This is a genomic window from Mesorhizobium ventifaucium, assembly GCF_935822925.1.
GTDB lineage: Bacteria > Pseudomonadota > Alphaproteobacteria > Rhizobiales > Rhizobiaceae > Mesorhizobium > Mesorhizobium ventifaucium.
The window spans coordinates 1-44,569 of sequence record NZ_CAKXZS010000051.1 but is presented as its reverse complement, the minus strand read 5'-3'; the positions used below and the strand labels follow the sequence as shown (position 1 = coordinate 44,569).

The following is a 44,569-nucleotide window of genomic DNA, read 5'->3' as shown; positions in this document are numbered from 1 at the left end:
GTCCAGACCTGCATCGTGCACCTGATCCGTCATTCCTTGGAGTTCGTGTCCTGGAAGGACCGCAAGTCCGTGGTGCCGGCGCTGCGCGCGATCTACCGAGCCAAGGACGCCGAAGCCGGCATGAAGGCCCTTGAGGACTTCGAAACCAGCTACTGGGGGCAGCGATATCCGGCGATCACGCAAAGCTGGCGGCGCAACTGGCAGCACGTCGTCCCATTCTTCGCCTTCCCCGAAAGCGTGCGCCGGATCATCTACACCACGAACGCGATCGAGGCGCTGAACTCGAAACTGCGCCGCGCCGTCCGCACCCGGGGACACTTCCCGAGTGACGATGCGGCCATGAAGCTGCTATATCTGGCGCTGAACCATGCAGCCGAGGAATGGAAACGACCGCCGCGCGAATGGTTCGAGGCCAAGACCCAGTTCGCCGTCGTCTTCGGCGAGAGGTTCGTCAGCCAATGACGAAAGCGGGCCTCGCGCACAGAATTCCTGACAGTCCCGCGCGTCCATCTGATCGAGCCAAATGGCCGCCCGATCTGAGTCGGCTTTCATGTCCGCAAAGGCCAAGCCATCAAGAGCCTTAATACGCTGGTTCGTAGGGACGGTTTCGTCCTGTGCGCATTGCTCGAGATAGGCTTCAACCTCGGGCCAGACGCCCATCTCATGAAACAGTTCTTCCGTCGCCATCTCGACAAGCATATCAAGCCGACCAACCTCACCCGTGAGCCGCAAGAACCAGGAGAGCTTCGCCGGGCTCCAGTTCGCCGGAAGGCTTTCCTGGATCACTTGTCTCAATGCCTCCTGACGCGCCCTCATCGCCTACGAACCATTAGAGTGAGCCGCCCCTTGCCGACAACTCGGGCCGCATCATGCAGCTTGATCTTGTCGCCGGCGAAGGCCTGCAACAGACCTTGGCTCAGGAGATGGCGAAGGGATTGCAAAAAGATCGGACGTTCTGGCCCTCCCGCGGCGCCGACATATGAGCCAGCTTCCTCACGCGCACCATGTCTCTGGTGTGGGCCGAGCGCGCCAAGTTTGCACACAGGCGCTTCACCGAACCCGCGTAGTCGGATCCTGCCATAGAGAGCGCGTTCATGACGAAAAGCGGGAGGCCGCCCGTTATGTCGATCAAGCGCTGACAATCCGCAGCATCGGCCTGACACCCGGTATCATGCGCGCCAGCAGCAACCGTATCAGGTGCCCACCCCGAGAGGTTTTCGCACGCAACGCCGAGATTGGCTTCAATCGCAGCGACTTCACCCTCCGGCCGGCCGAGAAGCACGAAACGGATATCCTTGGCCACCTGAATCACACCGATCAGGTCTTCAGCGGCCAGTTTGTGGACATTGTCCAGGGCGACCGTCACGACCTCTCCGCGTTCATTCATGCGGCGAGAGAGGAGCTGCAGGATTTTGCGGCCAGAAGCCCCAGGAAGAAAGATCTTCCCAAGGTCCTGCCCGCCTCCGAGCACTCGACCAGCGAGCTCTCTCGCGACGGCATTGGCAAGAGCCGTACCTGGCATGTCGGCGACGTCGAGGTAGACCAGAGGATTCGGAGCATCCTGAGCGGATTGCGCCAGCCATGACGTTTTGCCTGCTCCCGAATAGTCAACGATCAGACGGACGCGCTCGCCCGTCGAAAGAACCGGCTCATCCTGCTGTATCCGATAGGGGACCGGAGGCACCGGCAGATCCTGCAATTGCAGCACTGCTCAAAAAGGGCCGGAAGGTCCTTTGCAGCAAAGACATGGTCGAGCGTCGGATTTTCGCCCGTCGCCGCCATCGTGACGACGCCTGCCAGCTTCCAGACAAGTGTGTCAGGCGCCAGGGTTGCAAACGGCAAGGTCTCTGCCACGCCACAAGTTGCCTGGACTGCTTCCATCAGGGGTGATATTGCGGGCGCCATGACGCGATTTGCAGGATTGCGTGCCTCTCATGCCGCAGCAGCGCGGGACGGTGCTGCGCGATTCGTCATCGTCAGCAATGCGGAGCCGAACGGGCTTTTGTTGGAAAGAATTGCTGCAAGGGATTGGCCCGCGGACGTAACCATCGACTGGCCGGCGGCCGAACCGGCCAGCCGGATCCTGCCCGTTCGCAAGCCTCTTTGGACAGGGCGTCTTTGCGATGCTTCACCTAGACATAAATGCGGGTGCCGTCGAGCTGAATTTCGACATCTTCGTCGCTCTCGACCGAAACTGCCTGCGCTCTCAAAGTTGCGGCCGAAAAGAAGCATTGAACTGCGTACAGGTGCTGGAAAAGGTAGCCACGATGCACGGCTTCGATTCGAACCAATTGTGCGGGGTCCAGAACGCTGACGCATGATCGTAGGTTCCATTTAGTCCGGGCAAAGACGGTGCTAGCACATTGCCTCGTCGGTTTTCGATGCAGTCCCCGCAGATGCGCAAGGATGGCACATCTGGGGTGGTCTCGGCGTCCTGGCCACCGGAACACCATCCGCCGTAGAGCCGATGAAGACCCTAACGTGAGACACTACGCGATGTCTCGTGAGGCGGACCAACTTGCTGACCTTCCCGGGCGAGCCGTGAATAGAACGTCTCCCGGCTTGAAACTAGTTCTCTTGATGCGCTCCTTAATACAAAAAGCTAATTTCTTAACCTTCTCAGCGATCAAGACGAACACGAAGCCTCCGTGCGCGCTCGCGGAAGGCGGCCTCGCCACCCTCGAGGATGTCACACACGGCTTTGCGGATTGGGGCGTTTTCGAGCCCACCGGCCACATAGCTGATCGGCGGTAAACCGCCTGACGGATGCGGGCCCGCTTCGGCTACGATGATCTGATCGGCGTCGGTGTTGATGACGAGATTGGCGTTGTGCGTAACAATAATGACCTGACGTTTGGACTTGGCCGTGATAAACAGCGCGACCAGCTCATCGAACACCGACTTCGGGTCAAGATTTTCCTCCGGCTGGTCGATGATCAACGGACGATCGTCCGAATCGTCGAGAGCGAGGTAGAGCAGCAAGAGGACGATGCCCCGCGTACCGGGCGAGAGCTTCCGGATGTCGACGCCGTCATAGGAGATCTCGTACCGAACGATGATGTGGTCGGTCCCGAAAAGCCAATGCGCGAATTGCTTCGACCAGGCGCGGAACTCGGCTTGTTGCGTGGGCGCATAAGGCGCGTGGGACAGAAGGTCATTGGTGTATTTTCCAATGAAGGCTGTCATCGCAGCCTGAACCTCCGCCGCCGAGCCAGTCTCCCACGCGGGCTTGAGCGCCTCCGTTGCAGCAGTGATCAATGAGCGACGGCCGTAGAAGGGGCCGGCCTTGCGTCTGTCGAGGAGCTCTTCCTCCGCAACCGAGCCCCATGCTTCTACATCAGCGATCCTGCGGACCGAGAAGCTAAGCTTTTTGAGCGTGCCTGATGACGCTGCAAGCCGCGCCATTAGCGGCGCGTAGAGGCCGGCCAGCGCGTTCTGTTCGCTGATGATCGCCTCGAAGACTCGCCCATATGTGTCATCGCGCTCAGTTTGAAGCTCCTTCCGGCGCCCTGCCGCCCCTTGCGCATCGGTAAGCCGGGTTTCGAGGGTCTGAAGCGCAGAATTCTCTTGCGCGATACGGCCGGTCAGCGCCGTGTATTGGTCCCGCACCAGCTTGTCAGCGCTGAAAAGAGTCCCTAGGCGCGTCATCTCAGCGACGATCGGGGCGAGCGGAAGTGCCGATAGATCAGCATTGTCCGCAACCAGCGCGACGTTTGGATCGCCAAGCGGCGGCGGAACGCCGTTGAGCTTCCGAACCTCGCCATCCGCCCACGCGATGTAAGCCGTCAAGCTTTTGTCGACGTCGCCTTTGTAGATCAGCAGGAAGTCGTCCCACTGCTTGGCGTCCAGGCCGCTATTGGCGTGCCGCGCCTGGGCTTGACGGAGCATTTCCGGCGCGCCAGTGGCACGCATGCTCCGAGCCTCGTCCTGCAGGGCGACGAAGGTGCGGCGCTGATTTCCAAAAGCTTGGATCTTGTTTCGAAGATTCTGAGCCACGCCGCTGAGCTGGGTGTGGCGTGCCACCTGCGCTTCAGTTCCTTTAACAACGAGTTTGGCGCGGTCGGTTGTGTAGTCCGCGATCATTTTCCTCTTCTGCGCGGCCTGCGTGGTCAGCGTGGCAACGAGGCTTTCCTTCTCGAACTCGCTGGCGATGCGGTCGGAGACGTCCGAGATCGCGCCGGCTTCGCGCTCGCGTGCTTGCTGGAACCGTGCAGTCTGCTGGTCGCGCAGCTCGGCGAAGTCGGTTGCCCAATCACGATCTTCTTGCGAATGCGACTCGAAAATCACGCGCTCGATCTCGTCCACGAGACCATCGGAAACACCCTTAGCCGAGCAGAGCTCTTCGACGAACTGCTGGGAGAGATAGCGGGCGCGAGGAAAGGACATGTGGCCGTTGGCGTCGCTGCCGTCGAGGGAGCGCGTGACTGTCGAGCCGCCGCCCCAGGTGAGCGTCGTCGTCGCGTTGCCGATCAGCCTGCGGGCCCGCGCCAGGAAGGAAGGGCTGATATTCTCGTCTGCATCCCAACCGGAGGAAGAGATTGCATCGCAACCTGCCGCAATGACGTCTGCCAAGGCCGTCTTGCCCGAACCCCGCGCCCCGATGATGGCTACAAGGCCGGGGTTGAGCGGGATCGAAGGCGTGGTTGCCCAGTCCGCGTCATCGATTATTACGTCCGAGATGACCTGCGACGGCATTGCCGACCGAGGCGGTTGCTCGCCGACGTAGGCGCGACCTTCCGGGTCGATGCAGGCTTGGCGGAGAGCATCGAACTCTAGGCCGCCCTTGATCCATGAGAAGCGATTATCGACGGGCTGCCCCACAGATATCTGGTCGTGGGAGTCGCTCCCGTGGAGACAGGGCTTGCAGCCGTCGTATCGCTCACGCAATTGTTCAACGGGCACGCCCCGCTGGCCGAGCCAGAACTCCCGCTGCGCCGGGCTGCTCGAGAAGATAATATGGGCGAACTTCTCGATTTCCTGCCGCACGGTGGCGTCGGCAGCCTGCCGAAGACCCGACGTGCCGTCGCCGGCGGCGCCGGCGACGGCGATCAGAATGTTCTTCTTCGCCCATTCGCTTTCGTGGATGACGTTGCGCAGCTGGCCGAAATTGACCTTGACCTGCGTCGCCCCGTGCCGAAGCGCCGCGCCGTCATCAATGATCGTTGGGTCGGCGCGCTTTCCGAGCTTGATCAGCTCTTCGCGTGTGCAGTCGTAGCGGTCGTTATGAGCGCCGAATTGCAGGCGCTTGAGGATGCGCTTGACCTCATCGACGTGGTGAGGATCTTCTGGGCTGACCAAGAGATGGATGTTCACGAAGCCGGACTTTGCCGCGGCGTCCAGGCGCAACTCGATGTTCGGGAAGATCAGCTTCACACCGGGAAATCGGCCAGCAGCTTTGTGTTTGAGGAATTCCTCGTAGGTATCGGTGCCGTAGTACTCGGTGACAGCGATAGCTTCGATCTTGGGGGTCAGGGCTTCGAGGGCCGTGATGTAGGTTCCCCAAGCGTCAGAGGCACCGAACTGATTGTTGAGGATAGTGCCAGGTGCATGAATATGCGGCTCCCATCGGTGCCATTCCGAACCGCGATTGGTCAAGGCGCACCCTTTCATGCCCTGCTTACCTTTGCTACAAACACGTCGTCACGATCCCCTAGAGCGTTTCCAGATTTGAAAACGTGAAACGCTCTAGACCGGTCACCAAGAGTCCTCTCGCAAGGCGCTCAAATTCATCATCTATTTCACCGCTTCGAAACACGACTAACTCGGCCATCGACGCTCTTTTGCAGTCGATGACCAAACGCAGCCAACCGTAGATCGTAGTCTCAAAAGATCGTGAGGCGACGAACTTCGTAGCCTAAAGATCTAACCCCTCGGCCCCCGCGATTCCTCAACGGCGCAGAGTTGGCGTCACTCATCGCGCATCCGACCGCATTCCGCCAGGGGAGATGGCGACTTTCCCTCTTTTCACTGGGTCACCGTTCGTTTCGTAATAGTTGATCGCAAGCGTCGTTCGGACCCATGGACCTTGTCTCTGCCGCCGAAGCGGCGAAGACGAGCCATACGTTTCGCCGCACTATGGGTGTAATCACTTCCTTTGCCCGACCGACCGTCCCACCGCGTCGGGTGCTGGGAGAACCGCATGAGCCTCGATGAGGGGCTTAAGCTTCATCATGACTGCTGGCAGTGGGGGGACGGAGCGACTCTCCTTCGACGAAACGTGGAGCATTAGATGCTCGCAGGTTGACAACAGGGTGTCGTCGGAAGCTCGATACAATCCCATGAAGGAATGGATCTTTTTCCCGTCTGAGGGCAGGAGTTGTGCCTTGACATAAAGTGCGTCCCCAAGCTTTGCCTCAGCAAGGAGCCGAACATGGCTCTCCACAGTGTAGTAGCTGTGGCCGGCCTTCACATAGTCGGCGTCGACGCCAACCATTTGAAGGAGCGCGTCGGAAGCATCGGCGAAGCACTGGGTGTATCGGTATTCGGTCATATGGCCATTATAGTCGATCCAAGCAGAAGGAACTCTCAGTTCGAGAAGCTTCAGTGGCTCCTTAGCTGGATTGGCCTGAGGTTTTGGCGCGGTCTTCCAGAGATGGGCCTCGTAGTCAGACAGCAGCCTGCCAGCCCCCCAGCCCCGCCCCTCATCACCAGCCTTTAGCGCCTGCATGATTCCGACGAGGTTCTGGTCGCGGATGCGCTCGAGCTCTCGAATGCCACGCTGCCCCGACTGGGCGTCAGACTGGACGGCGATCTTTTCAACAAGGGCATCGTCAAAGTCGACCACATCGGTCAACTTAGTCCATGGCCAAGAAAGGCTGGGTCCATACTTGGAAAGAAAATCACGCATGCCGGCTTCGCCACCAGCGATGCGATACGTCTCGAAGAGGCCCATCTGTGCCCAGCGAAGACCGAACGAGTAACGGATCACATTATCAAGAGTTTCGGTATCGCAGATGTCGTCTTTGATCAGCCAGAGCGCTTCACGCCAGAAGGCTTCCAGAAGGCGGTCGCCTACGAAGGCATCAATCTCCTTGTTTATGATCAACCCCGTCATGCCGACCGTCGCGAGCTTGGCCTTGGCGTCTTCGAGCACTGCTCTGGCTGTTTTCTCGCCACCAACGAGTTCGACCAGCGGGAGTAAATACACAGGGTTGTAGGGATGAGCGACGAACATGCGCTCTGGATGCTTCATGTCGCGCTGGAGGTCAGTCGGAATTAAGCCCGAAGTCGAAGACCCAATTAGTGCCTTAGGATCGGCCGCAATGTCGATCTGGGCGAGCACGCTGCGCTTGAGATCAAGCCTCTCAGGCACACTCTCCTGAATCCACTCTGCGCCTCGCACGGCCTCCTCGAGCGACTCGCTGAAGTTTAAAGTGCCTTTGACGGGAAGGGGCGCGCGCGTGAGCATCTTATACGCGCGCTCGGCATTCGCCATGACTTCGGAAATGAGCCGCTGAGCTTCAGGATGGGGATCGAAAATTTTCGTATCGATGCCGGCAAGTACGAATCGAGCGGCCCAAGCTCCGCCTATAACGCCACCCCCGATACAAGCCGCCTTACTGATTCTAGCCATTTATGATTTACCTTCCGAATTGCCTCTTCATTGCATCAGGGCGAGTAGTCCGAGGAAGCTGGGCGCGATCACCTGCTGTCCTGCAGGAAGCATGCCACTTTATCGCTTGGTCAGTTTAAGTTTCCGACGAACTTCCTCAGGACCGATGACCCTGCCGCCCATGCTTTCGACGAGATTGACGGCCTTCTCGACTAACCGGCCGTTCGTTGCAAACTGACCCTTGGCAACGTACAGATTGTCTTCAAGGCCAACGCGCACGTTGCCACCTGCGAGCACGGCCGCCGCCGGATATGCCATCGCGTCGCGCCCAATAGCAAAGGCGGAAAACGTCCAATCCGGAGGGATGCTGTTCACCATCGCCATAAAAGTGTTGAGGTCATTAGGGGCACCCCACGGGATTCCCATGCAGAGCTGAACCAGGACAGGGTCCTCGATAAGCCCCTCCTTAACGAGCTGCTTAGCGAACCAGAGATGCCCGGTGTCGAAGACCTCGATCTCTGGACGAACGCCAAAATCGGTCATCATTTTGGACAGCGCGCGAAGTGTCGCAGGCGTGTTGGTCATTATATAATCGCCGAGATTGAAATTCATTGTGCCGCAATCAAGCGTGCAAATCTCGGGCCTGCACTCGACAATAGGGCTGAACCTTTCAGAGGCACCGACAAGGTCAGTGGTGGGAGCAAGTGGAAATGGCTGTTCGACACTGCCAAATACGAGATCCCCTCCCATCCCTGCGGTGATATTCAGTACGACGTCCGTATCCGATTGTCGTATCCGGTCCGTCACTTCTTTGTATAATTCATTTCTGCGAGAAGGCGCCCCGGTCTCCGGATCGCGAACATGGATGTGAGCGACTGCAGCTCCCGCCTTTGCAGCTTCAACGGCAGCTGCTGCGATTTCTTTTGGTGAACGGGGTACGTGGGGAGATGTCGATGCAGTATCCCCCACGCCGGTTACGGCACAAGTGATGAACACTTCGCGATTCATAGAAAGGCCCATGACGCTTCCTTTGCTTTGATCATGACATCGACGATGGTCAGCATGCGGTCGTAACGCCCAAGCTGCTGCGCTGTGCTTCTAGTATTCAGTTGATATTGTCTGGCCGTCGATCGCGATAGACTGTCCGGAAATAATTCGGCCATGAGGGCTGCAGAGGTAAAGAATCATACTGGCGATTTCTTGGACACTCACCAGCCTTCTCATCGAGTACATTTTGAGCTCTGCCTGCCTGATTTGCTCAATTGGCACACCACGTGATCGCGAGGCCATTTGCTGCACCCGCTCCAATCTGGGCGTATCAACGGCACCAGGGCAAATCGCATTCACGTTGATGTTGTGCTGGCCCAACTCCATTGCCATGACATCTGTAAGGCCGATGACGCCATATTTAGCGGTACAGTAAGGAGACCGAAGTGAAAAAGGCAGGAACCCGGCCGTTGAAGACATGTTGACGACGGATCCGCCTCCCGCCGCCTTAATGAGCGGCACCGCAGATCGCGCACAATAAAAGGCGCCGTCCAGATTTACAGCGAGCGTGGCTCTCCATTCGTCGTCACTCACAGCTTCCACCGGCTTTGATGGACCTGAGGTGCCGGCGTTGTTGACGAGGATATCCAAACCGCCCAGGCGGCTACCAACCTCCTCAAAAAGCTTAGCCACAGCTTCGGACTTCGAAACGTCAGCGGCGACCGCAAACATGCCTGTGCTTGGCTGAACACTCTGAATCGCCTCGGGGTCGACATCGCAGACGAGCACTTTTGCTCCCTCAGCAGCAAAGCGTTCTGCTACCGCCCTTCCAATACCGGCAGCACCCGCTGTAATCAGAACACGCTTATTCTCTAATCGAAGATCCATGTAGCCCTATCCCTTCATATTCGCGAACCTACTCTTTAGTGAGCAATCGTTGCGAAAATAACGACTTATCTCGCCAAGCCTCCCTAGCGACGGTTGATCCACCGCAGGCAGTCACCCCTGACATAAAATGAACTTTATATATTGCGGCAATCGCTAAGCCTCCCCCAGGTGGGGCCGCAATGGATGCTTCGATAGCACAATCAATTGCGGCGGGAGTTCGCAAAAATGTAAACTGCCAAATGACTTTATTCCGGAATCAATTGGACGAATGTCCAATCAACGACTAGAGGATGGAATCACAACTGACTTCATCGAGTGCGCAGAGCGCTGCCCGGAATCCGGCCGGCTCGGATTCGGCTGAAACGCCGGCCGCGTTGGCGATATCAATCATCGTAACTGCGGAAATGCTCTTCCCCGCGATCGCCTTGCCCGCTGCTTTAACGATACGAAGGCGGGCCAGTTCAACGTCAATAATTTTTGGCATAGCCTCCAGACGCTTTCCTATCTGAGACGCAAAATTCAATGTCCCAGCCATCTCCACTTTCAAGCAGGCCACGTGGAGGCCACTTCGGCGAATCTCCTCAGTTTTCCCAGCTACGGCGAATTAGGAGCCAGCAACCTGAAAGTGGTATTCCCGGCTATCTGGTGGGAACATGTAGCTTTTCCGTCTTGCAGTACAGGATTAGCTAGGTTGACGGCACCCTATTCTTGGCCAGCCCCTAATATATAGGCTAGGCCAATTACGCTTTTAGACTTGTAGAGCTCAATGGAAAAAGCGCATTTTGCCTTTGGCACGTATGCTATGTTAGATCTGAGGTCAATTTCAACGTCCTGAAAATCAATGGTTTGGTTACATAGGGGGAAACACGCCTTATAGACGGCCTCCTTAAGGACGAACAGGTCTCGCCGCTGGAGCAGAGGTAAGTCGTACACGGTTTGCTCTCTAGAAGTTGCAACCAAGTCAATTAGGTCGTTGGGAAGCGGTTCGTCAGGTTCGATGTCGACACCCAGCGCTGCGATGAGTTTCTTCTCTGCAATAGCGGCGGCTGCTACTGTATTGTGGTGTGCCAAAGAGCCAACAATGCCGACTGGCCAAGTCGGAGCACCAGATTGCGTCTTTAAGATGGGCATCGGTGGAAATCCTAGTTTAGCGAGGAGTGTCCGGGCGACAATTCTTGCCGCGCCGCTTTGGCGACGATTTTTGGCAACAGCGCGTCCCAGCGCAGCAATTTCGGAAGCGAACAAGGCGGCCTCGTCGACGCGTTCTATCGAACGAATTCCGACGAGGATGTTCTGTTGATCAAACCTTATAATGTCCATTTATTTGTCTCCTTGAGGTCTCGCGCAATGTAGCTAGTGGCTGAGCTCGACAACAAGGTCCATAGAACGGAGGATGCTTCTTGGACACTCGATACCAAACGCGAGTTGGCCGGCCGTGGACTAAGCGCGTGCTTTTGCTTTGACGAGGCGAAGGCTGGCGCGGCTCGCAGACAGCAGAAAACTTGCCGAACAAGCCCTCTGCTAGAGACCGTTCTAACGCCGGCTCCGGTGGTCCGCAGGCACTGCAGCGCACGGCTGCCGATTTCCGCTGCGGCGCACACTGCGTCGGCTTCCCGTCAAATGGTTGCTGCAGCTTAGCGTACTTAGAATCACAAGGGTACGGACTGAGCTTTGCCCCCTTTGCGCACGGCAGCAGCGCGGCAGCGTTCCGTCTGGCAGGCGACCTCGCCGCGCAGAATACAGAGATTTGTCCAATCGGTGACTGTGCCGCCCTGCGCTAGCGCCGTACGCGATCCATGGTCGAAAGGTGGCCCTGGGCCCATTGGGAATATGGCGCAGATGACGAGCGAAGATGCGGCTCAGGGCTCGTCCGGGGGCCTGACCAGTCAGAGACGGCAAACTCGCCGGCAACCGCAGCGCGCGGCAGCAGTTCGGCCGCGAATAGCGTCCTCGATCTTGTGGAATTCGGCCATTCTCGAGGGCTTCGCTGGCAAATCGGTGCGGCACGGGCTGCCGCCAACTCGTAAAAGCAAGCTGCTCTTGGGCGTGCGGCCACTCCAAAGAGAAATTAAATCATTCGCTGGATTACATTTTTTCACAATTCCGAGCCTGTTGCCTGTGGTATCCAAAGCTCAGGTAGCAGCGTCCAGAGTGCGATTTGCTAAGTTCAGAGTGCGAAGTTGCTGTGCCAGTCGCTACGGGTCGCCTGCAGATCGCAACAAGGCATTTGGCTGCTCGATTAGTACAAACTTGCCGCCCCCGTACCACGTCTTGCCGTGCTTTCAGCCAACGAGGTCATAACCTAGGCCAAGAGAGGAGAACTGCAATGAGCAAATGGGGTGAACATTCGAAACCAGCTTTGACCGTAAGCCGAAGGAGCGTCCTCAAATCCGCGGCCGCGGTTGGGGCGCTGGCGATCACTTCATCAGGCGCGACACTTTCCGTCGTCGCTCAAGAATCCGCTCCCAAGAGGGGAGGGCATTTCAAGCTCGGGGTCGCGGCCGGCGCCACGTCCGACTCCCTTGATCCAGGAACTTACACTAACTCATTCACAGAACTATTTGGCAAAACCCTGCACGGTTATCTCACAGGAATAGACGCCGACGGGAAGGTTAACGGCGAAATCGCAGAATCTTGGGACGTATCGAAAGACGCCAAGACGTGGATCTTCAAGCTGCGGAAAGGCGTCGAGTTCCACAATGGCAAAAGCTTAGATGCCAAGGATGTCCTCGCCTCGATTAACCACCATCGCGAGGAGCAATCCAAATCAGGCGCGAAGCCCATCGTGGATCCGGTCGACGAAGTCCGTGCGGACGGTCCTGGGACAGTGGTCTTTGTCTTGAAAGACGGCAACGCAGATTTTCCGTACCTTCTTGAAGATTTCCACTTGGCAATCGTACCATCGAAGGACGGAAAGGCAGACGTCTCCGGAGTTGGAGCTGGAGGTTATGTGCTAGACAACATTGACTACGGCGTCAAAGGCACCGGCAAACGTTTCGCTAATTATTGGAAATCCGATGCGGCCTGGTTTGATTCGTTCGAGGCTCTTGCCATACATGATGTCACAGCGCGCACAAATGCGCTGGCAACAGGCCAGATCCACGCGATGGAACGATGCGACCTGAAGACGATCCATCTACTGGAGAGGAACAAAGATCTGGAGATTGTATCGATCGCCGGAACTCAATTCTACTGCACGGCCATGGATTGTAAGGCCGCCCCGTTCGACAACGCCGATGTTCGACTGGCGGTCAAACATGCGATCAACCGGCAGCAGTTGCTAGATACCTTGCTGCACGGACACGGGAAACTTGGCAACGATCACCCAATCGGGTCCACAAATCGCTTTTTCGCCAAGAATCTGCCACAACGCGAATTCGATCCGGAGAAGGCTCGATTCCACCTCAAGAAGGCTGGCCTTTCGGATCTGAAGATCAGCTTATCTACTGCAGATGCAGCTTTTCCAGGGGCAGTCGACGCCGCCGCGATTTACCAGCAAGATGCAGCCAAAGCCGGCGTTAGCATTGATGTAGTCCGCGAGCCGAATGATGGCTATTGGGACACTGTTTGGTTGAAGAAACCTTTTTATATGAGCTACTGGCTCGGCCGGCCCACCGCGGACTGGATGTTCTCCCAGGGTTATGCCGCTGATGCCGCATGGAACCAAGGGCATTGGAAGAACGCTCGTTTCAACGAACTTTTGGTGGCTGCCCGGTCTGAACTTGATGACGCGAAGCGTTCGGAGATGTATGCAGAAATGCAGAGTATATGCAGAGACGACGGCGGCGAAGTTATACCGGTTTTTGCGAACAACGTCAGTGCTCTATCGAGGAAAATCGCTCACACAAAGCTCGCCTCGAACTGGGATCTGGACGGTTTCCGTTGCGCAGAGCGCTGGTGGTTCGCCGATGCATGATGTGACGCAGCATTGAAATGGCTCCAATAGCGAAGATCATCGGTCAGCGCGTCGCCTTGGGCATGCTGACCTTATGGATTGTTTCCGTAATCATATTCGCCGGAGTGCAGTTTCTACCAGGTGACATTGCTACCGAAATGCTTGGGCAGTCGGCAACTGCAGAGACAATCGCCGCCTTCCGGAAAAGCCTCGGCCTTGATCTGCCCGTGCATCTTCGGTACGCCTATTGGCTCGCTGACGTGCTCCGAGGAGATTTGGGAACAGCGCTATCCAACGGCCGAGATATCGGCGAACTCATTCGACCAAGGTTGTTCAATACACTGTTCCTGGCGTTGACGGCCGCGATAATGGCCGTCCCCTCAGCGTTGCTGGGTGGATTACTTAGTGCGCTCTATCGCAACACATTCTTCGATCGTCTGATCAATGTTTTTACACTCAGCTCAATTTCACTTCCGGAATTTTTCATCGCTTACATCCTCATCATGGTCCTATCAGCGAAAGCTGGTATTTTCCCGAGCCTCGCTGACGTCGATTCAACAGCCGGTCTTGCCGGCCGTCTGAATGCAGTCGCCCTTCCCGCACTTACGCTTACGCTAGCGGTCTTGGCCCATATGACGAGGATGACCAGGACATCGATCATCAACCTTCTTGCAAATCAATACATTGAGACAGCGCGGCTTAAGGGCTTGCCAGAATGGCGCGTGCTTGTTCGGCATGCGTTGCCGAACGCTTGGGCGCCGATCGTCACCGTTGTTGTATTGAACTTGGCATATCTGATCACGGGGGTAGTAATCGTGGAGGTCGTCTTCGTCTACCCAGGCCTCGGGCAACTCATCGTGGATTCGGTACAGAAAAGAGACATTCCTGTCGTGCAGGCCTGCAGTCTGATCTTCGCGGCGACTTACGTCCTGCTCAATCTCACGGCCGACGTCTTGTCTATCGTAACCAACCCGCGCCTTATGCATCCAAAATGATGTGCGATAGCCGTGAATAACCGATGAGCGAAACAAATGACGGTCATTGACGTGCGATCAATTCTCGTTGTGGGAGGCAGGAGGTTTGTCTCGGCGCCGGTAAGCGCAAAATTCGGGATGGTGGTCATCGCGGCGTACGTGCTGGCTGCCCTGTTGGCCCCGCATCTGACTCCTTACGGTGAAGCCGAAATTGTCGGTACGCAATTCGAACCATGGAGTTCCAAATTTTGGCTCGGCACCGACAATCTTGGGCGTGACATGTTAACACGACTTGCGTTCGGAGCTCGAAACACAATCGGCATCGCGTTGCTGACGACCTGTCTCGCCTTTTCCATTGGCGCCTTCGCCGGCTTGGCTGCTGCCACCTTTGCCGGATGGCTCGACCAAATACTGGCACGCCTCGTGGATGTTCTGATGTCCATACCGCAGCTTATCTTTGCGCTGCTGCTGCTCTCAATCTTCGGCACTTCGGTCTCCGCATTGGTGGTCGTCATTGCTCTCCTGGACTCTACGCGTGTGTTTCGGCTGAGCCGGGCCGTCGCAATCAACGTCGCGGTTTTGGACTATGTCGAGGCAGCAAGGCTCCGCGGCGAAGGAGCCACGTGGATCATGACACGCGAGATATTGCCCAACATAGCCCCTACGTTGGTAGCTGAGTTCGGCCTTCGGTTTTGCTTCGTGTTCCTGCTGATCAGCGCTTTGTCGTTTCTTGGTCTGGGGATCCAGCCGCCTACAGCCGATTGGGGTTCGATGGTCCGTGATTCCGCGACATTGATTTCCTATGGTGACATCACCCCTCTTCTGCCAGCCGGAGCGATTGCTCTATTGGCGGTGGCAGTGAATTTGGTTGTGGACTGGTTACTCCACTCAGCAAGCGGCCTTCACGACGCTTGAGGTCGCCTCGCGTTCTTGAGACGGAAAAAGCTCGAAGGAAGAGTTGCTGATGTTGACCCAACTGTTTGGTGACTTCCGCAAAACACAAAGTGCGTAGCTCTCTCGAATCTCGAATCCAAGAGATGTTTGTTATTCCGCCGACGCTACGGCCCGTATCTATGTGGTTAGGACTTTGTAAGCGCGCCTTGTGCGTGCCGCAGCAGCCGGCTTCTAAATGGTACACTGCAGTGGCTGCATACCTATTCTATTTGGATGGACGGGTTCTTCGACGGCGCCCAAATCGAAAAAGACCGGCGACGGGCAATCAACCGAGCGGAAACTGCAAATGTCGAAAGAACTCGCATTGTTGGACGGGCGAGATGACCCGAAGCCCTCCGAGCGTGCGCCTGGCAACTGGCCGGAAAAGCCCGACATGCTGCTCAATATACGCAACCTTCGGATTGAGGCTACCGTCTACCCACCGCGCGAGAGCCCAAGGAATATGATCCTCGTTCATGACGTTTCACTAACTCTGGAACGCGGCAAGGTTTTGGGATTGATTGGTGAATCGGGCGCCGGCAAGTCGACCATAGGTCTGGCCAGCATGGGCTATGGTCGAGGTGGCGTTAGAATCACTGGCGGTGAGGTCGTTCTCAACGACCGTGACATACTGACGGGCGGAGCAAGTGGCATGCGCAGGCTCCGGGGCCGCGAAGTATGCTATGTTGCCCAATCGGCCGCAGCCGCATTCAATCCCGCGTACCGGCTGATGGACCAAGTGATAGAGGCGGCACTTCTGCACGGCACGGGAACTCGGGCTGAAGCCAAGATACGAGCCGTTGAATTGTTCAAAAAGCTTAACCTTCCTGACCCGGAGAACATCGGCAGACGTTTTCCTCACCAGGTTTCGGGGGGTCAGTTGCAGCGCGTTATGACCGCAATGGCACTCTGCTCGAGCCCTGACCTCATTGTCTTTGACGAGCCTACCACCGCGCTCGATGTCACCACGCAAATCGATGTATTGGCTGCGATACGGGACGCCATCCGCGATACGGGCGTCGCCGCCCTTTATATCACTCACGACTTGGCGGTGGTCGCGCAGGTCGCGAACGAAATAGCGGTGCTACGGCATGGCAAGCTCATAGAGCGAGGCGTGACGCAGCAAATCATTAACAATCCCGGCGAGCAATACACGCGAGCCCTCGTTTCAGTGCGTCGTATTGCTCACGAGCAGAGGGATTGTGACTCTCCACCAGTGGGCTATCAGTATTAGGCGTGACAGCAGCTTACGGCAACGGAGCAGTCAAGGTATTGCACGACGTTTGCCTGGAGCTTCAGCCTGGACAAACGCTCGCATTTGTCGGCGAATCGGGCTCTGGCAAATCAACGCTTGCACGCGTGATTACTGGATTGCTGCCGCCTCTAGCAGGTAGCATCCAGTTCGACGGGAGCGGTCTTCCACGCCGGCTGGCTGAGCGATCGAAGAAGGATCTTCGCCGATTGCAGATGATCAATCAGATGGCGGATGTCGCGATGAATCCGCGCCAGACTGTCGCCACGATCGTCGGGCGACCGATCGAATTCTATTTCGGGATCGGCGGCGCCGAGCGTGATCAACGTGTGGTCGAACTGCTTGATAAAATCGAGATGGGGAAGAGCTTTGCGGACCGATATCCGGCAGAACTGTCGGGCGGTCAAAAGCAGCGTGTTTGCATCGCTCGGGCGCTTGCGGCAAAGCCGAAGCTGATGATTTGCGATGAGGTGACTTCGGCCCTTGATCCCTTGGTCGCCAACGGAATCTTGAAGCTGTTGCTGCAGCTGCAAAAAGACGAGGAGGTGGCCTATCTCTTCATTACCCACGACCTTGCGACGGTGAAGTCGATTGCCGATTCTATCGCGGTGATGCATCGCGGGCGAGTGGTACGCTACGGGACAAAGGGTCAAGTTCTTGCCCCACCGTTCGATCCCTATACCGATCTTCTCCTGTCTTCGGTTCCGGAAATGGAGGTCGGCTGGCTAGATGGAGCAATCAGTTCCCGACGGATGGAGAGCGTCGGGAACTAGCCAGGATTAAGTCTGCTCAACCTTTTCGGGACTGTGATCCCTAACGTTCCAGATGTCCAGAATGGTTCCTGTGAAGACTTGATCAGCGCGACCGTTCTGCGCATATCCGCTTATAGAGAGCGCCGAATGTCGCCGCGTTGATTATCTCATCCAATTTCGGCGCCCCCCAAAGGTCGCTCTTCTTCAAGTGGGCTTGAAGTTCTGCGGCGAGAAGGCTGTCCCCCCCCACATCAAAGAAGTTGTCCTCCAATCCTATTTCTTTGGCGCCGAAAAGAGATCTGACTTCTTCGAGGAAAAGGCTCCTCGGATCGGCGTGCCTCAACGTACCGTCCTCGCTTGTTCTGACTTCTCCGGGCGGAGATTTTCTACCTTGGTCCGGCTGCTGTTCCGGCGTGATTGTCCGGACCTGGTCGACCCATTGACTCACGCGAGGAGGCAATGGCCGGGTCGCTACAATAACCGGGCCGTTGTCGACGGTCGCCAGTATGCGCTTGATGACATCGATGCCCTCCTCGGAACTGAGTGGCAAATTTTTCGCCTGACATGTCTGGTACGCGGCAGTCACCCGCTCGTCGAGGGAGTAATCCCAATCATCCCACTTGGAATTGATCCACCGGACACCGAGTTTGCCCTGTACCTGGCGTGCAAATGCGTCCATGAAGCTGTCGGCCGCTGCGTGCGCAGCCATCGCCGGTCCGCCGAGGATGGACGCAAGGGACGAGAAGAGGAACACGAACGCCGGTGATTGCCTGTGGGTGGACTGTACCCGCTGGATCGCACCATAAAGGTTGCGTGTCGCCACAGTTTTGGCGGCGAACTCACTGGCAGAGATCGTGTCCTTCATCTCTGAAAGGAACTCCACATCGGCGGGTCCGGCGGCGTGAAAGATCCCGTCGATCCGCCCGAATTCGCGAACCGTTGTGTCGAGCGCGTCCGACAGGCTGTCGAAATCGGATAGGACGGCCTGATGAAGAATCACCTGACGCTTTGCATCGTGAAGCGCGGTCAGTCGGCGTGTCCAGCCATCCTCATCGACATCCACGTGCCCTGAACTCAAATCATCGGGCGCGCGAGGGCGGGTTATCGCCACGACTGTCGCCCCGAGGCTTACGAGATGCTCTGTCAAGGACAGGCCGATCCGCCCGAGAGCTCCTGTGATCAGATAGACGCCACTAGGCCGCAGGATCTCCCGTCCGGAAACCTGCGACGCGAGACTCACCTGGGAAAAATGTGGCACCCACCGTCGGTTTCCGCGGAGCGCGACGATGGCATCTGGACCGGGCACGTCACGTCCGATTTCAGCCTCTAGCTGTTCGCCTATATTCGGGTCATCGATATTCAGATCAACAACCCGACAATCGACCATGGGGTTTTCCTGCGGCAGCACTCGGGTGGGACCCAAGACGCACGCCTTTTCGGAATCTACAGGTTCCTCGTCGACCTGAACGCTCCGGTCCCCAACGATCCAGAGGTCGAGCGGAGTCTGGAGCGCCAGTGTGGAAAGGGCTCGAGCCAATTCAAGTATAGCATCATAGCTCTGAAAAAGGTGAGTCTGGGGCGTACCTGGATCTGTGCATGCGTCCGTGGTGCGGCTCAGGTGCCAGAGACAGAGAATGCGGTCAACGGGACGCTCCGACACCATCTCGGCGTCGAAGAGGGCCTTCAGCCCCTCTCGGGTGGGATCGATAAAAATTGTAGACCCCTCGATTTCCAGGGGCGAATTTGAAGACTTGGCTTGTCGGCAGACACGGACAACTTCATGACCCGCATCCTCCAACTGCCGTGTTATGCTATTTGCCAGCGCGCCTCCCGCGTGCTCCGCCTCACCAAACGGCCTATCGGCGAGCAGCAACCAACGTAGCTCCTTTTTACTTGCGCCACCGGAAGCCGTGAGGGGAAGCATTTTCTCTATCCAACTTTGCGCATAGGTGAACACTGTCCGCCCGTGCCGTTCTCGCTCCCCGAGCTGCCTCGGAGACGGCGCACTCACAGGCTGATCCTCCGGCCAGCAACGATGACCGTCAAACGAGTACGTTGGGAGGGAAAGTCGCTTGCGAGTCCCGAACGGTTCCAATTGATCACTGGCCCGCTTCCAATCCACAGCAACACCCGCGTTCCAGAGCGCTCCGAGGCACTCAAGAAGGACATGGCGGCCTGTGAACTCTCCGTCGTTCTCGCCGCACGCGGCTGGCACAATCGCGGGAATTCCAACCTTACGATCTCCTGGATCGATCGCTCCGAGTGCGAAACGCGCCAGACTGCGCGAGGGGCCAAGCTCAACAAGTGCAGTCACGCCGGCCGCTAACACGGCATCGAGAGCGAGATCGAAACGGATAATCTCAGTTGCTTGCCTACTCCAGTGGCTCTCCGGTAATGGCACATTCGCACCATGCAGAGATCCTGAATTCAGAGCAATCGCGACATTTGGCAATCGCTTGTCGAGGATGCGGACCTGTGCGTCGACGATATCAGCCGCTGGTTTCATCAGGGGAGAATGACTTGGGACGCCAGCTGTATCAATGACGTGGTTTGGAATCCTTTCTTGTTCCAGCCTCCCGTGAAGCCCTTCGAGAAGTTCTCGCTTCCCAGTGAACACAACGCTTGTATTTGAGTTCACGATCCCAACGCTTATCTCGCCAGCTTCAGCTCGATCACGCCAAGCGTCTTCAGTGAGGATACGCTCAGCCTCATCGAGGCCGCATCCGGCCGCAAGCATCGCACCGTCGACACCAAGCTTCGCCATTGCGCGGTTACGAGCGACTGTGAGCCCAACGGCATCTTCCACTTTCAGAATGCCCGCCAGGGTGGCCACGACGTATTCGCTCATGCTGTGTCCCAAGAGATAATTGGGACGCACCCCGAACGTTTCTAGCAAATGCGCCATGGCGTATTGTACGGAGAAGGTCATTACACTGGTTTCTTCGAAGGAAGCGGTCGCGTATACGTCGTCGTCCCCAAACATGACCGTCTCCAGGTCACGATCCAGAACCTTGCGACTAGTTTCCGCACAAACCAGAAAAGCATCGCGAAAGGTCGGTACGTGATCAAACAGATCCTTGAACATTCGTGGATGCTGCACTCCGCAACCGGGCAGCAAGAATCCAATCGACGGCCTCGAATGGGTTCTGTCAGCCGCACGATCCACCTCTTCTTCTAACTTCGCGATGGCTATGTCCAAGTTGCGCGCCACAACGACGGCTCGATGATCGAATTGGCATCTTGCCACGCGTAACGTGTGGGCGACGTCACCGAGATCGACTTCGCGGTGACGCCGCAGGAAGGCGGCTAGATCCCGGCAGGCCCGGGTTAGCGCCGCCGGTGTCTTTGCAGATAGGCAAAGAGCGTGAGATCCTCGCGCGACCGATCCAGGCCAAGCCCTTGCGCTGTCGCGATCCCATTCCTGCAGCACGACATGGCAGTTGGTCCCACCGATACCGAGCCCGGTGACTCCGGCAGTTCGTGGTCCTCCTTGCGGACGTGGCCAGGGTCTAAGCTGCTCATTGACGAAGAAGGGGGTGTCTTCCAGGCCCAGATCTTCGTTCAGCCGATTGATGTTGATGGTCGGGGGGATTACTCCATGCTGAAGGGTGAGAACTGTCTTGATAAAGCTTGCGACTCCTGCGGCTATGTTGGCATGGCCGATGTTCGGTTTAATTGACCCGAGCGCACAGGTGTTGCCCTTTTCCTGTCGTCCTCCATAAGCCTCTGCCAGCGCGCGGACCTCGATCGGGTCGCCGACCTTGGTGCCAGTGCCATGAGTTTCAATGTATTCCACGTCTTCAGGGCCGAGTGCCGCGGAGGCAAGCGCCTGGCGCACAACAGCGGCTTGGCCTCGCGCGCTAGGCGCCGAGAAAGACGATTTGGCGCGACCATCGTTGTTGATGGCACATCCTTTTACCACTGCGTGGATCGGGTCGCCCGCCGCAAGCGCATCTTCCAGGCGCTTGAGAACGACGACCCCTACCCCATCCCCAAGCACTGTCCCATTAGCATCGGCATCAAAGGTCCGGCAAACACCGTCCGAAGAATTGATGAAGTCCTTGACGTACTGATACCCGGCTTGCGGGAAGGTGATGCTCGCCGCGCCTGCGAGCGCCATGTCGCAATAGCCACCCGCTAGCGACTGAGCCGCAACCGCGATCGCCACTAGTCCAGTTGAGCATGACGTTTGTACCGCAATACTTGGGCCGCTGAGGTCCAGCATGTAGGACACGCGCGAGGCAAGATAGTCCTTGTCGTTGCCGAGCTCCGTCAGGAAAGCGAGCGGGGCGTTCGTGGGATTGGTAAGGCCGCCCCCCTTCAAATGGTGTATTAGATAGAGGGGGAGGAATGAACCTGCGAACACCCCAGTCCGGCCCTCATGCTGGGTTGGCGAATATCCGGCCGACTCGAGCGCCTTCCAGCAGCATTCGAGGAAGAGGCGATGCTGCGGGTCCATCAGCGTTGCATCACGCCTTGAGAGCTTCCAGAAATCCGGATCGAAAAGGTCCACATCTTTGAGATGTGCGCCCACGCGCACATAATCGGAGCGCTTCAGCACAGCCTCCGGAATGCCCCGGGCCTTGAGTTCCTGCTCGGAGAGCGCGGCAATCGAGCAGACGCCTTGGCAGAGGTTCTCCCAGAGCGCATTGACGGTATCCGCGCCGGGGAAACGCGCGGCCATACCAATCACCGCAATGTCCATCCCGGGACCGCGCCGCCCGTCGAACGCCGTGGTGTGCGCCCTCGCCGCCGAGGTTGGCAGTGTTCTGGGGAGCTTCCGTTTTTGAGGGTGCTCCTGCTCGCCCCGACGCTTGCGGAGAAGAGCCGCGAGCTCTTTGAAAGTCGGATTGAGGAACACTTCCACCACGCGGAGCTCCACCTTCAGACTCTCACGAAGCTGCGTGCTGAGGCGGGCGGCCAAAAGGGAGTGTCCGCCGCAATCGAAAAAATTGTCGCCCGGATCAGCAACCTCAGCCTGAAGGAGGTCGTGCCAAGCTGCGCGAAGTGCCGATTCGACCTCTTCGGCACCTGTGCCTGGAGTGCACGTCTCTTCTGCGAGCTCGCGGAGGCGAGAACGATCAAGTTTCCCATTGCCCGCAATCGGCAATTCGGTAACGGCGACGAAGTCCGCTGGCACGGCGTAGTGTGGCAGCTCAGACTTCAAATGCGCCCGCAAAGCGGCCTCCCAGCCGTTGGCCCCATTTCGCAAGACTACATAGGCGATCAATCGATCAGGCTGGCCGGTGGTAGGGTCGAGTTCCGGCACTACGGCGGCGGAGCAGACGGCGGAGTACCGAAGCAAAGCAGCTTCTACAGACCCGAGGACGACGCTATAACCTCGGATCTTCACCATAAAAGCGCAGCGCCCAATAATTTCCAAGTGGCCGCCGGGCAGCATGCGGCCGATGTCGCCAGTGCGGAACATTGTGCCATCAGCGCGAAACGGGTCGGGAAGGAACCTTTCCCGTGTCATCTCCGGGCTGTTGAGATATCCATGACCCACTGCATCGCCGCCGACGAAGATCTCGCCCAAGAAGCCCAGCGGTGCGGGATCGCGCTGCTCTCCGAGGACATAGACACTGACGTTGTACTGAGGTGGACCGACAGGTACGACCTTTTGTGTTGTTGCAGGATCGATCTCGCTCAAATCAATATGCGTGACGTCATGTGTCTCCGCTACGCCGTAGTGATTGACAATTTTGATGTGCGGTAGCGCATCCTTCACACGCGCAAGCAACGCAGATGTTAGAACCTCGCCTGATAGGAAGATCAATCGGAGATCCGGAAGGCGGGAGGGGAAGTCGACGAGGCCGCTGCTGATAATAACATCGAGCAGTGAAGGAGTTAGCAATATTCTGGAAATTCGATTTCGTTTCAGGTACTCGACGAGTTGGTGCGGATCGTAAATAACGTCGTCTGGTATCAGGTAGGCTGGCATCCCGGCGAGGATTGGCCGCATTATCTCCCAGACGAGGAAGATATTAACCGCCTCGCGCTCATCAGGCGCATACGGCAGCGCCTGATAGCGCCATTGATAGGAGCATATCGCGCTTCGGTGGGGGCAGACGATCCCTTTCGGTTCACCAGTCGTGCCGGACGAAAATACAATCTGGGCCGGCGCATCGAGATCCACAGTTTGGGGATTTGGCGAAATTGCTTTGCCGAGTTGCGCTTCCCAACCTTTGTCGAGCGACAGCGCAAGACCTGACCAGTTAGGCGGAAGGTTAGCTGCGAAACGGTTGTTGGTGACGACGATTTCAATTGATGCCTTCTTAAGCATCCGCTTTAGCGCCGCAACGGGCTGAGCTTTCTCAAGAACGACGTAGGCCGCCCCTGTCTTAAGAATACCGAACAGCGCGACAGCGTATTCGGGTGACGTATCCATTAGGATACCGACGTGCGAACCTCGGCTCTGATTATGTCTGAGTAAGTGTCTAGATAGAATCTCGCTTTGGTCGTCGAGCTCACGGTAGGTTAATATCCCAGTCTCTGAGACGACGGCAGGGGCGTCCGGATTGAGGGCCGCTTGCTTACGGAATCGTTCATGCAGGGTTAGTTCGGGATAAGGTAGCGCCTCGCCAATTCGAATGGAATGAGGGAGTTGTGCCTTTACTTCCCCAACCTCACGCAGGAGGGTAGACACCACATCCGACGTCATAGAATGGGTGTAAAAATGATCGCTATCAAACATAATCCGGGCGAAGCGCGACGTCGTAAGCCGACGCCATTCGTCTAGGTCATCGGCATTGATCGTTTCGTCTTGAACTCCCCCCATTGCGGTGATTGCCGCGCGGAGAGGCGTTGGTAGGTTTCGATCGTAGGTCTCCGCCAGTTCGAAGTCGGCGCGCATCGGAGGCAAGATGAAGTTATGTAGCAGTTCCTCATTTGCCAGCGCCTCCTTGGGGACCAAACCGAGGCTACGGACCACATCGGTTAACTTGTCATCCCTGTATATATACATGGGCGGTTCATCCGCCGGCACATCCGCCGACGGGTGAGCCGACACGATAACATGGAAGGGAGATGGCAGACCGGCCTTCTCCAGGGAGCGGGCGATCTCGTAAGATACGAGGGCACCTACACTATGACCAAAGAAAACAAAAGGCCGGTCGCTGTACTTCCGGAGCGCCTCAGTGACCATGGGTACTAGTACGTCCATGCTGCGGATAGCGGCCTCCGCTGCCCGTTTGCCGCGCCCGGGAAGATCCAGACAAATAAGCTCAACCTCATCGGGGAAAAAGTCCGACCAAGTACGGAACGACTGGACGCTACCTCCTCCGTGAGGGAAGCAAATTATCCGATATGACGGCTCAAGTGAATTCTTTATGACACTAAGCATTGCTTCGGCTTCACCAAGAACATGTTCCATTTACTAACTACTCCGCTTCTATTCATCTCGACGCATTCGTCTCACATGGAAGGCTAACCTTGATATACTCTCTATTTGGTCGGCCGGCTTATTCCCGCATCACTGTGACCATGAGGCGTCCGAATTCGTATGCAGCGTCGAAGTCAGGCGCTTGATGTGGGTGGCAGCGCTCGACAAAGTAGCGGGGCATTCTTCGTGGAGTCGACGTCGGTCCCACATCAATGCTCGAATGCAGCGCTCCTCCGCGGTCGGATCAGACCTTCCACAGCCATGATAAACCTTCATGCACTATCTATAGCAGCGATTTCTCGATTGTCTGACCAGCAATTTGTAAAATTATTTTAATTCTTCAAAGCATATATTTTACAAAAGCTACATTTAAATGATTATTCATGCATTTTTCTCTACACTTGTACTATCAAATGGATTTCTAACCCCGCCCTACTCAGTTGTTCGGTCTATTTTGCCGACCGCAATGACTTACGCGCCGGCCTTGGTCATTCGATCATTCCCCCTCTGTGGAACAGGCGCGCTGGTTGCCGATGATCGCCCACCCCTCGGACCAGGCGAACTAGAACGCTTCGCCCGGCCCGAAGCCAGTGGCACCAATGTCCTACAGCCCCGAGGACTGCAGTTTTCTTTGCCGAAGGCCTTCCAATCCCGAGCGAATACCCCAACAGAAAGAGGACGCGTCATAGCCGAGCGTCCTCAGCCTGCAACTCCTTAAGGGTGGGGCTTCTGCTGCCAGTATTCTTAACTTCAGCCAAGCCGACAGTAGGCCCTTTTCCACATCTGCTTAGACCTGCCTCTTCTCATAATGCTGACCACTACCGCCTCTTATCTCCCGAACCCGCGCTCCCGGCACGGAGAGCAGGTAGTGTTTCTATTCGCCAACCGCCGAAAATGGAGCGATCGACAAATCGATCAAGTCAACGGCCCGCTGAAGTATGGCCTTGGTCTGAGCCAGGTCGGGCGAAGCGGCGATGACATGTCCGAGCCAGTCTCGGTAATCACCTTTCCTGACGATCGGCGTCTTGGGTTCAACATACAACCTAACCTCGGCAACACCTGGTAGAGCGCCCGCCTGACTGCCACCATCTATGCGATCGAGCAGGCCATCGCGATCAGGTATTAGGAACTGCGCGGCCGCAGTCTGCAAATGCTTTCTGCGCAAATTACATTCCTCGCCGATGGCAAGCTTCACGTGTCCGCCGATGAGGTCGACGCCATAAGCAAGCTCAACCAGTTGAGGGCTGGGCGCGCCAGCGAGGCGGGGATTGACTTCGATTACGACTGGGCCACGCTTCGTCCATCGAAATTCAATGCAGGCTGGCCCCCAGCCAAGGCCGAGAGCTTGCAGACAGCTCAGCGAAGCATCCGCAACTCGCATATACTCGCCATGACTCAGCTGCGCCGGAAAGCTGCTCTCACAGAATACGAAATGCGGTAGGGGGCCCGAGTCGCCCGCTTCAATCCCGATGACCTCAGCTCCCATTATATGCGCGATAAAATACGGGCCTTGCGCGAATTCTTCTACGAGTATGCCTGGGGAAGAACGCGATATATGCTTCCTGCCCACAAGGTACCTCGTGTGTTCGGCTAGCTCCTCGACATCGCGGCACAAGCGGACACCACTGCTGCCGCTGCCTACGACAGGCTTAAGAATCACCGGTAGCCCGATCTCAGCCGCAGCGCTTTCTACGTCCGTCGCATTCGTTGCCAAGCGGTAAGCAGGTATGGGGAGGCCGGCCTTCGCAAGGAGCTGATGTTGGATGAATTTGTCACAGCATCGTTCTATCGACGAAGGGTTCGGTCCCGGTAGACCGAAATGCCGGCAGAGCTTGCCAACTGTCGCGGAGACCGACTCGTCGTCGCCCGCAAAGCCAGTGATGCCAGCAATGTCATAGCTTTCAAGTAGCCGAGAACATTCGCGGATCAGCGCATCGAGATTATCAGTATCGACCCGGATTGCCTCGCTCTTTTCCGTCGCAACGTAATCGTACTGAGTTGGATCACTCGACAGGGTGATTGGATGTAAGCCGAGGCGCCGGGCCGCTTGGACGTATCGCAACCCGTTGCCCCTTGGATGGCCTTCAACCAGGATGAGCGCTCTTCTTGACATCGGCTGCTGACTCCGTTGCGTATTGTGCAGTCCGAGCCGTTAATCGGCATGATTTTTTTGCCGCGCAAGGGCCGAGACGTTGCGGTGAACTTACCAGTATCAGCGATTTGTACTCGCAAAGCTTTCGTAAACTTATGCGAAGAATCTGTTCCCATAACTGAAGCAATCAGTACCAGTCCGATAGGGCAGTGACTGGTGCTTGAGGGCACACCTTGGGCGTATCACTATCAGGCCAGCAGTTCGTGCAGGCGGTCTGCCGGGTGGTGGCGGCGATGCGCGAGCGACGCAGCCAGGCAGCGGATCCACGTCGCCGACTTGGGCTTTGATTTGTTCAACAGCGCCCACAGTCTGGACGGCGAAACGATAGCGCAGGCTGTGGATCCGTGGACTACAGTAGCCTGCCCTTATGCCAGAGACAGATCTGTCTCGAGAGTCGCCAAAACGTGGAGCATGTACTGTGTAGCAATCTGCCGCTGGGCTGCGCACCGCGACAGCCTCGGGCTGCGCCTCTCCTGCCCCATTTCGGCTGAAGCTGATTCCGATTCTCAGGCGGCCATGGTCCTCAATCCTGAATAGAATCGATAATGCCGTCCCATCGGGTCTGGGTCGAAGACCAGATGCTGCCTCGGAATGACCAAATCCCATCAACCGTTCTGCGCAACGGCTTGCCCTCACGGGCGTCAGTCCAACCCTGGTTCACCGAGGGGTAAGCAGCACACTGAACAAAGCGGTTTGGTCGTAGCATTACCGATTTTGACCCTATGATTCTGTGTAATGACGCTGGAACTGAGCCCGCGCCAGTGATCCAGAGGGTGCGCGAGTTCACCTGCGCGAGTGCGATAACATTACGCAGCCCCCGGCACCTTCGACGTGACACTTGTTTGAACAGGGACATCGCGAACAGATGTGCCAGGACCGCGAACAGTTTTGCGTTTTTTGCGCGAGGTGTTGGGGATGCCATTCGAGGACAGAAGCGTTACTTCTGTCACATCACTAAGCACGCTCCATTCACTGCCGTGAATGCGGTCACGGGCAGCTGCATCCTCCGTGCGCGCGGTCCGACCAACCGCCATCGTGTGCTGAGCGTAAGCCAGTGCCTAGGGATTTGGCTCACTGCCGGCAGCATCCTCCTGCCGACATCTGCCGGCTTTCGTGACGATTAAATCGCGCCCTCGACCTTAAGCTCGCGATAGACCGTATCGATCGATTTCGCGGTCGCATCAACGATGATGTCGATCTCTTTTCGGGTAATGATCAGAGGTGGGGCATAGCCGAGAATATCGCCATGCGGCATAGCGCGGCCGATGATACCATTCTCAAACAGAGCAGCGGCGGCGCGCGCGCCGATCTGAAGTGCAGGTTCAAATGGTATCCGCCCTTCAGGATCCCGCATCAGCTCTACCGCGGACAGAATGCCAACGCCGCGAACCTCGCCAACAATCGGATGTCCCTCCAGTTCGGCTTTCATGCGGGCATGCCAGTACGGTCCCACATCCCGAACATGTTCCAGGATATTTTTTTCTTTTAGCAATTTGATATTGGCAAGCGCGGCCGCCGCGCAAAGCGTGTGACCGGAATACGTCCAGCCGTGGCCGAGTGGGCCGTGCTTCTCAGTTCCTTGTTCCAGGACCGACCACACGCGGTCGCCGATAATTGACCCGGAGATGGGCAGGTAGGCTGAACTCAAGCCCTTGGCGATCGTTACGAAATCCGGCCGCACGCCGTAGAGGTGAGAACCGAACTTCTCACCGGTTCGCGCGAAGCCGCAGACCACTTCGTCGGCGATCAGAAGAATATCATACTTGTCGAGCACCCCCTGAATAGCCGTCCAGTATCCCTTTGGAGGCGGAACGATGCCGCCGGTCCCAAGTACCGGCTCTCCGATAAAGGCTGCAACTGTCTGGGGGCCTTCAGCGAGGATAAGAGCTTCAAGTTCGTCAGCGCAGCGCCTGGAGAACGCTTCCTCACCTTCCCCGTCATGCGCCTGCCTATAATGGTGCGGCGTCGTCGTATGGCGCACCAAGTCCAGAGGCAGGTCGAAGAAATTGTGAAAGAAGGGAAGGCCGGTCAGGCTACCGGTGACCAGCCCAGATCCGTGATAGCCGCGATTTCGCGAGATGATCTTCTTCTTGTCAGGGCGGCCGAGGATATTATTATAGTACCAGACCAGCTTGATGTTGGTTTCGTTGGCATCGGAACCGGAGAGGCCGAAATAGACCCGTCGCATGTTCTGACCAAAATATTCGACCACGGCCTCTGCCAGAAGGGCGACTGGCTCCGTACCTTGGCTGGCATAGACGTGCGCGAACGGCAATTCGTGTGCTTGCCTGGCAATGGCCTCTGCGATCTCCGTGCACCCATATCCCATGTTGACGCAGTAGAGCCCTCCGAAACCGTCAAGGCTCCTTCGGCCTTCTGTATCCCAGATATAGACGCCTTCCGCACCGGCCATAATCCTATTTGGCGTCTCGCCTCGGCTGTGCTTGGCCAGATGCGTAGAAGGATGGAAGACGAAGCTTCTATCCTTCTCGCGGAGTTGCTCGGTTCCCAGATTGCTCAAGCGCATGTCCCTCTCCTCGCGATACAGTGGCATAGGCACTAAGCCGGCCAGCTCTTTAGCAAGTAGTATACCGGAAACAACCTCTCGAGTTTCGCGGGAATGTACGTTTTGGCCGATGAATTCGCGGAATCGGAATCAGATGCCGTGGAAAACAGGCTTGGGAGTGTACCTTTGCCCATGTGCGGAGACAAACCGTCCTCCTCCGACAAGCTAACCAAAACCTGCTCGGGGTGAGGAACGTGTCCCGTAAGCGAAAACGAGACCGTAAGGGGCCAGTCGCCCAGAAGTCGGTGGACCTGATGGGATGGACGGCTCTCCCTCATGTGACTTGCGGCGGCCGCTTATGGCACTTCGATGCGGGACCGGAAACCGTCCATCCCATAAGGTCAGGGGCGTAAGCGATCCGCGCAGGCAGATCAGATCGACCCAGCGTCGCGCCGTAGTAGAAACGCAAGGCGCAAACGGTATGGTTCAACGCGCCCCACGAGACCCTTCGGCCCACCAAGTGGGCCTGATAGGCGCGCACCTCTTCGTATCCCAGTTGATCGGGTGATCGTCCAAAAAAATCGACGCACCACGTGATGCACGTAGGATTGCTGGGTCTCCGGCAGAGGGCCTATCTGGGCCATCTGGAGTTTTGTGGTGCGCCAGCGGACCCAGACTATTAATGCAATACGCGACCATCCTGCCGAGTTTGGGCTGGTGGCTGCGCAGGGGCTCTTCCATGTGGCCAAGCTCATAGTGGCAAGTGAGGACGCATAGCGGCGCTCGGCGAGCGATGCGTCATAGCTGCAGGTCCATCCGCACTCCATGATCATGGCGAAGCTGATCAATCTGATGCTCTACGAAACGCAGGGACTGCAATCCGTCGGAATTGGCACCACCATGGATATGCCCCTGAGAGGCTAGCCCATAATCAATCAACATTGCGTGGCCGCTTCCACTCAGCACAACGTAGAAATTGGAGCAGGTAAAAGGCCCTGCCCACAGCAGGTGTTCACTGATAGGCTCCATTTCGATATCCGCAGTGACCTCGTTGATTGATGCCCCCTGAGATTGATAGGCGCACTCGACCTTCTCCTTTTTTAAGGCGAGGATCGAGCCATTGCGTGGAGTTGATAGAGTTTTCCGCCGGTTATCGTCAGGTCGCCAACTTTCTTGCCACCTACATCCACGATCAGGCTAACCATGCCGCAGGTGTGCCCCTTCGCCGGAAGCACTCGAAATTCGTACTCCTTCCACACAAAGGTGCCTTAGTCTTCGAGAACAGCGTCGATCGCAAGGTTTTCTGCTAGTGAGGAGAACGTATGCTGTCATTATAGTTGTCATAGATGCGTCGTACCTGCCAATAGGCCTCGACATTGTCGAACAGGTGGCGTTCGTATTCAGGCACCGCGATTTTCGCCCCAGCCTTCTGTACGATAGGCGTTCCCCAGCACTGATCCCTGCAAAACAGCGTCCGAACCTGTATCGATCAGCAGGGACTCCGAGCCACTTTTCAGAACGTAAACGGTACATGTATCTTGATACGCACAAAGGTTTCGGAGAGCTGGATGAGAGACATTTTATTTCATTCTCAGAGCGCTGACATGCTTGTGCCGAAGACGTTTTTGATCGCGGGTGGTCTACCGAACGCTTCATTGGCCTCATCGCCATAGGAGGAGATCATCTTCTTGATCTGCTTCGCCTTCAGCAGTAGTCCGAGCCCGAAATCGTCGACGCCGCAATTGTTCCATGCAATCGTCAGCTCCGTGGTGCCAGTGTTCAGGATCGCGCGGATCAAAAGCTCCGTTATGCCGCAAAGCCCAAATCCGCCCGCAGCAAATCAACATCCCGTTGAATAAAGAGGAGCTTCCAGCGCAGGACCGGCTTCCATATAGATCTTTTCACGAAGCGCTCCAATGGCGGTTGACATAGTTACGCGATTTCCAAAGAACACGTTGTCACCGGACGTTGTCGTGAGGATGGATCCGCATCTCGCTCGGCGAGCAGAGGGCCTTATCTCTGTCGGCCGAAGACCGACGCCGGAAGAGAAGGCCATACGGTGCTTCGCGCAAAGGGTGTAATCACTTCCTCTGCCCAACCGATCGTCCCCGCCCTCGGTATTGGTAAGACAGCATGGGCATCGATGAATGGCTTGAGTTTCCTCTCACCTCAGGCATCGGCGGAACAGAGCGTTTCTCCTTCGGCGAAACATGAGCATTAGGTGTTCGTAAGTAGCCGCGGTATCTCCCGGACCGGTCAAAGCGCAAGTAATGAAAACCTCTCTGTTCATAATCAGTGGCACCGTTCTCTCCGCCGGATGTGCGTATCTAACGCTACAGTCGTTTAGCCGCGCGAAGCCCTGGTGGGACTCTCCGCTCTCTCAGTATTCGGTGGCAATTGTTTGGCCATCGATGGCGATCGACTGGCCAGAAATAATCCGGCCATGAGGACTTCAAAGATACAGTACCATACTCGCAATTTCTTCAACACTCACAAGCCTACGCATCGAATACAGGTTGAGCTCACGCTCTTTGATTTTCAACAGATACTTCACGCGACTGCGCGGCCATGACTTGGACCCGTTCCATTCTGCGAGATTCGACAGAACCAGGGCAAATCGCGTTCACATTGATGTTGTGCAGCCCCAATTCCATTGCCATCACCTCGGACAGCCCGATCACGGTATATTTGGCGGCGCAATGAGAGCGCAGCTGACCTGATGTGGTGGACGGCCTCCCGCTCCCGGCATTCAGTGTGCCAAATTGTGGCTGTCGAAAGTCACATGAGGGAGAGCCGTCCACATGGGTAATCGCGGGAGCGAGTCGCCCAGAGAACCAATCATATCCTTGAAAGGTGGCTGTCCCCGATAAGATGAAAATACGGGCTCACGATCCGGGCCCGAGCATCTGATGGAGAACAGCCATGGAAGAATATATCGGTCTCGACGGTGCGCCGTGACGGCGCGGGAGGTGAACATGGAATAGCCACCTCTCAAGCTTGCTGGTTTTCGACCGGCGGCTGTAATGCCGCCCCGCCCGCAGGAGCAGCGGGCGGAAGGGGGCCGAGAAGCCCGGCCGGGCGTCGCCGGTTGGGTGTCATAAGCAGATCGGCCTGAACTGTACCGGGTGCGGACCATCGGCCGCAGGCCGGGCTACCGCAATGTCTATGGCGAGATAACGAAGTGAGCGCTGGAAGCCTCGGATTCAACCGGTAACGCCTCCAAGTCGCGCGATGGCGTGGGAGGTAAGAAGCGATCAGACGCGGTGGGGCTCGTCTATCCTCACTGCAGGGCGCGGACAACGCGTTCGAGACGGGGAAAGCTCTCATTGCCCTGTCTTCCGCATCGCCTGGGGTAAAGCTCACCGCCTACGGGCATGAAGGTTGGAAATCGGAACACGGGAACTTGGACTGTCTGCCCAGCATGGAACTGGGCTCGCCGCGACGGCCGGAGATGGACGGCACCAAGGGCGGAGCTTCCGTAGTAGTCGGAGCGCGGGAAAGCCGTGCACAGGGCGAAGGGAAGCAGGAAGACGGTAGACTTGCATGACGGAGGAGTGATCTGTGGACATGGATCACCAGGCCGACGAGGCCTGGGTACCCGGCGTTCAGCGCAAACTCTATCAGTGGAGTAAGGCAAATCCCGAAGACGCGTGGCGGGACATGTGGGGTTGGGTCACCGACCTGCGCGTGTTGCGTCACGCCTGGCAGCGCGTAGTCTCCAATCGAGGCCGACGCACGGCTGGGATCGACGGGATGACCGTGGGCCGCATCCGGAATGGGATCGGTGAGCAACGCTTCCTCGAAGGGCTTCAGGCCGAATTGCGCTCCGGCGCATATCGACCCAGCCCTGCGCGGCGCAAGCTCATCCCCAAGGCCGGTAAACCAGGGCAATTCCGGCCCCTGGGCATTCCCACGATCAAGGATCGCGTCGTTCAAGGCGCGGTCAAAACACTTCTGGAGCCGATCTTCGAGGCGCAGTTTTGGCATGTCTCCTATGGGTTTCGACCCGGACGGAGTACGCATGGCACCTTGGAGCACAACCGTGTACCCGGCCAACGCATCTTGACGTCCCTACCGCGATTAGACGACCACATCAGGTTAATCCGTACAGCGACCGAGACAAGCGTTCCTCCGGCCTCAAAAGCGTCGAGCTCGCTCAGATCCTCACGGCCGATTAACCCGAGGCGCGTCCAGGAGCCGAGTAGGCCAACCTGCAGTGGCGCGCACTCGACGACCAGATGCGCCGTAAGATGTCGACGCTCGCTGCGAACAGGGCTCGTGAGGTTGAGCAAAACGTGTGCGCCTACATGAGCTTTCTAGGGAGCACTCGCCAAGCTCCGCTCCATCAACCCGCTCGTGCGCCCCAATGGGGAGCTCAAGTGACGCAACACAGGTAGTCACCTTTTCGCCACTTAATCCAATCCGGCCCTTATCGGGCAGCACTGGCGACCGGGCTATCAATTACATGACGCATATGCCTCTAGACTAGATCTCGTATGTATCGGGCTAACGTGGCTGCTTTGCTCTTGCCTACATCGGAACGGCGATATCCGCGGACGCGGTTGAGATTGCTATCTTCGAGCAAAATCGCCATCGTAACAATGGTGCGGGCGACGAGTGTGGCAACCAAAGACCCCGTTCCGCCAACTCCGACGATTGCTCACGATCTGAGCTTCTCGTTGAAGGCTTGCCAAGGCAGCTTCCTGGCGCGACGGAGCGGCATCATCTGCCTTGATGATGTGAACTGCCAGCTCCGCCACACAGACATGCTGGACTTCAGTACGCCGTGAGGGGCCGAACTCTCGCACGCCATTGCCCGTCTGCCAAAATCAACACAACAAGAGACACCTCAGGGCCGTCGCAGCCACCGTATCCGCTGACAATGCTTTCTTCGTTCCGATCGTCCTTCGTCGAGAAATCCTGAATGCCTCTTGGATACGAATTCTCGGAATCGGCATCAAACGCCGTGAAAACCAAGGCTTCGGGAGTTTACCTTCGCCTTACTGCGGACAAAGGGATTGGTGAATTGGATTTCACAGGTTTCGTCACAATAAGGCTGTAGTATTGATCAATCCCCAAGCCTGCCTGCAGCAGCCGCTCCATGAAGTCCTGATAAGCAGCCATGGAAGGAGATGAAACGCGCATCAGATAATCAATCCGCCCGCCTATAGCCCAGCAGTCCAGGATTTCCGGGATCTCTTGGATCGCAGTTTCGAAGTTTCGTTGATCCTCAAGACGATGACGGTCCAGAATCACCTCCACCATTATGCAGATGATGCCCCCTACGAGCGCTGGACTCAGTCGGGCGTAGAACCCCTCAATGATTCCTGCGGCTTGGAGTATACGGAGCCGTTCCGAACAGGCCGAAGCCGAAAGGTGAACACGCTTAGCGAGCTCGCTTTTCGAAATCCTACCGTCTGACTGAATCTCCGAGAGAATCCGGACGTCCCAAGCGTCTAGGCGCACAGGATCAGATTTCGACTTCATGACTTTTTGCTCTCAAGCCGTTGTAGACAACGCAATTAATGCCGACCATTTTTTCCATTAATGTAGTGGTCGAATGTAGTGACGGCATCCGTTCTCTGCCCCGCAATGCGCCAAAGTGGAGCTGTCGAAAGTCGGTGAGGAAGCGATCCATGGAGAAAGGCTGTAGTAGCAGTATGGCAGTATGGCAGTCGCCTCGCGGCATAACGGGGCGAAGACGCAACTGGAGAGTAACTGGAGAGTGAAGTCGCCTTCGTCCGAGACTTCACGGTGAATAGATAGCGTATTTCCATTTTCCGCTGCTCTAACTAATTGACACCCTCGACAGCATCCGAGCATTGATTGCCTGCACGGCATAGCCAGACGCAGCTCACATCGGCGCATTCGGATTCGAGATGGATAAACGCCCTTTTCTTATCTGCTCGCCCAGGAGCTGAGCCTGCAAAATATCACTCGTGTTATCCGCTACAGCCCAGAATTCCGCGCTGGGATGGCCTGATCGCCCAGCCGGGATGGCTAAACGCCGATAATGCGTGCGATGCTGTCTGCGGCCATGCGTTTACGCCACTCAACAGGTCCCGAATTGTGAATGGAGTTTCCCTCAACATCGACGGCCATGATGACCGGCATGTCCTGCACATCGAATTCATAGATGGCCTCCATGCCTAGGTCCTCAAAGGCCACCAGCCGCGCCGCTTTGATCGATTTTGAAATCAGGTACGCAGCGCCACCAACTGCGATGAGATAGGGCGTTCTGTGCTTCACAATCGACTTGATAGCCGCCGGCCCCCTCTCCGCTTTGCCTATCATCGCATATAGCCCGGTCTCAGTGAGCATCTTTTCAGTAAAACCGTCCATGCGGCTGGAGGTTGTTGGGCCAGCCGGTCCGACGACCTCATCCCTCACTGCGCGGACTGGTCCGACGTAGTAGATCACCCGTCCCCGCAGATCGACCGGAAGCGGCTTGCCGGCATCGATGAGGTCGACCATGCGCTGCTGCGCGGCGTCCCGGCCGGTCAGCACCCTTCCAGACAGGAGGAGCGTCTCGCCGCAGCGCCACGATGCCGTCTCTTCCTTCGTAAGGGCATCGAGGTTAACCCGCCGGACACCGGCTGGGTTCAATTCCGCGCCGCCAATCTCAGGCCATTCGGTCAAATCGGGCGGCTCAAGCCTGACAGGTCCAGAGCCGTCCAAAGTAAATTTCAAGTGCCGGTTGGCAGCGCATTGCGGGATAAGTGCCACAGGCTTGGATGCGACATGGGTTGGATAAGTCGCAACCTTGACGTCAACCACTGTTGTCAGACCACCAAGCCCCTGGGCGCCGATGCCCAGTCCGTTAATCCGTTCATAAAGCTCGACCCTCAGGGCCTCCTCCGCGCTTGACGGCCCTCTGGCGATCAGTTCCGACATGTCGATCGGCTCGTTCATGGCTTCCTTGGCCAGCAGCATCGCCTTTTCAGCGCTACCGCCAATGCCAACCGAAATCAGGCCGGGTGGGCACCATCCGCTGCCGAGGGTCGAAACGGTGTCGACCACCCAGTCGGCGACGGACGCGCTTGGGTTCAGGGTAGCAAAACGGGCCTTATTTTCCGATCCGCCCCCTTTTGCGGCGATAGTGATCTCAATCTGGTTGCCGGGCTCGAGGTCGACGTAGATGACCGCTGGCGTGTTGTCGCGGGTGTTCACCCGTCCAGCGAGCGGATCGGCAACGATCGACGGCCGAAGGGGATTGTCCGGGTCGAGATAAGCCCGACGAACGCCCTCATTCACGAGGTCGGCGAAACTGGCCCTCGATTTGATGCGGGCATCCATGCCGACCTTTGCAAAGACAACCACGAGGCCAGTGTCCTGGCAGATCGGACGCCGTCCGAACGCCGCCATGCGGGAGTTCAGCAGGATTTGCCCGATGGCGTTTTTCGCCGCCGGGTTCTGTTCACGCGCGTATGCGTGTGAAAGGTACCGGATGTAGTCGGGGGGATGATAATAGGAGATGTACTGAAGGGCGTCGGCGACGCTCTTTGTGATATCCTTGCCAGCAATGGTCCGTGTTTTTTTATTCACGCAATCTCATCCGAATGATGCGAACCCGTTGACCAATTTCAGGTTCTGGAAGCTCCGCACCCCCTGCTCGCCCCCTTCATATCCATACCCGCTCTGTTTGACGCCTCCATAAGGCGCATCTGCGGAAACCCCTTTCAGGTAATTTACACTGAGAGCGCCTGCCGAAAGACCGCTGATCAGCGCCCGTTTCACTTCGGCCGTGCCAGTGAAGAAGTAAGCGGCCAGGCCATACTCAGTGGCGTTGGCTTCTTCGATCGCCTCCTCAATCGTGTCGAACGGCGCCACGGTGAGGATTGGCCCAAACGGCTCGTCATGAAGCACTTTCGCATCCTTTGGCACCCCTGTCAGGAGGGTTGGCGGCCAGTAAAAGCCCGGCCGATCGAGGCGGGCGCCACCGACCTCTATGCGGGCACCGCGCTCGACTGCATCCTTGGTCAGACGCTGCATGGCCTCGATTCGCCGCGCGTTCGCCATCGGGCCCATCTCCGTTCCAGGGTCATCCGGTAGGCCGATTTTGATCTTGCGGGCCGCTTCGGTCATCCGGGACAGGAATTCCTTATAGAGAGGCCGGGCTACGAGAATCCTACTAGGCGCATTACAGCTTTGGCCCGCACATTCGAACTTGTATTCCGAGATCGCCGGAACGGCCCGTGCGAGATCCGCATCCTCGCATACAATGACTGGGGAGTGTCCGCCGAGTTCAAGGATGCAACGCTGCAAGTTATTCGCGGCGAGCGCGGCCAGCTGTTTCCCAACCTCGGTGGAGCCAGTGAAAGTCAAGACTTTCACGATAGAGGAACTGAGAAGATGCCGGGAAATTTGCACCGGCACGCCAAAAACGAGATTAACCACGCCGTCCGGGATACCTGCTTGGCGAAACGCTTCGACGATATGGACAGCCGCGCTTGGCGTCTCCTCAGCCCCTTTGAGGATCACAGGGCAGCCTGCCGCTAGTGCAGGGGCAAGCTTGCGGGCGATGAGAACGGCCGGATAGTTCCAAGGCGTAAACGCCGCAACGACGCCAAGGGGCTCCGGGAAGATCATCCTGTTCAGCCCCAAGGGAATTGGTGCCGACAGGCCTACCGCGTGCGTGCCGTTCCACTCCAGCGTTTCGACAGCGCGGGCGTACTCACCTGTCGCTTCGGGGAACGTCTTCCCCTGTTCCTCCGATAGATCCTTAGCAGCGTCTCTTACCTTCGCGGCCAAGATCCCGGCGGCCGCGACAAGGAGATCGCCGCGCTCTTTCGCAGGCCGTGAGGACCACGCCCGGCGGCTTCGCTCTGCCGAAGCGAGCGCCTCATCCAAATCCGATACTGTCGCCGCGGCCACGGAGGCAAAGACCTTCTCCGTCGCCGGATTGATCACCGGCGAAGTGGCTCTACTACTACCAGCTCGCCATTTTCCGTTGATAAAGAGCTCATAGCTCCTGGCGTGGGACATCGCGTGCTCCGCTCGCATGAATTTCTGCATACCAGCGCCGCTCGATGTGCGCATGACTCAATTTGATCGCGATGGTCGGTGCGGGTCAAATACCGAATATTGTCCAAATCCATCTGGAATTAAGATAGATTTCAATGCCTATAGGAGGGATGGCTTATGGCACGGTGCTAAAGTTTATCTGGCCGGGTCCGGAGCCGTGGCTGACCAGCGCCTGCTCTCAATCAATGTCATCGCCACCACGGGGATGAGCTTGCGGACTGCAGAAACTGCCGGCGAGCGCTCATCTTTCGGATTTACTGCAAGCACGACGGAGCGCGTAATCACCGGATCGACGATCTTGACCGTCCGGACTAGCCCCTGGGAGGCCTCTTTCTGAACGGCGGACGGGGCTAGAATAGAATGGGCTTTTCCGTCTGTGACCATGTTGATGATCGTTGAGAGCGAATCTACTTCAAATTTGATATCCAGGACGCAACCGTGTTGTGCGACGACATCAGCCACCGAACGCCTAACATTGTTACTGCGCATAGGAACGGCCAGCGGGAATGCATGCAGGTCGGCAAGAGCTACCGAGTCTTCGAAAGGCGGTTGATTTGATGGCACAACCAGACAAAGCTCTTCGCGCGCGAGTACCGTCATTCGGCCCACACTGTCCGCAGTGCGGTAGAGAATCGCCAGATTGAAGCGTCCGGCAGCCATCCACTCTTCCAAGGGTCCCGTCATACCCTCGATCATCTTGAGCGAGACCTTGGGCAGTTCGTCTCTCACGAATTCGAGCAACGGACCGCTAAGGACGCGAGCGGCTCCGGACGGAATGCCAATGGTAACCTCTCCGGAAGGAGCTGCCACCGTGTTGGTCAGTTCCATCTCAGTGAGCCGAATTTCCTTCAGAATCGTCCGCGCCCGCTCGAGCAGCTTGGATCCGGCCGTCGTGACAGTGACGCCAGTCCTGTCGCGTACCAGCAACTGAGTGCCGAAGCTCTCCTCCAGCTGGCGCACATGAAGGCTAAGGGCGCTTTGCGCTATGTGAAGGAGCGCAGCTGCCTTTGTAAAACTGCCTGCTTCCACTACGCCGACAAAGTATTTTAACTGCCTTATTTCCACCGTCTAGGGACCCAACTGGGGCACTCTCGCCAGCGTCTTCATATGTATCTCGCAACGAGATGGCGAGCAAGCTGCAATATTGCCGAGTTCACCGGAACAGGGTCCCTTTCCAACTGGATGAGCGGAAGCAAGTCAATTGTGGCCGACAACGGCCAGGATTTCGTGGGCACGCCGGACCACCGGGGGGTCAATCATCTTACCATCCATCGCGAAGGCGCAAAGACCCAGCGCTGCGGCATCCTTTTGAGCCGCGACGACACGGCGCGCCCATTCGACGTCATGTGTGCCCGGCGAGAAAGCCTCGTTCAGGATGGCCACCTGTGCCGGATGGATCGCCAGCGCACCGGTAAAGCCAAGCCGTCGCGCATGCATCGCAGCTTTGCGAAGCTTACGGATGTCCGAGAACTCACTGATGCTTCCTATGAAGCCCAGCGGGAGCAATCCAGCCGCACGGGAAGCGAACAGCACGGCAAGGTTCGGCGCCAGCAGCACGTCATGTTCCGGGGCGGCGCCGACAGCGGCGCTGAAGTCCTCAGGACCAAGCGCCATTGCGACCATCCTTGAATTGGACGACGCAATGGCCCCGAGTCTTTGCAAGGCCCCCGGAGTCTCGATCTGGGCAAGAAGCCGGATGCGCCTCGGTGCGAGGTTTCTCTCGTATTCAAGTTCCGTTATCGCATTCGCGACCTCCGAGACCCACTCCGCCGAATCTACCTTGGGGAGAACCAGTGCATCAACACCCGCAACGACCGCTGCCTCGAGATCAGCGGCCAAGGCGCACAAACCACGATTCACACGGACCAAAACAGATGCGCCCTTGCGGCCCACCTTTGCCACGGATGCAGAAAGCTGCCGCCGTGCCTCGCCCTTTTGATCCTGGGGAACGGAGTCCTCAAGGTCGAGTATGACGCCATCTGCCGCGCGGTCATGAGCTGCTTCCACAAAGCGCGGAACGTGAGCGGGAACGAAGAGTAGGGATCTCCAGCGGGGTACAAACATAGCGTTATCAAAAGCCGGAACGTTGTCTTTGATCATGGAATCGCCTTCATCGTCGAGATTTTATCGATGGCAACGAGACAGCTGGGCGGCCTAGAAGCAGGCGTGCTCTCTGTGAATGCCAAGCGCACCACCTTACCGACAAGAAGCGCCCTCATGCTGACGCGGCCCTTTCGCGTGAATGCGCCAGAACCTCCTCTCGAACAGCCTCTGTATGAGCGCCAAGAGCCGGGACAGGGCGCAGCGAGGGGCTCTCAGAGTTGAAGATGGCCGCTGGCGCTATCGTCTCGACGGTTCCTTCGGGTGTTCCAACCTGCACCTTGCGAATGTGTGGATGGGTTGAAACATCGGCCACTACGTTCAGCCGGCCATATGCCAAGCCGGCCGCCTCAAGCTCCTGCATTGCTTCATGGCAGGATAGTTTAGAAAACCGCCGTTCAATGATCTCATCAAGTTTCGCACGGTGACCGAGGCGCTCCATATTGTCAGCAAAGCCAGGTGCGCGTGTAAGCCTCGGTTGCCTAAGAAATTTCTCGCAAAAATTCACCCATTCGCGGTCATTCTGAACCGAAAATATGACCTCCTTGCCATCGGCACAACGGTAGGCGCCATACGGTGCCAGCGACGGGTGCTTCACGCCGGCGCGTACCGTGTGATATCCGCTGTAGTCGTTTTGCAGAACCGGCACATTCATCCAGTCAGCGATGGCGTCGAACAGTGACACCTGAATGCTAGCCCCCGCGCCCGTGACCTCCCGGTGATATAGCGCCTGAAGGATCGCGCTATGTGCTGTCATGCCTGCCGAGATGTCGCAAACCGACACCCCTACACGCGCAGGCCCTTGTTGGGTACCGGTGATCGCGCATAGACCTGTTTCGCCCTGAACGATGAGATCATAAGCCTTCAAATGGGAATACGGCCCTTTCTCCCCGAAACCGGAGATGTCGCAGGTGATCAGCCGCGGAAAGCGTCGGCGGAGATCCGCAGACCCGAAACCCAGTTTTTCGATGCTGCCCGGCTTCAGATTCTGGATAAAGACGTCAGCAGCGGCAACAAGCGTGTCCAGGACGGCGCAGTCCGCCTGCGATCTAAGGTCCAAACAAACCGACTCCTTACCTCGGTTGAGCCAAACAAAGTAAGCGCTCTGCCCCCGCACCAACTTGTCGTAGTTTCGGGCAAAGTCCCCTTCGGGCCTTTCGACCTTGATGACTCGGGCGCCCGCGTCCGCAAGACGAGACGATGCATAAGGCGCAGCCACAGCCTGCTCCACAGCAACGACGGTGATCCCGTCAAGACAATTCTGCATCCCACACACCGCGCTTTCATCCGACATTTTCGTTTTGAGCCCGACGACGGTCCAACATCGCCAGCAACCGATTCTGTTCATTCCCAACGATCGAGAATGCCTCGTCAACACCCATTCCAGGCTTTGCAAGCATCATGTCGGCCTGGGTCGCTACCGATATGTGGACAGACGCCCGGGCGGAGAGATCCGTCTCCGTACAGCTTCCTCCCACGTACGCTCCAACTTGGTTCTGCTTACAAATGAGAACGGCACGCGCCGTGTCGGCCATTGAGCCGACATCGGGCGTCTTGATTTGAACAAGATGCGTGGCCCTCGCTTCGGCAAAGAGCCGGATATCCTCAAGCGTGTTGCACCTCTCGTCCACGACAATGCGAGCACTGGAACCCCGGTCATCCAAAATCGATACAATCCGCGCATAGTTCTCGATCTGAGCTTCTGTAGACCCAAAATCAGCCGGGGACTCGATGTTGAGCGTGAAACCCGGAACGGTATCAGCAACCCTGCAAATGAAGTCGGCGATGCGTTCTGGCTCCAGGCCGATTTCCTGGCCGATCCAGCCATACACATCGAAATGCAGCACCGGACGATACCCCGCGCGGCCGATTTCACGCGTCCGCGTTGCAACCCACTTCACGAACTCCACGAAGGTCTGGCCGCCGACGCCGAATTTCTGCAGTGAGTTGATCAGGCCGTGGGGAAGCACATCCACCGCCTTCAGAATCATCTTGTCAACGTTGATTTCGCGTGCATCGCCGCTCTGGCAATAAATCGGGACCTTACGCTTCGGCAGCGGTAAGTCAAATTCAGCACATACGACCTCTGCCATCGTGACGCACTGGAGGGAGGCCGCAGCTCGAAGCAATGCCTGACTAACGCCGTACTCAAGCGCGAGAGGTAGCCGCTCATTTTCGTGGGGCTCGAGAACCTTCGCGCAGGCATCAAGGTAAAGAGATGCATCGACATCCAGAAGCCGTGGCGCCACGACGCGCGACGTCAAATCCGAGATTTGAGCAGTTTCAAACAAAGGATCGCGTCCGCCAGCACCAGAGTACTGAACGCCCATCATATCACCCCAAACAACGGTCGCGTCGGTGAGAACGAGCCCGACACTAAGCGAAGACGCCGGAACGCGAAGCGACGTGAACCCAGGCGTTATCGGTTCGCCGATATAGATGAAGCCGTCCTGAGTCGCCCCGGACCTAATGGCAGCTTGATCGTCATAGAAGAATGCGCCATTGCCAGGCGCAAGGAGGACGTCTTTGATCTGCAACTCAGTCACTCGATTCATTTTGAGGGATTATTTTCGTTCCGATACTGGCACGCGAGGCGCTGGCTGGCCTGCACCTGACTTCTTAGATTTTCAGCGGTCCCGCAACGAGCGCTACCCCTTCGTTGATTTCGACATGCACCCCCGACCGTATGGCTAAGACGAAAGATGTTCCAGGTGCGCGGATATCCATGGACTCAGTGGAGATCGAATCCATCGGGTGCAGGATGCCTATGAGATCTCCCTGCTTCACTTCATCCAATACCGAGCAGCGAGGTTCAAAGATGCCCCGTGCAGGCGATCTTAGGTCGTCGCACGGATGCGTTTCGAGCGTTTGCCCGGACTTTTGTTGGCGGAAAGTTGGATAGTCGGCTTTACCCTCTACCAGCCCGAGCGCGATAAGCGCGTTGCGTACTCCAGCCTCGTAGATCGCGAGATTGTCGGCGCCGACCGTGCCGCCGCCGAATTCAGTGCAAACAAATACCTTACCCTGGTTTTGCGCCAGGATATCGAACATTCCAGCCGTGTCGTTGTATTCCCAGACCAAAGTCAAGGGCAAGTTGAACGCTTCCGCCATTCTCACCGTCCTGGCCATGAGATCGGGATCGGCAATCGGGTGCGTGGTGGCCGCCGGCGGAAAATGCCAGGTTGGTCCGAAGCTGTGCAGGTCAAATACGGTGTCGGCCGTTGGCAACAGTACGCGCGAAACCGCATCTGCGATTCGTTCGGTCACTGACCCGTCGGCGCGGCCCGGGAACACGCGATTGAGATTCAACCCGTCGAGCGGAGTATTGCGGCTCCATGCCTCCACGGCCAATGGATTGAGCACCGGTACGACGATGATCCTTCCACAGGTTTGCTCTTCTGGCAGCCACTCAATAAGCCGTCGCGCGACAAGTGGCCCCTCCAGTTCGTTGCCATGATTTCCGCCGGTGACAAGTAGGCGCGGTCCCTCTCCTTTATTGAGACTGAAGACCGGGAGCGAAAGCTCGCCGCGGTCGGCACCTCCCGGGACAAGAAGATGGCCCCTGCTCACACCGGGCGCATCGAGATCAAACGTAAGATGTGGTGCTTCCCTCATTGTTCAACCTTCTGCGAGTATTTACGCGATCTGGCGCCCCGTTTGCGATAGCTGTAGCGCGTTTGCATTCTCCCGCTCTCGAAGTATGCGCCACGCCGTGTTCAATGTGCCAATATAATGTCCCGGGCGGTGCCATCGTGTTTTTAGATGGTCCTGCCTGCCTTGGTGGAGCTGCAGTGTTAGTTTCACAGAACGATGGGAACCGTGACGAACAGTTGGCTTCCGCGCCTCCACCCGACCACCAGCGGGCTTGCCTGGGACACGGGCCAGCCCTCAGGATCGTGTCAAGCTTGTGCAGTACTGGAGCGTTCACCACCGGTCGAACGCCAAGAGGCGCATTGCCCGCTAACGGGCTCTGGCTGCGTCGGCGCTCGGCACTGGACGCTTCAGCGTAACTGCAGAAGCCTACCCAGTGGACAGAGACATTCTGCACACCGACCTGGTCGTCTAGCGGATACGACAAGGAACTTTATGATTTTCCACCTCGGACTCGCGCTTTCATGAGCGACCGACAGGCTTTGGCCGCAAGACCGAGCCACTAGAGCGTCGGACGCTCAG

General features: G+C 57.3%; 26 protein-coding genes and 3 pseudogenes. 6 read left to right on the top strand and 23 right to left on the bottom strand.

The window, feature by feature from the left end:
* Positions 1–462: transposase (locus tag NMG70_RS29365; protein ID WP_254027714.1), on the top strand; the 462-nt coding region annotated here is incomplete at its 5' end.
* A 454-nt stretch (positions 463–916) separates the two neighbouring features.
* On the opposite strand, the gene NMG70_RS29360 is transcribed toward NMG70_RS29365, so the two are convergent.
* The 7 genes from NMG70_RS29360 to NMG70_RS29330 form a co-directional block, all read right to left on the bottom strand.
* Complete coding sequence (locus NMG70_RS29360) at positions 917–1,699, bottom strand: hypothetical protein (RefSeq protein ID WP_254027713.1); 783 nt, start codon at positions 1,697–1,699, stop codon at positions 917–919.
* A 920-nt stretch (positions 1,700–2,619) separates the two neighbouring features.
* Complete coding sequence (locus NMG70_RS29355; protein WP_254027712.1) at positions 2,620–5,595, bottom strand: TrlF family AAA-like ATPase; 2,976 nt, start codon at positions 5,593–5,595, stop codon at positions 2,620–2,622.
* A 490-nt stretch (positions 5,596–6,085) separates the two neighbouring features.
* The gene (locus NMG70_RS29350) at positions 6,086–7,573 is read right to left on the bottom strand and encodes a carnitine 3-dehydrogenase (RefSeq protein ID WP_254027711.1); all 1,488 of its coding nucleotides are present in this window, start codon (positions 7,571–7,573) and stop codon (positions 6,086–6,088) included.
* 99 nt (positions 7,574–7,672) lie between these two features.
* The gene (gene bcoG, locus NMG70_RS29345) at positions 7,673–8,572 is read right to left on the bottom strand and encodes a 3-dehydrocarnitine:acetyl-CoA trimethylamine transferase BcoG (RefSeq protein ID WP_254027710.1); all 900 of its coding nucleotides are present in this window, start codon (positions 8,570–8,572) and stop codon (positions 7,673–7,675) included.
* 78 nt (positions 8,573–8,650) lie between these two features.
* Positions 8,651–9,427, bottom strand: coding sequence for an SDR family oxidoreductase (locus NMG70_RS29340; protein ID WP_254027709.1), 777 nt, complete (start codon positions 9,425–9,427; stop codon positions 8,651–8,653).
* 283 nt (positions 9,428–9,710) lie between these two features.
* Positions 9,711–9,962, bottom strand: coding sequence for a hypothetical protein (locus tag NMG70_RS29335; protein WP_254027708.1), 252 nt, complete (start codon positions 9,960–9,962; stop codon positions 9,711–9,713).
* Between the two features lie 167 nt (positions 9,963–10,129).
* The gene (locus tag NMG70_RS29330; RefSeq protein WP_254027707.1) at positions 10,130–10,747 is read right to left on the bottom strand and encodes a 4'-phosphopantetheinyl transferase family protein; all 618 of its coding nucleotides are present in this window, start codon (positions 10,745–10,747) and stop codon (positions 10,130–10,132) included.
* 1,006 nt (positions 10,748–11,753) lie between these two features.
* Between NMG70_RS29330 and NMG70_RS29325 the strand changes: the two genes are divergently transcribed.
* The 4 genes and pseudogenes from NMG70_RS29325 to NMG70_RS29310 all read left to right on the top strand — a co-directional run bounded on the left by NMG70_RS29325 (position 11,754) and on the right by NMG70_RS29310 (position 17,254).
* Positions 11,754–13,343 carry an ABC transporter substrate-binding protein gene (locus NMG70_RS29325; protein ID WP_254027706.1) on the top strand — a complete coding sequence of 530 codons (1,590 nt, stop codon included), beginning with the start codon at positions 11,754–11,756 and terminating at the stop codon, positions 13,341–13,343.
* A gap of 17 nt (positions 13,344–13,360) precedes the next feature.
* Positions 13,361–14,317: an ABC transporter permease gene (locus NMG70_RS29320; protein WP_254027705.1), complete on the top strand. Its 957-nt coding sequence runs from the start codon at positions 13,361–13,363 to the stop codon at positions 14,315–14,317.
* Positions 14,318–14,353: 36 nt separating this feature from the next.
* Positions 14,354–15,211: an ABC transporter permease gene (locus NMG70_RS29315; RefSeq protein WP_254027704.1), complete on the top strand. Its 858-nt coding sequence runs from the start codon at positions 14,354–14,356 to the stop codon at positions 15,209–15,211.
* Between the two features lie 412 nt (positions 15,212–15,623).
* Positions 15,624–17,254 (top strand): annotated as a pseudogene (locus NMG70_RS29310) (ABC transporter ATP-binding protein).
* A gap of 82 nt (positions 17,255–17,336) precedes the next feature.
* Here NMG70_RS29310 and NMG70_RS29305 read toward each other — a convergent pair.
* The 6 genes and pseudogenes from NMG70_RS29305 to NMG70_RS33405 all read right to left on the bottom strand — a co-directional run bounded on the left by NMG70_RS29305 (position 17,337) and on the right by NMG70_RS33405 (position 31,932).
* Positions 17,337–24,575: a type I polyketide synthase gene (locus NMG70_RS29305; protein WP_254027719.1), complete on the bottom strand. Its 7,239-nt coding sequence runs from the start codon at positions 24,573–24,575 to the stop codon at positions 17,337–17,339.
* A gap of 913 nt (positions 24,576–25,488) precedes the next feature.
* Positions 25,489–26,727 (bottom strand): ATP-grasp domain-containing protein, encoded by a 1,239-nt coding sequence (locus NMG70_RS29300; protein ID WP_254027703.1) that lies wholly within the window; start codon positions 26,725–26,727, stop codon positions 25,489–25,491.
* 1,159 nt (positions 26,728–27,886) lie between these two features.
* Complete coding sequence (locus tag NMG70_RS29295) at positions 27,887–29,293, bottom strand: aminotransferase (RefSeq protein WP_254027702.1); 1,407 nt, start codon at positions 29,291–29,293, stop codon at positions 27,887–27,889.
* A gap of 313 nt (positions 29,294–29,606) precedes the next feature.
* Positions 29,607–29,813, bottom strand: coding sequence for a hypothetical protein (locus NMG70_RS29290; RefSeq protein ID WP_254027701.1), 207 nt, complete (start codon positions 29,811–29,813; stop codon positions 29,607–29,609).
* Positions 29,814–30,923: 1,110 nt separating this feature from the next.
* Positions 30,924–31,119, bottom strand: a pseudogene (locus NMG70_RS29285) (CoA-transferase); the annotation flags it as partial.
* Positions 31,120–31,794: 675 nt separating this feature from the next.
* Positions 31,795–31,932 (bottom strand): hypothetical protein, encoded by a 138-nt coding sequence (locus NMG70_RS33405; protein ID WP_436798484.1) that lies wholly within the window; start codon positions 31,930–31,932, stop codon positions 31,795–31,797.
* 907 nt (positions 31,933–32,839) lie between these two features.
* Between NMG70_RS33405 and NMG70_RS29280 the strand changes: the two genes are divergently transcribed.
* Positions 32,840–33,583, top strand: coding sequence for a reverse transcriptase domain-containing protein (locus NMG70_RS29280; RefSeq protein WP_367185618.1), 744 nt, complete (start codon positions 32,840–32,842; stop codon positions 33,581–33,583).
* 169 nt (positions 33,584–33,752) lie between these two features.
* On the opposite strand, the gene NMG70_RS32730 is transcribed toward NMG70_RS29280, so the two are convergent.
* From NMG70_RS32730 to NMG70_RS29235, 10 genes and pseudogenes are all read right to left on the bottom strand, one after another.
* Positions 33,753–33,902, bottom strand: a complete 150-nt coding sequence (locus tag NMG70_RS32730; RefSeq protein WP_301555194.1) for a hypothetical protein — start codon at positions 33,900–33,902, stop codon at positions 33,753–33,755.
* Between the two features lie 359 nt (positions 33,903–34,261).
* Entirely contained in the window at positions 34,262–34,537 is a 276-nt protein-coding gene (locus tag NMG70_RS29275; RefSeq protein WP_254027717.1) for an Lrp/AsnC family transcriptional regulator, read from the bottom strand.
* 63 nt (positions 34,538–34,600) lie between these two features.
* Positions 34,601–34,759: pseudogene (locus tag NMG70_RS29270) on the bottom strand (Lrp/AsnC family transcriptional regulator); the annotation flags it as partial.
* A gap of 513 nt (positions 34,760–35,272) precedes the next feature.
* Entirely contained in the window at positions 35,273–36,817 is a 1,545-nt protein-coding gene (locus NMG70_RS29265) for a fumarate hydratase (protein WP_254027699.1), read from the bottom strand.
* A 6-nt stretch (positions 36,818–36,823) separates the two neighbouring features.
* Positions 36,824–38,257, bottom strand: a complete 1,434-nt coding sequence (locus NMG70_RS29260) for an NAD-dependent succinate-semialdehyde dehydrogenase (protein WP_254027716.1) — start codon at positions 38,255–38,257, stop codon at positions 36,824–36,826.
* A 174-nt stretch (positions 38,258–38,431) separates the two neighbouring features.
* Entirely contained in the window at positions 38,432–39,361 is a 930-nt protein-coding gene (locus tag NMG70_RS29255; protein ID WP_254027698.1) for a LysR family transcriptional regulator, read from the bottom strand.
* Positions 39,362–39,493: 132 nt separating this feature from the next.
* A complete protein-coding gene (locus NMG70_RS29250) occupies positions 39,494–40,396 on the bottom strand; it encodes an HpcH/HpaI aldolase/citrate lyase family protein (RefSeq protein WP_254027697.1) in 903 nt (300 codons plus the stop codon).
* Between the two features lie 115 nt (positions 40,397–40,511).
* On the bottom strand, positions 40,512–41,663 hold the full coding sequence (locus NMG70_RS29245) for a CaiB/BaiF CoA transferase family protein (protein ID WP_254027715.1): 1,152 nt from the start codon (positions 41,661–41,663) through the stop codon (positions 40,512–40,514).
* A 16-nt stretch (positions 41,664–41,679) separates the two neighbouring features.
* Complete coding sequence (locus NMG70_RS29240; RefSeq protein WP_254027696.1) at positions 41,680–42,933, bottom strand: methylaspartate ammonia-lyase; 1,254 nt, start codon at positions 42,931–42,933, stop codon at positions 41,680–41,682.
* Between the two features lie 82 nt (positions 42,934–43,015).
* Positions 43,016–44,011 carry a succinylglutamate desuccinylase/aspartoacylase family protein gene (locus NMG70_RS29235; protein ID WP_254027695.1) on the bottom strand — a complete coding sequence of 332 codons (996 nt, stop codon included), beginning with the start codon at positions 44,009–44,011 and terminating at the stop codon, positions 43,016–43,018.
* Positions 44,012–44,569 lie beyond the last annotated feature (558 nt).

Coding starts and splice junctions, on each gene's coding strand:
- NMG70_RS29350 (WP_254027711.1), bottom strand. CDS start 7,573: ATGGCTAGAATCAGTAAGGCGGCTTGTATCGGGGGTGGCGTTATAGGC.
- bcoG (WP_254027710.1), bottom strand. CDS start 8,572: ATGGGCCTTTCTATGAATCGCGAAGTGTTCATCACTTGTGCCGTAACC.
- NMG70_RS29340 (WP_254027709.1), bottom strand. CDS start 9,427: ATGGATCTTCGATTAGAGAATAAGCGTGTTCTGATTACAGCGGGTGCT.
- NMG70_RS29335 (WP_254027708.1), bottom strand. CDS start 9,962: ATGGCTGGGACATTGAATTTTGCGTCTCAGATAGGAAAGCGTCTGGAG.
- NMG70_RS29330 (WP_254027707.1), bottom strand. CDS start 10,747: ATGGACATTATAAGGTTTGATCAACAGAACATCCTCGTCGGAATTCGT.
- NMG70_RS29325 (WP_254027706.1), top strand. CDS start 11,754: ATGAGCAAATGGGGTGAACATTCGAAACCAGCTTTGACCGTAAGCCGA.
- NMG70_RS29320 (WP_254027705.1), top strand. CDS start 13,361: ATGGCTCCAATAGCGAAGATCATCGGTCAGCGCGTCGCCTTGGGCATG.
- NMG70_RS29315 (WP_254027704.1), top strand. CDS start 14,354: ATGACGGTCATTGACGTGCGATCAATTCTCGTTGTGGGAGGCAGGAGG.
- NMG70_RS29305 (WP_254027719.1), bottom strand. CDS start 24,575: ATGCTTAGTGTCATAAAGAATTCACTTGAGCCGTCATATCGGATAATT.
- NMG70_RS29300 (WP_254027703.1), bottom strand. CDS start 26,727: ATGTCAAGAAGAGCGCTCATCCTGGTTGAAGGCCATCCAAGGGGCAAC.
- NMG70_RS29295 (WP_254027702.1), bottom strand. CDS start 29,293: ATGCGCTTGAGCAATCTGGGAACCGAGCAACTCCGCGAGAAGGATAGA.
- NMG70_RS33405 (WP_436798484.1), bottom strand. CDS start 31,932: ATGGCAATGGAATTGGGGCTGCACAACATCAATGTGAACGCGATTTGC.
- NMG70_RS29280 (WP_367185618.1), top strand. CDS start 32,840: ATGGATCACCAGGCCGACGAGGCCTGGGTACCCGGCGTTCAGCGCAAA.
- NMG70_RS29275 (WP_254027717.1), bottom strand. CDS start 34,537: ATGGTGGAGGTGATTCTGGACCGTCATCGTCTTGAGGATCAACGAAAC.
- NMG70_RS29260 (WP_254027716.1), bottom strand. CDS start 38,257: ATGTCCCACGCCAGGAGCTATGAGCTCTTTATCAACGGAAAATGGCGA.
- NMG70_RS29250 (WP_254027697.1), bottom strand. CDS start 40,396: ATGATCAAAGACAACGTTCCGGCTTTTGATAACGCTATGTTTGTACCC.
- NMG70_RS29245 (WP_254027715.1), bottom strand. CDS start 41,663: ATGCAGAATTGTCTTGACGGGATCACCGTCGTTGCTGTGGAGCAGGCT.
- NMG70_RS29235 (WP_254027695.1), bottom strand. CDS start 44,011: ATGAGGGAAGCACCACATCTTACGTTTGATCTCGATGCGCCCGGTGTG.